General features: G+C 65.6%; 46 protein-coding genes and 1 pseudogene. 30 read left to right on the top strand and 17 right to left on the bottom strand.

The features are described 5' to 3' along the window. The 12 genes and pseudogenes from DL899_RS20250 to DL899_RS15275 form a co-directional block, all read left to right on the top strand. Window positions 1–76: pseudogene (locus DL899_RS20250) on the top strand (IS6 family transposase); the annotation flags it as partial. Window positions 77–385: 309 nt separating this feature from the next. Next, window positions 386–1,252 carry a response regulator transcription factor gene (locus tag DL899_RS15325; protein WP_162685604.1) on the top strand — a complete coding sequence of 289 codons (867 nt, stop codon included), beginning with the start codon at window positions 386–388 and terminating at the stop codon, window positions 1,250–1,252. Between the two features lie 191 nt (window positions 1,253–1,443). After that, complete coding sequence (tolQ, locus tag DL899_RS15320) at window positions 1,444–2,139, top strand: protein TolQ (RefSeq protein WP_111735235.1); 696 nt, start codon at window positions 1,444–1,446, stop codon at window positions 2,137–2,139. 3 nt (window positions 2,140–2,142) lie between these two features. Continuing rightward, on the top strand, window positions 2,143–2,613 hold the full coding sequence (gene tolR / locus DL899_RS15315) for a protein TolR (protein ID WP_111735234.1): 471 nt from the start codon (window positions 2,143–2,145) through the stop codon (window positions 2,611–2,613). Between the two features lie 10 nt (window positions 2,614–2,623). Beyond that, entirely contained in the window at window positions 2,624–3,742 is a 1,119-nt protein-coding gene (locus tag DL899_RS15310; protein ID WP_111735233.1) for an energy transducer TonB, read from the top strand. After that, the gene (gene tolB / locus DL899_RS15305; protein ID WP_111735232.1) at window positions 3,739–5,064 is read left to right on the top strand and encodes a Tol-Pal system beta propeller repeat protein TolB; all 1,326 of its coding nucleotides are present in this window, start codon (window positions 3,739–3,741) and stop codon (window positions 5,062–5,064) included. Before DL899_RS15310 ends, tolB begins: the two co-directional genes overlap by 4 nt. Before the next feature lie 111 nt (window positions 5,065–5,175). After that, window positions 5,176–5,670, top strand: coding sequence for a peptidoglycan-associated lipoprotein Pal (gene pal / locus DL899_RS15300; protein WP_111735231.1), 495 nt, complete (start codon window positions 5,176–5,178; stop codon window positions 5,668–5,670). Window positions 5,671–5,679: 9 nt separating this feature from the next. Continuing rightward, on the top strand, window positions 5,680–6,558 hold the full coding sequence (gene ybgF, locus DL899_RS15295; RefSeq protein WP_111735245.1) for a tol-pal system protein YbgF: 879 nt from the start codon (window positions 5,680–5,682) through the stop codon (window positions 6,556–6,558). Next, window positions 6,555–7,811 carry a tRNA lysidine(34) synthetase TilS gene (tilS, locus tag DL899_RS15290; protein ID WP_111735230.1) on the top strand — a complete coding sequence of 419 codons (1,257 nt, stop codon included), beginning with the start codon at window positions 6,555–6,557 and terminating at the stop codon, window positions 7,809–7,811. The genes ybgF and tilS overlap by 4 nt, the downstream gene beginning before the upstream one ends. Window positions 7,812–7,893: 82 nt before the next feature. Next, window positions 7,894–9,819, top strand: a complete 1,926-nt coding sequence (ftsH, locus tag DL899_RS15285; RefSeq protein WP_111735229.1) for an ATP-dependent zinc metalloprotease FtsH — start codon at window positions 7,894–7,896, stop codon at window positions 9,817–9,819. A gap of 56 nt (window positions 9,820–9,875) precedes the next feature. Further along, window positions 9,876–10,601, top strand: coding sequence for a methyltransferase domain-containing protein (locus tag DL899_RS15280; RefSeq protein ID WP_111735228.1), 726 nt, complete (start codon window positions 9,876–9,878; stop codon window positions 10,599–10,601). Window positions 10,602–10,618: 17 nt separating this feature from the next. After that, window positions 10,619–11,128, top strand: coding sequence for a L,D-transpeptidase family protein (locus DL899_RS15275; protein WP_204355323.1), 510 nt, complete (start codon window positions 10,619–10,621; stop codon window positions 11,126–11,128). Window positions 11,129–11,136: 8 nt separating this feature from the next. Here DL899_RS15275 and DL899_RS15270 read toward each other — a convergent pair whose 3' ends face one another. Together DL899_RS15270 and DL899_RS15265 are read right to left on the bottom strand one after the other, a co-directional pair. Next, window positions 11,137–11,526: a YbhB/YbcL family Raf kinase inhibitor-like protein gene (locus DL899_RS15270; RefSeq protein ID WP_204355322.1), complete on the bottom strand. Its 390-nt coding sequence runs from the start codon at window positions 11,524–11,526 to the stop codon at window positions 11,137–11,139. Window positions 11,527–11,615: 89 nt separating this feature from the next. Next, window positions 11,616–12,266: a YggS family pyridoxal phosphate-dependent enzyme gene (locus DL899_RS15265; RefSeq protein ID WP_111735227.1), complete on the bottom strand. Its 651-nt coding sequence runs from the start codon at window positions 12,264–12,266 to the stop codon at window positions 11,616–11,618. Between the two features lie 191 nt (window positions 12,267–12,457). On the opposite strand from DL899_RS15265, the gene DL899_RS15260 reads away from it, so the two are divergent. Beyond that, window positions 12,458–12,943 carry a DUF3576 domain-containing protein gene (locus tag DL899_RS15260; protein ID WP_420820990.1) on the top strand — a complete coding sequence of 162 codons (486 nt, stop codon included), beginning with the start codon at window positions 12,458–12,460 and terminating at the stop codon, window positions 12,941–12,943. A 15-nt stretch (window positions 12,944–12,958) separates the two neighbouring features. On the opposite strand, the gene DL899_RS15255 is transcribed toward DL899_RS15260, so the two are convergent. Then, on the bottom strand, window positions 12,959–14,200 hold the full coding sequence (locus DL899_RS15255; RefSeq protein ID WP_111735242.1) for a glycosyltransferase family 4 protein: 1,242 nt from the start codon (window positions 14,198–14,200) through the stop codon (window positions 12,959–12,961). Window positions 14,201–14,347: 147 nt separating this feature from the next. Between DL899_RS15255 and DL899_RS15250 the strand changes: the two genes are divergently transcribed. From DL899_RS15250 to holA, 3 genes are read left to right on the top strand one after another with little or no spacing between them, the layout of a single operon-like run. After that, window positions 14,348–17,065, top strand: coding sequence for a leucine--tRNA ligase (locus DL899_RS15250; protein ID WP_111735225.1), 2,718 nt, complete (start codon window positions 14,348–14,350; stop codon window positions 17,063–17,065). Continuing rightward, complete coding sequence (gene lptE, locus DL899_RS15245) at window positions 17,052–17,540, top strand: LPS assembly lipoprotein LptE (RefSeq protein WP_111735224.1); 489 nt, start codon at window positions 17,052–17,054, stop codon at window positions 17,538–17,540. The genes DL899_RS15250 and lptE overlap by 14 nt, the downstream gene beginning before the upstream one ends. After that, entirely contained in the window at window positions 17,537–18,562 is a 1,026-nt protein-coding gene (gene holA / locus DL899_RS15240; RefSeq protein WP_111735223.1) for a DNA polymerase III subunit delta, read from the top strand. The genes lptE and holA overlap by 4 nt, the downstream gene beginning before the upstream one ends. Window positions 18,563–18,641: 79 nt before the next feature. Here the strand turns inward: holA and arsC are convergent, their stop codons facing one another. Genes arsC through DL899_RS15225 form a run of 3 tightly spaced genes read right to left on the bottom strand, consistent with a single transcriptional unit; the run spans window position 18,642 to window position 20,394 of the window. Further along, a complete protein-coding gene (gene arsC / locus DL899_RS15235) occupies window positions 18,642–18,983 on the bottom strand; it encodes an arsenate reductase (glutaredoxin) (RefSeq protein WP_111735222.1) in 342 nt (113 codons plus the stop codon). Then, entirely contained in the window at window positions 18,980–20,038 is a 1,059-nt protein-coding gene (locus DL899_RS15230; protein WP_111735221.1) for a quinone-dependent dihydroorotate dehydrogenase, read from the bottom strand. Before DL899_RS15230 ends, arsC begins: the two co-directional genes overlap by 4 nt. Then, entirely contained in the window at window positions 20,035–20,394 is a 360-nt protein-coding gene (locus tag DL899_RS15225; protein ID WP_111735241.1) for a DUF952 domain-containing protein, read from the bottom strand. Before DL899_RS15225 ends, DL899_RS15230 begins: the two co-directional genes overlap by 4 nt. Window positions 20,395–20,506: 112 nt before the next feature. Here DL899_RS15225 and DL899_RS15220 point away from each other — a divergent pair, with 112 nt between their 5' ends. The 6 genes from DL899_RS15220 (at window position 20,507) to DL899_RS15195 (ending at window position 28,178) form a co-directional block, all read left to right on the top strand. Next, window positions 20,507–21,700, top strand: a complete 1,194-nt coding sequence (locus DL899_RS15220; RefSeq protein ID WP_111735220.1) for a class I SAM-dependent methyltransferase — start codon at window positions 20,507–20,509, stop codon at window positions 21,698–21,700. Window positions 21,701–21,792: 92 nt separating this feature from the next. Then, a complete protein-coding gene (locus tag DL899_RS15215; RefSeq protein WP_111735219.1) occupies window positions 21,793–23,427 on the top strand; it encodes an MFS transporter in 1,635 nt (544 codons plus the stop codon). 38 nt (window positions 23,428–23,465) lie between these two features. Next, complete coding sequence (gene modA / locus DL899_RS15210; RefSeq protein WP_204355321.1) at window positions 23,466–24,239, top strand: molybdate ABC transporter substrate-binding protein; 774 nt, start codon at window positions 23,466–23,468, stop codon at window positions 24,237–24,239. 14 nt (window positions 24,240–24,253) lie between these two features. After that, a complete protein-coding gene (gene modB / locus DL899_RS15205) occupies window positions 24,254–24,946 on the top strand; it encodes a molybdate ABC transporter permease subunit (RefSeq protein WP_111735218.1) in 693 nt (230 codons plus the stop codon). After that, window positions 24,943–26,028: a molybdenum ABC transporter ATP-binding protein gene (modC, locus tag DL899_RS15200; protein ID WP_111735217.1), complete on the top strand. Its 1,086-nt coding sequence runs from the start codon at window positions 24,943–24,945 to the stop codon at window positions 26,026–26,028. The genes modB and modC overlap by 4 nt, the downstream gene beginning before the upstream one ends. A 239-nt stretch (window positions 26,029–26,267) precedes the next feature. Further along, on the top strand, window positions 26,268–28,178 hold the full coding sequence (locus DL899_RS15195) for an elongation factor G (RefSeq protein WP_111735216.1): 1,911 nt from the start codon (window positions 26,268–26,270) through the stop codon (window positions 28,176–28,178). 141 nt (window positions 28,179–28,319) lie between these two features. Here the strand turns inward: DL899_RS15195 and hisA are convergent, their stop codons facing one another. Then, a complete protein-coding gene (hisA, locus tag DL899_RS15190; protein ID WP_111735215.1) occupies window positions 28,320–29,054 on the bottom strand; it encodes a 1-(5-phosphoribosyl)-5-[(5-phosphoribosylamino)methylideneamino]imidazole-4-carboxamide isomerase in 735 nt (244 codons plus the stop codon). Between the two features lie 135 nt (window positions 29,055–29,189). On the opposite strand from hisA, the gene DL899_RS15185 reads away from it, so the two are divergent. Continuing rightward, window positions 29,190–29,582, top strand: a complete 393-nt coding sequence (locus DL899_RS15185) for a DUF2147 domain-containing protein (RefSeq protein WP_111735214.1) — start codon at window positions 29,190–29,192, stop codon at window positions 29,580–29,582. A 3-nt stretch (window positions 29,583–29,585) separates the two neighbouring features. Here DL899_RS15185 and DL899_RS15180 read toward each other — a convergent pair whose 3' ends face one another. Continuing rightward, window positions 29,586–30,290 (bottom strand): GGDEF domain-containing protein, encoded by a 705-nt coding sequence (locus DL899_RS15180; protein WP_111735213.1) that lies wholly within the window; start codon window positions 30,288–30,290, stop codon window positions 29,586–29,588. A gap of 252 nt (window positions 30,291–30,542) precedes the next feature. Here DL899_RS15180 and DL899_RS15175 point away from each other — a divergent pair, with 252 nt between their 5' ends. The 3 genes from DL899_RS15175 (at window position 30,543) to cbiB (ending at window position 33,771) form a co-directional block, all read left to right on the top strand. Next, window positions 30,543–31,754, top strand: coding sequence for a bifunctional alpha/beta hydrolase/OsmC family protein (locus tag DL899_RS15175; RefSeq protein WP_111735212.1), 1,212 nt, complete (start codon window positions 30,543–30,545; stop codon window positions 31,752–31,754). A gap of 170 nt (window positions 31,755–31,924) precedes the next feature. After that, window positions 31,925–32,860: an aminotransferase class I/II-fold pyridoxal phosphate-dependent enzyme gene (locus tag DL899_RS15170; protein ID WP_111735211.1), complete on the top strand. Its 936-nt coding sequence runs from the start codon at window positions 31,925–31,927 to the stop codon at window positions 32,858–32,860. Beyond that, window positions 32,857–33,771, top strand: a complete 915-nt coding sequence (gene cbiB / locus DL899_RS15165) for an adenosylcobinamide-phosphate synthase CbiB (protein WP_239494721.1) — start codon at window positions 32,857–32,859, stop codon at window positions 33,769–33,771. The genes DL899_RS15170 and cbiB overlap by 4 nt, the downstream gene beginning before the upstream one ends. A gap of 162 nt (window positions 33,772–33,933) precedes the next feature. On the opposite strand, the gene hisH is transcribed toward cbiB, so the two are convergent. Together hisH and hisB are read right to left on the bottom strand one after the other, a co-directional pair. Beyond that, a complete protein-coding gene (gene hisH / locus DL899_RS15160; protein ID WP_111735209.1) occupies window positions 33,934–34,572 on the bottom strand; it encodes an imidazole glycerol phosphate synthase subunit HisH in 639 nt (212 codons plus the stop codon). Between the two features lie 5 nt (window positions 34,573–34,577). Continuing rightward, a complete protein-coding gene (gene hisB, locus DL899_RS15155) occupies window positions 34,578–35,165 on the bottom strand; it encodes an imidazoleglycerol-phosphate dehydratase HisB (RefSeq protein WP_111735208.1) in 588 nt (195 codons plus the stop codon). A 236-nt stretch (window positions 35,166–35,401) separates the two neighbouring features. Between hisB and DL899_RS15150 the strand changes: the two genes are divergently transcribed. From DL899_RS15150 to DL899_RS15135, 4 genes are all read left to right on the top strand, one after another. After that, window positions 35,402–35,767 carry a VanZ family protein gene (locus DL899_RS15150; protein WP_111735207.1) on the top strand — a complete coding sequence of 122 codons (366 nt, stop codon included), beginning with the start codon at window positions 35,402–35,404 and terminating at the stop codon, window positions 35,765–35,767. 47 nt (window positions 35,768–35,814) lie between these two features. After that, a complete protein-coding gene (locus tag DL899_RS15145; protein WP_239494720.1) occupies window positions 35,815–36,603 on the top strand; it encodes a metallophosphoesterase family protein in 789 nt (262 codons plus the stop codon). 196 nt (window positions 36,604–36,799) lie between these two features. Next, window positions 36,800–38,953, top strand: a complete 2,154-nt coding sequence (locus tag DL899_RS15140; protein ID WP_111735206.1) for a GumC family protein — start codon at window positions 36,800–36,802, stop codon at window positions 38,951–38,953. 91 nt (window positions 38,954–39,044) lie between these two features. Beyond that, window positions 39,045–39,401 carry a hypothetical protein gene (locus DL899_RS15135; protein ID WP_162685602.1) on the top strand — a complete coding sequence of 119 codons (357 nt, stop codon included), beginning with the start codon at window positions 39,045–39,047 and terminating at the stop codon, window positions 39,399–39,401. A 181-nt stretch (window positions 39,402–39,582) separates the two neighbouring features. On the opposite strand, the gene DL899_RS15130 is transcribed toward DL899_RS15135, so the two are convergent. The 7 genes from DL899_RS15130 to DL899_RS15100 form a co-directional block, all read right to left on the bottom strand. Further along, complete coding sequence (locus DL899_RS15130) at window positions 39,583–40,977, bottom strand: polysaccharide biosynthesis/export family protein (protein WP_239494719.1); 1,395 nt, start codon at window positions 40,975–40,977, stop codon at window positions 39,583–39,585. Window positions 40,978–41,007: 30 nt separating this feature from the next. Beyond that, a complete protein-coding gene (locus tag DL899_RS15125; protein ID WP_162685601.1) occupies window positions 41,008–41,550 on the bottom strand; it encodes a YjbF family lipoprotein in 543 nt (180 codons plus the stop codon). Between the two features lie 50 nt (window positions 41,551–41,600). Beyond that, complete coding sequence (locus tag DL899_RS15120; RefSeq protein WP_239494718.1) at window positions 41,601–43,682, bottom strand: YjbH domain-containing protein; 2,082 nt, start codon at window positions 43,680–43,682, stop codon at window positions 41,601–41,603. Between the two features lie 391 nt (window positions 43,683–44,073). Next, complete coding sequence (gene rfbA, locus DL899_RS15115; protein WP_111735203.1) at window positions 44,074–44,940, bottom strand: glucose-1-phosphate thymidylyltransferase RfbA; 867 nt, start codon at window positions 44,938–44,940, stop codon at window positions 44,074–44,076. Continuing rightward, window positions 44,937–45,794, bottom strand: coding sequence for a dTDP-4-dehydrorhamnose reductase (gene rfbD / locus DL899_RS15110; protein ID WP_111735202.1), 858 nt, complete (start codon window positions 45,792–45,794; stop codon window positions 44,937–44,939). Before rfbD ends, rfbA begins: the two co-directional genes overlap by 4 nt. Beyond that, window positions 45,791–46,837 (bottom strand): dTDP-glucose 4,6-dehydratase, encoded by a 1,047-nt coding sequence (gene rfbB, locus DL899_RS15105; RefSeq protein WP_111735201.1) that lies wholly within the window; start codon window positions 46,835–46,837, stop codon window positions 45,791–45,793. Before rfbB ends, rfbD begins: the two co-directional genes overlap by 4 nt. Next, window positions 46,834–47,115, bottom strand: a complete 282-nt coding sequence (locus DL899_RS15100) for a hypothetical protein (RefSeq protein WP_111735200.1) — start codon at window positions 47,113–47,115, stop codon at window positions 46,834–46,836. Before DL899_RS15100 ends, rfbB begins: the two co-directional genes overlap by 4 nt. Window positions 47,116–47,191 lie beyond the last annotated feature (76 nt).

Genomic DNA, 47,191 nt, shown 5'->3' with positions numbered 1-47,191 from the left:
CGCCACATCGTACCGCCACGCCCGATCCGATGCCTTTGATCTTTGGAACGGCTACGCACTCGAGATGACCGCCTGACGGGCGCGGATCAGGCAGCATTCTGCCCGGTGCAAATAAGTTGGCAATGCCGCCGGAGACCTTACGGCGCACAGCATGTTCGCCCGGCAGTGCGCTGGCCGACCTCGCGCGCAGGCAGGGGGGGGGCGTTCAGTGCATCTGGGTCTGGCAATATGCTATTGGAATAAAGGAGAATGTGGGGTATAAAATACACGTATTAATTGAAAACACTGGGGGCGAAGCCATAAATTCAAGGGAACTTGAAGCCGCATCACTTGACGTCTCCATATTTTGAGTCATCTCTCCGGGAGAAAGAGTTTTCAGTGCGCCTTGGGCGCAGTAATTCGTCCGGCGAGCGAAAACGAGCGTTTCATCATCCCTTGGGGCCATCGCAGCATCCGTGCGCAGCGCGGGTCCAGGAAACATTTTTCCCGGTATTCTCGGGATGCGGAAGGAATAGCAGGACAAATGCATAGCACCTCTGCCCTGGTTCTGGTCTCTGAAAAAGATGAGCGATGCGAGATTGCGAAGGCACTCAAGTCCGGCGGCATTACCGTTCAATGCTGTGAATCGATTGCCAAGTTTCGTTCAGATCATGCCGGGTCCGCCTTTGACATATGTGTGATATCGCGCAGGCTGGGCGATGGCGACGGGCTGGACATGGTCCGCGAAATGCGCGCGGACAATGCCTGCCTCGGGTTGGTCGTCGTCGGCCACGAACATGACGAGGTCGATGCGGTGCTGGCGCTTGAAATGGGCGCCGACGATTTTTTTGGTGTTCCGTCGCATAAGCGCGAGCTGAACGCACGAATCAATGCTGTTCTGCGCCGGATGATCAACCCGGTGGGTGGGCGCAATGCAGCCAATGAGAAGTTGCTCAAGATCCACGGGCTGACAATCGACACGGTGGCGCGCCGGGTCATCCGTGAAAACAATAGCGAGGCCGAACTGACGCCGCTGGAATTCGATGTTCTTACGGTGCTGGCGGCGAATGCCAGCAAGGTGATCTCGCGCCCGCAGATCATGCAGGCCGTCTATGGCCGCGACTGGTCGCTCAACCCCCGCGCCGTCGATGGCATCGTCAGCCGTCTGCGCAACAAGCTCTTTTCTGGCGACGAGGGACTCCGCTGCATTCGCACCGTGCACGGACGTGGTTACATGATGCTGGGCGATTACGACGGTTCCAACACCGTGTGACCGGCGCCGCGGGGCAAGGATACAACCCCACGGACAATGGCGGTTTTCCGCCATCTGCACGCCGGTTGACCGTCATGACGCGGAATTGATGGTTTTCCCTGTGGATATCCGCTAGTGTTCTCTGCAATGAGGCCGGTGAACAAGGCCCCAACACGTCCTTCGGGGCACGAAACGTAAAAAAGAGCAGGCAGATGGAAGCAGACCCCCTCGCATTGGCGCAGGTTGCGGATTATTCGCTCTGGGCCCTTTTCGCGCGCGCCACCATCGTGGTGAAACTGGTGATGCTGATCCTGGTGTTGGCATCGTTCTGGGCGTGGTCGATCATCGTACAGAAACTGATAACCTACCGCGAGGCCCGGGCCGAGGCTGCGCGTTTCGACGAACGGTTCTGGTCGGGTGAGCCGCTGGACGAACTCTTTGACGAGATCGGCCCGGACCCGACCGGCAGGTTCGAGCGCGTCTTTGCCGCCGGCATGATGGAATGGCGGCGGTCGCACCGCAATGACGGCGGGATGATCGCCGGTGCCGCGGCCCGGATCGACCGCAGCATGGACGTGGCCGTCGCCAAGGAGGCCGACGCGCTGCAAAGCGGGTTGTCGGTGCTGGCAACGGTCGGATCGACCGCGCCCTTCATCGGGCTGTTCGGCACCGTCTGGGGGATCATGCACGCCTTTATCGGGATCGCCGAGCAGCAGAACACCAACATTGCGGTGGTGGCACCCGGCATTGCCGAGGCGCTGCTGGCCACCGGGCTGGGCCTGCTGGCGGCTATCCCGGCGGTGATCTTCTACAACAAGTTGAGTGGCGATGCAGAGCGTATCGTTGCGGGCTACGAGGCATTCGCCGATGAGTTCTCGACCATCCTCAGCCGGCAACTGGACGGCTGAACGATGGGGGCGGGCGTTCTTCAGAAAAGCGGCGACCAGGGCCGGCGCCGACGTGGGCGCGGCCGGTCGCGGCCGATGGCCGAAATCAACGTCACGCCCTTTGTCGACGTGATGCTGGTGCTCTTGATCATCTTCATGGTGGCGGCGCCGCTGATGACTGTGGGCGTGCCGGTGGAACTGCCCAAGACGGCGGCCAATTCGCTGCCGTCCGAGCAGGAGGAACCGCTGACCGTGACAATCACCGCCGAGGGCACGGTTACGCTGCAGACGACCGAGATCGCGCGCGACGAACTGGTCACGCGCCTGCGCGCCATTGCCGCCGAACGCGACAGCACGCGCATCTTCCTGCGTGCCGACGGGGCGGTGCCCTATGCCCAGGTCATGCAGGTTATGGGCGCGCTCAATCGCGGCGGGTTTTCCAATATCGGGCTGGTGACCGAAGCGGGCGGGCCGACGCTGGACGAAGGCGGCTGACGCGTGGGTGATGAATACCGGTCAGATCATATCCGCGGCCGGACATGCGGGCCTGATCCTCTGGGCGGTGCTGGGTGGTGCGTTCGACACAGACCCGCAGCCTTATGAGGTGACACAGGTTACCGCCATATCCGCCGAAGATTATGCCGCGCTGATCGCCGCCGATCGCGCGCCCGACGCCGTGGCCAATGTCGACACCCCCGACCCGCCAGAGGCCGGCGCGGCGCCGTCGCTGAGTTCCGAGGCCGACACCCCCCCCGAACAAAGCCAGCCACCGGCGACCGAGACAGCCGAACCCGACCCCGTGCCCGAGCCGCCCGAAGCCACGCCGCCCGAGGCCGAGGTCTCCGACGCCCCCCCGGTGCAGCCGTCGCCGCCCGAGGAAACCGCCGTTCTGGTGCCCGAGATTTCCGAACGTCCCCAGCCGCGCCCGGCACCCCGCGTCGCGCCAGAGCCGGTGGCCCGGCCTGAACCTGACGTGCAGATCGACGATGTCGACCGGGTCGAAACCGCCCCCGACGACAGCCCCGAAGTGGTCGAGCAGGACAGCCAGGAAACCGCGCGCGAAGAGGCCGCAACCCGGATCGTGACCGAGGCGGAAAAGGCCGCGGCCGCCGCGCCGGCCTGGTCGCTGCGCCCGCGCACACGCCCGGCCCCCCGGCCGGAGCCCGAGAGCACCGTGACCGCCCAGCAACCGGCGCAAGAGACCACCCCGCAGGTGGATGATGCCGCTGTCGATGATGCCGTCGCCGCCGCCCTGGCCGCCGCCGGGGCTGGGACGGGCGACACCGGCACCCCCGCTGGCCCGCCGCTGACCGCCGGCGAAAAGGACGCGCTGCGCGTGGCCGTGCAACAGTGCTGGAACGTCGGCTCACTGAGTTCCGAGGCGCTGGCCACCACCGTGGTGGTGACGGTTTCCATGTCCGAGGACGGCCGCCCGGAGGCCGACAGCATCCGCATGACCAGCTATTCAGGTGGCAGCGCCGACGCTGCCGACCGGGCCTTTGCAGCCGCGCGCCGGGCGATCATCCGCTGTGGCACGAATGGCTATGATCTGCCGTTCGAGAAGTACGAACAGTGGAGAAACATTGAAATGACATTCAATCCGGAGAGAATGAGGATCAAATGACGCGATATTTTCTGGTTCTCCTTATGGCACTGCTGATGCCGGCGGCGCCGATCCTGGCCCAGGATGGCGGGCCGCTCCGGATCGAGATCACCGAAGGGGTGATCGAACCGTTGCCCTATGCGGTGCCCGATTTCGTGGCCGACAGTGTTTCGGGCCGGGAATACGCCCGTCAGATCACGGCGGTCGTCGCCTCTGACCTCAACGGCACCGGTCTGTTCCGGCAGATCCCGTCGGATGCGCATATCGCCCGCGTCACCAGCTTTTCCAGTCCGATCCAGTTTTCCGACTGGAAGGCAATCAATGCGCAAGCGCTGATAACCGGGGCGGTCAGCGTCGACGATGTCGGCAAACTGGTTGTGCAGTTTCGCCTTTACGACATCTTTGCCGGGCAGGAGATCGGGCAGGGCCTGCAATTCGTCGGCACCCAGGAAGGCTGGCGGCGGATGGCGCACAAGGTGGCCGACCAAGTCTATAGCCGCCTGACCGGCGAAACCCCTTATTTTGACAGCCGCGTTGTCTTTATCTCTGAAACCGGGCCCAAGGATGCACGCCAGAAACGGCTGGCGATTATGGATTATGACGGCGCCAATGTCACCTATCTGACCGACTCGCAGTCGCTGGTGCTGGCGCCGCGGTTTTCGCCCAACGGCGACCGGGTGCTTTATACCAGTTACGAATCCGGCCATCCGCGCATCTATGTTCTCGACGTTGCCAGCGCAGGGCGCCGGGTGCTGGAAACCCGCGAAGGTTCGATGAGCTTTTCACCCCGGTTCGCGCCCGATGGGCGCACGGTGGTCTACAGCCTGACGCAGGGCGGCAACACCGATCTTTTCGCGATGGACATCGCCAGCGGGCGCAGCCAGCGGCTGACCACCTCGCCCGCGATCGAGACTGCCCCCAGCTTTAGCCCCGATGGCCGGCATATCGTTTTCGAAAGCGACCGGTCCGGCACGCCGCAGCTGTATATCATGCCCGCCACCGGCGGCGAGGCGACCCGCATCAGTTTCGGCCAGGGGCGCTATGGCACCCCGGTCTGGTCACCCAGGGGCGACCTGATCGCGTTCACCAAACAGTCGAAGGGGCGCTTTCACATTGGCGTGATGCGCACCGACGGCAGCGAAGAGCGCCTGTTGACCGCCTCGTTTCTGGACGAGGGGCCGACATGGTCGCCCAATGGCCGGGTGATCATGTTTACCCGCGAAACCCAGGGCGCACAGGGTATTTCCGGCCTCTATTCGGTGGATATCACCGGGCGCAACCTGCGCCCTGTGCAGACGCCGACAGGCGCCTCCGACCCGTCCTGGTCACCGTTGCAGGATTGATGCAGTGCGCCAACCCCCGCGTTCCCAACTGGCCGGCGCTGTGATAGAACCCTGTCAGGGACAGGCAACGGACCCGACACGAAACAACAGACCCATTCATGAGGCAATGACATGTCATATCTGAGCAAGGCATTCCTGGTCGCAGCGGCGCTAAGCCTTGCGGCTTGCAGCGGCGCAGGGCGCTTTGACGACACCAGCGCGGGTGCAGCCGGTTACGCGGGCACCGCACAGGACCCTTCATCGCCGCTTTATTTCCAGCAGACGGTGGGCGACAGGGTGTTGTTCACGGTCGATCAGTCCAACCTGACGCGCGAGGCCATGGCCATCCTTGACGGTCAGGCCCAGTGGCTGATGCAGAACGCCGGCTTCAACGTCGTGATCGAAGGCCACGCCGACGAGCAGGGCACGCGCGAATACAACCTCGCCCTTGGCGCCCGCCGCGCCAACGCGGTGCGCGAATACCTGGTCAGCAAGGGCGTCGCGGCCAGCCGGCTGGACACCGTTTCCTACGGCAAGGAACGCCCGCTGGAAATCTGCAGCGAAGAGGCGTGCTATGCCAAGAACCGCCGTGCCGTCACCGTCGTTTCGGCCGGTGGGCTAAGCTAGGCGATGGCCATGCGCCGGGTTCTGATTGCCCTTTGCCTGGCCGGGTTCACCGGTCTGGTGGGTCTGACCGGGGCCGGTTCGGCCCTGGCCCAGGATCGTGACGAGACGCTGGCGGATATCCGCCAGCAACTCTCGGTTCTCTATATCGAGCTGCAGCAGCTCAAGCGCGAGCTCAGCACCACCGGCGGCGTGTCGGGTGTGGCGGTCGGCGGCACGGTCATCGACCGGGTGAACGCCATCGAAAGCGAACTGCAACGCCTGACCGCCAAGACCGAAGAGCTTGAGTTCCGCATCGAGCGGGTCGCGCAGGATGGCGGCAACCGGCTGGGTGACCTGGAATTCCGCCTGTGCGAACTGGAAAGCGGCTGCGATATCTCCAAGCTTGGGCAGGGCACCACGCTGGGCGGCGACGGTGTTGCGGTCTCGGGCGGCGGCCTGGGTGGCACTGGCCTTGGCGGCAGCGTGACGGGCGGCATCGATAACGGTACCGGCAGCGTGCAGATGGCGGTGGGCGAACAGGCCGATTTCGACCTTGCCATGCAGGCGCTGGAGGCGGGCGATCATGCCACGGCGGCCGAGCGTTTCGCGCAGTTCCGCCTTGCCTATCCGGGCAGCCCGCTGGAGGCCGAGGCGGGCCTGAAACGCGGCGAGGCATTGGAGGCATCCGGCCAGATCGCCCCGGCGGCGCGCGCCTATCTTGACACGTTCAGCACCGCGCCGAACGGGCCAAAGGCGCCCGAGGCGCTGTTCCGGCTGGGCCGCGCGCTGGGCCGGTTGGGCCAGACCCAAGAGGCCTGCGTCACGCTGGCCGAGGTCGATGCGCGTTTTCCGGGTGGACAGCCGGCGATGGATGCCCGCGCCGAGATGCAGACGCTCGGCTGTCAATGACGCCGGCCGAGGCCGGCCGCCTGCGCGACGATATCGCCGCGCGGTTCCTGCCCGATCCGCCCGACCCCCTGGGGGTCGCGGTTTCGGGTGGCAGCGATTCCCTGGCCCTGCTGACACTGCTGATCGACTGGCGCGAAGCCGGCGGCCCGGCGCTGTGTGCGGTGACGGTCGATCACGGCTTGCGGCCCGAGGCGGCGGTCGAGGCGGCAGAGGTGGCCCGCTATTGCGCCGCGCGCGACGTGCCCCACACCACGCTGCAATGGCAGGGCTGGGATGGGTGTGGCAACCTGTCGGATCATGCCCGCCGCGCCCGGTATCGGCTGATCGCGGACTGGGCGGGGGATGCGGGCATCGGGTGCGTGGCACTGGGGCACACCATCAACGATCTGGCCGAAACGTTTGTCATGCGGCTGGCGCGTTCGGCAGGCGTGGATGGGCTGGCGGCGATGGCGGCGCGGTGGGAACAGGACGGCATCACCTTTGCCCGCCCCATGCTGGGTATGGGGCGCGAGCAGCTGCGCGAGGTGCTGCGCGCCCGCGGTCTTTCCTGGGCGGACGATCCCACCAATGATGACCCGGCCTATGAACGGGTGCGCGCGCGCCGGGCGCTGGCGGCGCTGGCGCCGTTGGGCATTGACGCGGAAACGCTGGCGGCGGTGGCGGCGAACCTTTCCGACGTGCGTGACGCGCTGGACGTGCAACTTGCCGAGGCGGCAACGCGCATCGCCCGGGTCGAGGCCGGCGATGTTGTCATCGACCGCCCCGCGCTGATGGCGCTGCCGGCCGAAATCGCCCGCCGCCTGCTGCGCGAGGCGCTGATGTGGATCGGCGGTGGCGATTATCCGCCGCGCGGTGCCGCACTGACCCGCGCGCTGGAACAGGTGGGCGCGGGCAAGGGGCTGACATTGCAGGGCTGCCGCCTGATTGCGCGCACCTATACCCTGCGCATCACCCGAGAGGAACGTGCTGTTACCGGGCTTGTCGCCGATCCCGGCGAACTCTGGGATGGCCGCTGGCGGCTGATCGGGCCGGATATGGCGGGCGCGACGGTTTCGGCGCTGGGTGAGGCGGGGCTAAAACACTGCCCCGACCGGCGCGAAACCGGCCTGCCGGCGGCATCATTGCGGGCTTCGCCCGCGGTCTGGCGGGGCGCTGATCTGGTGTCGGCGCCGCTGGCGGGGTTCGAAAACGGCTGGCGGGCCGAGCTATTGCCGCGACCGCGCCATGACTTTCCCGCATTGCTGGTTCATTGAACCCACAGGGATCATCGCTATTTAAGACGGGTAACCCTTGTGATAGAGCAAGGCGAAGTCCCCTCTGTGAAGGAGAATATCCTTGGGAAATGCCCGTAACATTGCCTTTTGGCTGGTGCTGTTCCTGCTGATTCTGGCGCTATTCAATCTGTTCAGCGGCTCCGGCGGCACGCTGCAGAGCACGCAGATCAGCTATACCGAATTCGTCAAGGCGGTTGAGGGCGATACCGTCAGCCGGGTCACGCTGGATGGCGAGATGGTGCGCTTTCGCGGCACTGACGGGCAGGACTACCTGACCATCAAGCCCGAGGACGCAGAGTTAACCAACCTCCTGCTGGAAAACGATGTTCCGCTCACAGCCGAGCCACAGGAACAGTCGGGTTTTCAGACTTTCCTGATGTCGCTCCTGCCCTTCCTGCTGCTGATCGGGGTGTGGATCTATTTCATGAACCGGATGCAGGGCGGCCGTGGTGGCGGCGCGATGGGCTTTGGCAAGTCCAAGGCCAAGATGCTGACCGAAAAGCATGGCCGCGTCACCTTTGACGATGTCGCCGGCATCGACGAGGCCAAGGAAGAGCTCGAAGAGATCGTCGAATTCCTGCGCAACCCGCAGAAATTTTCCCGCTTGGGCGGGAAAATTCCGAAAGGCGCGCTGCTGGTGGGGCCCCCGGGCACCGGTAAGACGCTGCTGGCGCGCGCCATCGCGGGCGAGGCCGGCGTGCCGTTCTTCACCATTTCGGGTTCCGACTTTGTCGAGATGTTCGTGGGCGTCGGCGCCAGCCGCGTACGTGACATGTTCGAACAGGCGAAAAAGAACGCGCCCTGCATCGTCTTTATCGACGAGATCGACGCCGTGGGCCGGCACCGTGGCGCGGGCTATGGCGGCGGCAACGATGAGCGTGAGCAGACGCTCAACCAGTTGCTGGTGGAAATGGACGGCTTCGAGGCCAACGAGGGCGTGATCATCATCGCCGCCACCAACCGCAAGGATGTGCTCGACCCCGCGCTGTTGCGGCCCGGCCGGTTCGACCGCCAGATCACCGTGCCCAACCCCGACATCAAGGGGCGGGAAAAGATCCTTGCCGTGCATGCCCGCAAGACCCCGCTGGGCCCGGATGTCGACCTGCGCATCATCGCGCGCGGCACGCCCGGATTTTCCGGTGCAGACCTTGCCAACCTCGTCAATGAGGCGGCGCTGATGGCGGCGCGCGTGGGGCGGCGGTTTGTCACCATGGAGGATTTCGAAAACGCCAAGGACAAGGTGATGATGGGCGCCGAGCGCCGCTCGATGGTGCTGACCGACGACCAGAAGGAAAAGACCGCCTATCACGAAGCCGGCCACGCCGTTGTCGGGCTGACGCTGCCGAAATGCGACCCGGTCTACAAAGCCACGATCATCCCGCGCGGTGGCGCGCTGGGCATGGTGGTCAGCCTGCCGGAAATCGACCGGTTGAACTGGCACAAGTCGGAATGCGAGCAAAAGCTGGCCATGACGATGGCTGGCAAGGCCGCCGAGATCATCAAGTACGGTCCCGACGATGTGTCGAACGGCCCCGCTGGCGACATCCAGCAGGCCAGTGGCCTGGCGCGTGCGATGGTGCTGCGCTGGGGCATGTCCGACAAAGTGGGCAATGTCGATTACGAACAGGCCCACGAGGGCTATATGGGCAATGCCGCCGGCGGTTTCTCGATCTCGGCCCACACCAAGGAACTGATCGAGGAAGAGGTAAAGCGCCTGATCGACGAGGCCTATGAGCGCGCCCATTCCATCCTGACCGAGCGCAAGGATGACTGGGAACGACTGGCGCAGGGGCTGCTGGAATACGAGACCCTGACCGGCGAGGAGATCGAGCGCGTGATCCGCGGCGAGCCGCCCCATTCGGATGATGACGACGGAGGCTCGCCCGAGAAAGACGAGACGCCGTCGCTGACCGCGGTGCCCAAGACGAAACCGAAATCGTCCCCGGGTACGGGCGATGGCGGGCTGGAGCCAGAACCCACGACGTGACGACGCCGGACCGAAAACCAGACTGGAACCCGGGTGCCTATGCCCGGTTCCACGACATGCGTTTGCGTCCGGGGCTGGACCTGCTGAATGCGGTCAGCCGGATGGGCGCGGGCGATGTCGTCGATCTGGGTTGTGGCAATGGCGCACTCGGCGAGGCGCTGAAGGCGCGCGCCGCCGGTCGTTCGGTGATCGGCGTCGATGCGTCCCCGGCGATGCTGGAAAAGGCCCGGCAGGTCGGCCGGTACGCCAGCCTGCAACAGGCCGATATTCGCGACTGGCACCCATCGCGCGCGCTTGGGCTGATCTTTTCCAATGCCGCGCTGCACTGGGTCGGCGAACACGAAACGCTGATGCCGCGGCTTGCCGGCCTTCTGGGCAAGGGCGGTACGCTGGCGGTGCAGATGCCGCATCAGAACCGCGCGCCATCGCACCGCGTCTGGCTGAGCCTGGCAGAGGAACTGTTCCCCGGTCGGGTCGAAAAGATGGGCACGCCCGGCGTGATGGCGCCAGTCAAGTACGAGGAACTGCTGACCCCGCTGGGTCAGTTCCGGATGTGGGATACCGAGTATTACCAGCGCCTTGTCGCCGAGCCGGGCAGCCACCCGGTGCGCCGTTTCACCGAAAGCACCTATGCTCGCCCGGTGCTGCAGGTGCTGGACGAGGGCGGAAAGGCCGAGATCATCCGCCGCTACGAAGAGGCGATGCACGCCGCCTATCCGGTGCGCAAGGACGGCTCGGTCCTGTTTCCGTTCCGACGGCTCTTTTTCACGCTGACGGTATGACACCGGCCGGGCCGCGCATGACGCCCGATGATATGGTCCTGACCCCGCTGGGGCTGCGGTTTCGCGGTCGTGTCTACCCCTGCACCATTGGTCGTGGCGGGCTGACCGAGCACAAGCGAGAGGGTGACGGTGCAACGCCGATGGGATGTCATCGCATCATCGCGATGCTGTACCGCCCCGACAGGATGGAGCCCCCCGCGCAATGGGCGCGGCCGATCCTGCCGCGTGACCTTTGGTCGGACGATCCGGCCTTGCGGGACTATAACCAGCCGGTCAGGGCGCCTTATCCCGGCTCGCACGAGGCGATGCGCCGGGCCGATCCGCTTTATGATCTGGTGCTGGTGACAGACTGGAACTGGCCTGACGCCACGCCCGGGCGCGGGTCGTGCATCTTTGTGCATCAGTGGCGCAGGCCGGGCTATCCGACAGCCGGGTGCGTGGCGCTCAGGCGGGATCACCTGTACCGCATCGCGCGGGTGCTGACGCCCGGCGCGCGGCTGATCGTGCGCCCTGGCGCGTTTCGCTAAGCGCGGCCCTATTGGGGAAAGCGGCGTGTCGCCTCTGCCCGGCCCAGCACCTTGCCCCCCTTGCGCGCGGTCGCGGTCCAGCGATAGCGGTGCACCTCGCCCGGCGGGCAGGGGCCCTTGTAGCGGAACGCCCCGGCGGGCACGGTGCCGTTTCGCGACATACGGACCTTGCCGCCGCCGTGGTTATAGCGCGGCGCGTCCAGGTCCTTCATCCGGAATTCGACCGAATCGGTGCCTGCCGGCAGGCCGCTCACCGCAAATTTCGGGCTGGCAATTGTTCTGGCCTTGCCGGTGTTGCAGGCCGGCGTGGCACCCCATTGGAAACTGAGTGCGAATTCGGCAGCGGCAGTGGTGGCCGACAGCCCCAACATGGTGAGGGCGATGAAAAGAATGCGCATAACGGGTCCTCCCTGACTGAATGGCATTACGGTCATAATGCCGCCAACCTAGACGGCCCGAGCCTAATCGACCAAGGAAATACCGAAAATCAGAGCGTGCGTTCGCCGAAGATCGCGCTGCCCACGCGCACATGAGTGGCGCCAAAGGTGATGGCCTTTTCAAAGTCGCTGCTCATGCCCATCGACAGTTCGGCCAGCCCGTTGCGCGCCGCGATCTTGGCCAGCAGGGCGAAATGCAGGCTCGCCTCTTCCTCGACGGGGGGGATGCACATCAGGCCGCGCACAGGCAGGTCCATCGCCTTGCATTCGGCGACAAAGCTGTCGGCGTCGGCGGGCAGAATACCGGCCTTCTGCGGCTCTTCTCCGGTGTTGACCTGGATAAACAGGTCGGGGCAGTGCCCCTCTTCCTGCGCCAGCCGGGCGATGGTGTTCGCCAGCTTGGGGCGGTCGACGGAATGGACCGTCTGAAACAGCCCGAAGGCGTGGCGCGCCTTGTTGGTTTGCAGTGGGCCGACCAGGTGCACCTCGACATTCTCGAACCGTTCGCGGAATGCGGGCCATTTTCCGGCCGCCTCCTGCACGCGGTTTTCGCCGAACAGGCGATGACCGGCCTTCAACACCGCCTCGACGCGCTCATTTGGTTGCTGTTTCGAGATCGCCACCAGGCGGACGCTGCCGGGTTCACGGCCGGCGTCGGCCTCGGCCTTGCGAATGCGTGCAACAATGTCTTGCAGGCTCATGTCCTGGTCAGTCCTCTGGTGGCTGGGTCTTGGCGTCTGTCTGCCACAAGCCCCGGGTTCTGTCCAATACCCCGGCCTGCGGCGGTGGGGTTTTGGCCCCTTCTTGCAAGGTGGCGCCGGAGAACGGGTAAATTCCTTGCCCCGCTCTGCGAGCTTGGATAGTAGAGGGGAAACAGCTGCGGACCCTGATGATGATAAAACTCCGTCTGAAAACTGCCGTTCTGGCGCTGGCCTGCCTGGGATTGGTCGCGTCCTGCGGGGGATTCAAGGATCGCAAGCTTCGCGAAGATGCCTGGGTCGTCGAGTCCGGTCCGGAAAAGACCTATGGCGGCGTCGATGACGGGTCGAGCATTTTCGACGTCTTCAAGGATGGCGGCGCCAAGGTGAAGGTGAACCGCTATCTGTGGACGGCGACGCTGGAAACGCTGAACTTCCTGCCGGTGCAAAGCGCCGATCCCTTCACCGGCGTGATCACCACCGGCTATGGCCGGCCGCCGGGTGGTGGGCAGGCGTATCGCGCCACGGTGCTTATCAGCGATCCCGCGCTCGATGCTCGCTCTCTCAACGTTTCGCTGCAAACCCAGCGTGGACCGGTCAACGCCGGCACGCAGCGCGCGGTCGAAAACGCGATCCTGACCCGTGCCCGCCAGTTGCGGGTGCAGGCCGGCAAATACTAGGCCCGCGCACTGGCCTCAGCCGCCGCCAGCAAGGCGGTTGACCCAGTCCAGTTGACGCGGCAGGCAGATCGTCTGCAGATCGTAGTTTTCGACCATGTGCCGCCGCGCCGCCGACCCGAGCGCGCGGCGCTGATCGGAATCATCCAACAGCTCGCAGACCCGTCCAACCAGCGCGTCACCGTCGAAGAAATCCACCAGCCGCCCGGTCTCGCCGTCGCGAATCACCTCGCGCACGGGTGCTGTGTCGCTGGCGATGATGGCGGCCTCGCAGCTCATCGCCTCCATCAGGCTCCAGCTCAGGACAAAGGGGTAGGTCAGATAGACGTGTACGCGGCTGACCTGCGTCAGGCGCAGGAAGGCATCGTATGGAATGCGCCCCAGGAAATGCACGCGCGCCCAGTCGGCATCGGGGATTTGCGGGCGGACCTCGTCGATGAAGATCTGTTTCCACGTCTGCCCCTTGGGCGGGGGGGTGCCATAGCTGACCTCGTCACCGCCAAGGATGACCACCTGCGCCGCCGGCCGTTCGCGCAAGAGCCTCGGCAGCGCCCGCATGAAGACGTGATAGCCGCGATAGGGTTCGAGGTTGCGGTTGACGAAGGTGATGACCTCGTCACCTTGATCCAGTGTCGGGGCGCCTGCGTGTTCGAACCGGGCGTCGGGGTCGGGGCGGGCCAGCGCGGTGTCGATGCCGTCATGGGAAACGGTGATCTTGTCGCGGAACTCTGCCGGAAAGGTGTCGGCCTGGTACTGCGTCGGGCTGATCCCGGCATCCGCAAGCGGGAAGTGGATGTGGTTGTTGAGGTTCTTCATCCGGATGCGCAGCGGTTGCGTATCCGGGTCCACGGCGGGGAATTCGGGGTCAAAGCTCATATGCGGGAATTCGGCTAGGTGATAGAGTTCGCAGTAAAGCCCCAGCTTTGCCTCGGGCCAGACATCGCGCAGGAACATCGATTCGCCCCAACCGGGATGGGCGAGGATGATATCGGGGGTGAACCCAAGCTCGGCCAGCTTGCGCGCGGCCAGAAAACAGGCGTGGCCGCGCGTCACCTTGCTGTCGAGATCGACAAGCCAGGGGTGCAATTGCTGGCCGGCGCGCTTGGGCAGGGCATAGGGCAGCATACGCACCCCCTGCCATGTGCCCGGCTTCTTTACCCGCAGCGTCAGCGCGACGCAGCGATGGCCCATCTGGGCCAGCCGGGGGGCGAGGTGTTTGTACTGGCCGGGAAAGTTCTGATGGATAAAAAGAATGTTCATGCCCGCATCGCCCCTGTCGGTTTTCACCGTTTATAGGCAGCCGCGCCCGCCCTGCAAAGCCATGCAAAGGGGCTTTCCGGGCTGGACCCGCGCCGCCGCTGCGCCTATCACCGCACATAACCGAAAACCTGAAGGAAATGCCTGCCAATGTCGCGCTACCAAGCTGCCGATATCGAAGCGAAATGGCAAAAGGCCTGGGACGAGGCGCAAGTCTTTCGCGCCGAACGGTCCGGGGACCGGCCCAAGTATTATGTGCTCGAGATGTTTCCCTATCCGTCGGGGCGCATCCACATGGGCCATGTGCGCAACTACACCATGGGCGACGTGATCGCGCGGCACAAGCTGGCCACTGGCCACAATGTGCTGCACCCGATGGGGTGGGACGCGTTCGGCATGCCGGCCGAAAACGCGGCGATGGCCAGCGGCGGCCACCCCAAGGATTGGACTTACAGCAACATCGCCGACATGCGCGGACAGATGAAGCCGCTGGGCCTGTCGATCGACTGGAGCCGCGAATTCGCCACCTGCGACCCGGAATATTACGGCCAGCAACAGGCGCTGTTCCTCGACTTCCTTGAAAAGGGGCTGGTCTACCGCAAAGAGGCGGTGGTCAACTGGGACCCGGTCGACATGACCGTGCTGGCCAACGAACAGGTGATCGATGGCAAGGGCTGGCGGTCTGGCGCCGAGGTCGAGCGTCGCGAACTGACACAGTGGTTCTTCAAGATCAGCGATTTCTCGGAAGATCTGCTCGACTCGCTGGATACGCTCGACAGTTGGCCGGCCAAGGTCAAGCTGATGCAGGCCAACTGGATCGGCAAGTCGCGCGGCCTGCAGTTTGCCTTCGAGCGCACGGATGGCGGCGAGATCGAAGTTTACACCACCCGGCCCGACACGCTGATGGGGGCGAGCTTTGTCGGCATTTCGCCCGATCACCCGCTGGCCAAGGAACTGGCCGAGAAGAACCCCGACGTAGCGGCCTTTCGCGCGCAATGCGCCAAGGGCGGCACCACTGAAGAGGCTCTGGAAAAGGCCGAAAAGCTGGGCTTTGACACCGGGCTGAAGGTGCGCCACCCGCTTGACCCCAACTGGGAATTGCCGGTCTGGATCGCCAATTTCATCCTGATGGATTACGGCACCGGCGCGATCTTCGGCTGCCCGGCGCACGACCAGCGCGACCTGGATTTCTGCCGCAAGTATGACCTGCCAGTCAAGGTCGTGTACAAACCAGAGAATGCGGAAGTTGTCTCGCTAAACGAGGTCAATGGGATCGCCGCTGCAGTAGATGATATTTGGAAGTCTTCAGCTTATGCTGTCGAGGAAAGAGAAGACGGACCGGATATTGAGCGAGTTTGCGTTGATTACTGTGCCTATGTGGAAAAAATCAGGTTCTCTGATGAAACTGCCAATAGCAGCAGTCCGGCTGCTACCAAGTGGCTTCTTGATCGGAGGTTTGACTATGTCGTGGATGGGTCTGGCCTGTTCAGGAGCATGTCCGCCGAGGAGGCTTTCAATTTAATCTCGGATAATATTGAAGAGCTAGGTGTCGGGCAACGGGTTACGAATTACCGCCTGCGCGACTGGGGGCTTTCGCGTCAGCGTTACTGGGGCTGCCCGATCCCGGTGGTGCATTGCGATGCCTGCGGCGTGGTGCCCGAACGCAAGGAAAACCTGCCCATCCGGTTGCCAGATGACGTCAGCTTTGACCTGCCCGGCAACCCGCTGGACCGGCACCCGACCTGGCGCAACTGCGAATGCCCCAAATGCGGTAAGCCGGCGCAGCGCGAGACCGACACGATGGATACCTTTGTCGATTCGTCGTGGTATTTCGCGCGCTTCACCGCGCCGCGTTCTGATACGCCCACCGTTCTGGCCGAGGCCGAATACTGGATGAACGTCGACCAGTATATCGGCGGCATCGAACACGCGATCCTGCACCTGCTCTATTCGCGCTTTTTCGCCCGGGCGATGCATATCTGCGGCCACCTGCCCGAAAAGTGCCGAGAGCCGTTTGATGCGCTGTTCACCCAGGGCATGGTGACGCACGCCATCTATGTCACCCGCGACGAAAATGACCGCCCGGTCTATCACTTTCCCGAAGATATCGAGGTGCATGAAAGCGGTGCCCGGCTGGGCGCCACGGGCGAAGAGGTCGACGTCATTCCCTCGGCCAAGATGTCGAAGTCGAAAAACAACGTCGTCGATCCCACCACCATCATCGCGCAATACGGGGCCGACACGGCGCGCTGGTTCGTGCTGTCCGACAGCCCGCCTGAACGCGACGTGGAATGGACCGCTGCCGGGGCCGAAGCCGCCTTCAAGCATCTGACAAGGGTTCACCGGCTGGTGTGCGAGATCGCCGACAGCTCTGACGCGGGCACGCCCGAGGCCGACGAGGCACTGTTGCGTGAGATGCACAAGACCGTGCATGAGGTCTCTGGCGGGGTCGAAAGCTTTGGCTTCAACTCGGCGATTGCCAAGCTCTATGCCTTTACCAACACGCTGGCCAAATCGCAGGCAGGCGCGGCGGCGAAACGGCAGGCGGCCACCGCGCTGGTGCAACTGATGGCGCCGATGACGCCGCACTTGTCCGAGGAACTCTGGTTGCGGCTGGGGCACGAGGGGCTGGTTGCCACCGCGCCTTGGCCCGTTGCCGACGAGGCGATGCTGGTCGAGGACACGATCACCCTGCCGGTGCAGGTGAACGGCAAGCGGCGCGGCGAAATCAGCGTTCCGCGCGACATGGACAAGGCAGAGGTTGAAAAAACCGCGCTGGCGAACGATGCTGTGAAAAGGTCGCTGGACGGGGCCCAGCCCAAAAAGGTCATCGTCGTCCCGGGTCGGATCGTAAATGTCGTGGTATAACCGCCGTCTTTTCCTGATTTCCGCCGCGGCGCTGGCTGGCTGCGGCTTTACGCCCGCCTTTGCCCCCGGCGGCGCGGCGACAAGGCTGCAGGGGCGCGTGCTGGTCGATGAACCCGACAGCCGCCCTGGCTATCTGCTGACCCGCCGGTTCGAGGAACGTCTTGGCCGTGCCAACCCGGCGGAATACGGGCTGTCCTATTCCATCGGGCTGACGGACTCTGCGATCGCGGTGTCATCCACCAACGTGATCACCCGCTACAACAAGATCGGTACGGTCACCTGGGCGCTGCGCGACCTGGAAACCGACAAGGTGCTGACCTCGGGCAAGGCGGAAAGCTTTACCAGCTATTCGGCCTCGGGCACGACCGTGGCCAGCCAGGCGGCCGAACGCGATGCCGAGACGCGGCTGATGGCGATCCTGACCGACCAGATCATCACCCGGCTGATCGCGGACGCCGAAAAACTGCCGACATGAAGCTGACGCCGCGCGATGCGCCGGCCTATTTTGCCCGGCCCGATCCAGCGCGCGCGGGGCTGTTGATCTATGGCGCCGATGCGATGCGCGTGGCGCTGCGCCGCCAGCAGGTGATCGCGGCACTGGTCGGCCCCGACGGCGAAAAGGAAATGCGCCTTACCCGGATCGCCGCCGCCGACCTGGCCAAGGACCCTGCCACGCTGGCGGACGCTATGCGCGCGCAAGGCTTCTTTCCCGGGCCCCGGGTGGCCTTTGTCGAGGATGCCAATGACCGCGTGGCCGAGGCCGTGACGGCGGCGCTGGCCGACTGGCGCGAGGGGGACGCGCAGATCGTGGTGACCGCCGGTGCGCTGAAACCCGCATCGAAGCTGCGCAAGCTGTTCGAGGGGCACAAGAACGCCTATGCCGCCGCGATCTATGACGATCCGCCCTCCAAGGCCGAGATCGAGACAGCCCTGCGCCAGGCCGGCCTGCAGAACGCCGACGGCGATGCGATGCGCGACCTGATGGCGCTGGCGCGAGCGCTTGATCCCGGCGATTTCCGCCAGACGGTGGAAAAGATCGGCCTTTACAAGATGGGCGATTCCACGCAGCTGACGCCTGCGGATATTGCTGCCTGCGCGCCGGTTTCGGTCGAGGCTGACCTTGATGACATCCTCCGGATCGTGGCCGAGGCCCGCGCGTCCGAAATCGGCCCGGTGATGAGCCGCCTGCGCGCGCAAGGCGTTCAGCCGGTTGGCCTGTGCATTGCCGCCACCCGCCATTTCCGCGCGCTTTACACCGTCGCGTCTGACCCGCGCGGACCCTCACAAGGCATCGCCCGGCTGCGCCCGCCGGTGTTCGGCCCGCGGCGCGACAGCATGCAGCGCCAGGCCCAGGCCTGGGGCGCGGCCCGGCTGGAGGCCGCCGTGACCCTGCTGACCGACACCGACCTTGCGCTGCGATCCGCCGGGCGCACCGCCCCGGCGATGGCGCTGGTTGAACGCGCGCTGATCCGGCTGGCGATGATGCGAGGGGCATAAGCGGCCCGGTCGGCCTGATTGATACACGCGCCGGGCGGGGATTGGTCGAGCACACCACCGTTGGACGGCGTCGCAGCCGTCACAAAAGGTCGAGCGCGCGTTCCGGCGGGCGGGCGATCACTGCGCGGCCAGAGGCGAAAACCACCGGGCGTTCGATCAGCCGGGGATGTGTGGCCATCGCCTCGATCAGCTTGTCATCCGGGTCTGTCTTGCTCAGCCCCAGCTCGGAAAACAGGGCCTCGCCCGTGCGCATCATCTCGATTGCGGGCAGGTCCAGCAGCGCCTGTGCCTCGCGCAGCTCTTCCGCACTTGGCGGCTCGTCCAGGTAGCGGCGGATCGTTACCTCCTCGCCGCGCTCCTGCACCAGCGCCAGTGTCTGGCGCGATTTCGAACATCTCGGGTTGTGCCAGATCACCGTCACAGCCAGTCCTCCGTACTTGTTCCCACCGCCTCGGCCACCGAGGTAAATCCGTCGCGTTCCAGCAGGGCGTCAAGGCCCCGCGTGATTTTCCCGATCAGGGAAAACCCCTCATAGATTATGGCCGAATAGACCTGCACCGCGCTGGCGCCGGCGCGGATCTTGGCATAGGCGTCCTCGGCCGAGGCGATGCCGCCGACACCGATCAGCGGTATCTGTCCGCCGGTGGCCCGCGCCAGCCGCGCCAGAACCCGCGTCGACGACTCGAACAGCGGTTTGCCCGACAGGCCGCCGGCCTCTTGTCGTGCGGGGTTCTGCAGCCCGTCGCGTGACAGCGTGGTGTTGGTGGCAATGATGGCGTCCGCACCCGACTGCATCGCCACCTGCGCGATCTGCTCGATCTCGTCACCGGTCAGGTCGGGGGCGATTTTCAGAAAGACCGGCACTGGCCGCGCCAGCGCGTTGCGCACCGCGATCACGCCTTTCAGCAGTCCCGCCAGCGCCTCGGCCCCCTGCAGCTCTCGCAGGCGTTCGGTGTTGGGGCTGGAGACGTTGACAGTGGCGAAATCGACATGCGCGCCACAATGGGCCAGCACGCGGGCAAAATCGCCGGCGCGGTCGTCGCTGTCCTTGTTGGCGCCCAGATTGATGCCGATCACCGCATCATCCGGCCGGCGGGCAAGGCGCGCGGTCACGGCCTCCATCCCGTCATTGTTGAAGCCGAAGCGATTGATCACCGCCCGGTCCTCGGGCAGCCGGAAAAGCCGTGGGCGCGGGTTGCCGGGCTGGGGGCGCGGCGTGACGGCGCCCACCTCGACAAAGCCGAAGCCGGCGCGCGATAGTGGCCCCAGCGCCACCGCGTTCTTGTCGAATCCCGCCGCCAGCCCGACCGGGTTGGGCAGGTCGAGCCCGGCAAGCCGCGTGCGCAGGCGTGGTGTTGAATAGGACCCCGGTCGCGGTGCCATGCCGGTGCGGATGGCCAACATCCCCAGCTTGTGCGCGGTTTCCGGGTCGCAGTGGTGCAGCAGTCGCAGGCCGATCGTTTCAAGCGCGCTCATGCGGGGGCCTTTCCGGGGCCGACGATATCCTCGGGAAAGACGTGCCGCCCGTTGACCAGCGGCAGCGGGTCGGTGCGCACAATGTCCGAAAGCCGCAATTCGCGGTAGAGATGCGGAAACAGCGCGCCGCCGCGTGATGGCTCCCACCTCAGGGCGTCGCCCAGCGTCTCGGCCTCGACGCAAAGCAGGGTCAGATCCTCTTCGCCCGCGAAATGCCTGGCCGCTGTTTCGGGTGCCTGTTGGGGCGTCGAGAAATGCACGAACCCGTCAGCCACATCGACTGGCGCGCCATTGGTGGCGCCGTCGCGGCGCAGTGCCGCCCATTCGTCGGCGCGCAGTATCTTGAGGATCAGCATGACCCCCTGATGCCCCGCCGCCCGGTGCCGGTCAAGCGCATTGCGGTTGTCTTTGCATCCTGCATCGACCACAGCCTATGTTGCGCCGCAACACACCCATTCGGAGACGACGATGGACACAGTGCGCGACCAGTACGAGGCCTTTCCCTATCCCGAGCGCGACCCCGAGGATGAGCGCAAGAGGCTGGTGACGGGTTCGCCCTCGTTGCCGCAGGAGATCGACCATTTTGTCTTCGGCGGCCGGCGTGACTGGTCGAAACCCTTGCGCATCCTGGTGGCAGGGGGCGGTACCGGCGACGGGCTGATCCAGTTGACGGCGCTGCTGTCGCGTTGGAAGAAACCTTATGAGGCGGTCTATATCGACCTGTCGGAGGCATCGCGCGCGGTGGCCGAGGAACGGGCCAGGGTGCGCGGGCTAACAGACATCCGCTTTGTCACCGGCAGCTTGCTGGATGCCGCCGATCATGGCGAATTCGACTATATCGACTGCTGCGGCGTGCTGCACCACCTGCCCGAGCCCGAGGCAGGCTTTGCCGCGCTGCGCGGCGCGCTGGCCCATGATGGCGGCATGGGGTTCATGGTCTATGCGCCCTATGGCCGGTCCGGCGTCTATCCGTTGCAAGAGGCGTTTGGCACGCTTTTCGGCCACCTGCCGCCCAGGGACCGCCTGCGCGCGGCGCGGCAGGTGTTCGACCGGCTGCCCGAGGGGCATCCGTTCAAGAGCAATCCCAACCTCAACGATCACAAGAACGGCGATGCTGGGTTTTATGATCTGCTCTTGCACAGCCAGGACCGCGCCTATGACGTGGCTGCCCTGAACGACACATTAGAGCGCACGGGGTGGAGCCTGAGCGGCTTTACCGTGCCGGCGCTTTACGATCCGGCGCGTTTCGCCGAGGTGCCCGAGGGGCTGGGCGAGGTTGAAAGGATGGCGCTGGCCGAACGCCTGCTGGGCACGATCCGCACCCATACTGGTTACGCGGTGCCGAAAGAAACGGTGACCGGCCCGGCCAGCGGGCGAAACCGCGGGTTGGTGCCCCATCTCAAGGGCGTGCAGCCCGGGCCGCTGGCGCAGGCGGTGGCGCGGGGGCAGGCGGTGAACCTGGGCTCGAACGGGATCACCGAGGCGCTGCGCCTGCCGCGCGAGGCAGCGCCGCTGATTGCCGCCACCGACGGGCGGCGCACGCTGGACGAGATCGCCGCGCGCGCCGGCGCCGACCCGATCGCCTTTGGCGCCGCCTGGGGCACGGTCGAGGCGCGGCTGGCCCCCTGGGGGATGCTGCTTTATTCGTCGGTATTGCGCTGAGGGCGGCTCACAGGCATGTGCAAGGCGGGTGGATGGACGGGGCGTGGCGGCGCGGCTAGGGTCGGCGCCATCGCTGGGAGACCGGAGGGGCGATGGCCGCAGGTGGTGCGATAAGAGGCTGGATCGACGCGGTCGTCTGGGACCTGGGGCGACAGTTGCGTTGGTCGTTCCTGCCGCCGCTCATGGTCTATTTCGCCTATGGCTTTACCGGGCTGACGGCGATTGTCGGCACGTTCTTCGTCAAGGATTATCTCGGCCTCTCTGCCGCCTACCTGGCCGGGCTGGCCTTTTGGGCGGGGCTGCCCTGGGCGCTAAAGATGCCGCTGGGGCATTTGGTCGATCTGATCTGGCGCTGGAAATGGCTGCTGGTCTGGCTGGGTGCGGCGCTGTTGGCGGTCAGCGTGTTCATCATGTACCTGGTGATCCGGCAACCCGACCTCATGCGGGGGATGATGCCGCTGGAGGCATGGTTCGTCACCAGTTACCTGCTGGCGCCCTGCGGGGTGGCGTTGCAGGATGCGGTTGCCGACGCCATGTCTGTCGAGGCGGTGCCGAGGGCCGATGCCGACGGCAACCCCATCCCCGAGGATGAAGAGCGCGCGATGCACGTCACCATGCAGACGCTGGGGCGTTTCGCGCTGATCAGCGGCACGGTGGTGGTGGCGGCGGTCAACATCTACATGTTCAGCGGGATCGAGGCGCTGGACGATGCCGCCAAGTCCGACATCTATGCCAGGATATATCTTTCCGCGCTGGGCATTCCACTGTTGTCGGTGTCGGGGGTGGTGCTGGCCGGCGTGCAGAGACACCTGACACGCCGGCGGATGATCCGCGCCGGGCTGTCCCCCGAAAAGGCCGACGCCCTGCTTGACCGCCCGACCGAGGCGGCCGAGGCCAACCCGTGGTATTTCATCGGCGGCGCGGGCTTCGCGGCGCTGACGCTGGCCATCGGTCTGGGGGATGTGCCCTATGGGCAGGAGATCGTCTTTGCTGGCTCGATGGCCATCGTGATCCTGCTGATGCGCCAGCTTGTCGCCGTGCTGGAGCCGTCGCAGGCCCGCACGCTGATCGGCACCTCGATCATCATCTTCGCCTTTCGCGCCACGCCCCTGCCCGGCAACGGGCAGACATGGTTCGAGATCGATGTGCTAGGGTTCGACCAGCAGTTCCTGTCGGTGCTTTCGCTCATCACCTCGGGGCTGACGCTGGTGGGGATGGTGGTGCTGCGCCCGCTGATGGCGCATCGCTCGATCGTCTATATCGTGGTTCTGCTGACCATCGCCGCCGGGCTGCTGAGCCTGCCCAATATCGGGCTTTACTACGGTATCCAGAACATCACCGCGCCGCTGACGGGCGGCATTGTCGATGCCCGGTTCATCGCCGTGCTCGACACCGCCATCGAATCGCCACTGGGACAGGTGGCGATGATCCCGATGCTGGCCTGGATCGCGCGCAATGCGCCTGTCGAACTGAAGGCCACGTTCTTTGCCGTGATGGCGTCATTCACCAACCTGGCACTGTCGGCATCCAGCCTGGGGACCAAGTACCTCAACCAGATCTACACCGTCACGCGCGAGGTGACGGACCCCGTGACCGGAGAGGTCATCGTCGCGCAGGACTATTCCCAGCTTGGCTGGCTGCTCCTGATCGTTGCGGGCATTTCCGTCGGGCTGCCGCTGTTGGCGGTGGTTTTGGTCCAGCGCACGAGGCTGCGCAGCACTGATTAAGGCTTGCGGGCGCGGGCGCACTGCCAATACTGCGAGGCATGATGGGTGGTATCTTACGACATGCGGCATGGCTGGTGCTGATGCTGATGCTGACGCTGGCACTGCCGGCGTCGGCGGCACGCCTGACCGTGTTCGCCGCCGCCAGCCTCAAGACCGCGCTGGATGAGGCCGTCCCCGCCTATGCCGCGCAAGGCGGGGAAAAGGTGACGCTGTCCTATGCCGGCAGTTCCGTGCTGGCCCGACAGATCGCGCAGGGGGCGCCGGCGGATGTGTTCATCTCGGCCAATCCGCGGTGGATGGACTGGCTGGAGGGCGAAGGCCGGATCGAGACCGGAACGCGCGCCAACATCCTGGGCAACCGCCTGGTGCTGATCGGCCCGGCGGACGCGGCGTCACTGACGATCACGCCGGGGATGGACCTGGCCGACCGTCTGGGTGACGGGTGGTTGGCGATGGCGCTGGTTGATGCGGTGCCCGCCGGCATTTATGGCAAGGCGGCGTTGCAAAGCCTGGGCGAATGGCAGGCGGTGGCGGACAAGGTGGCGCAGGCCGACAACGTGCGCGCCGCGCTGATGCTGGTGGCGTTGGGCGAGGCGGCGATGGGCGTGGTCTATGCCACCGATGCGGCGGCAGAGGATGGCGTTGCGGTGCTGGGCATGTTCCCGACCGACAGCCACCCGCCGATCATCTATCCGGCGGCGGCGATCCGGGGGCGGGCCGGCCCGGACGCGCGCGCCTTTCTCAGCTATCTGCACGGGGCCGAGGCGGCGACGATTTTCCAGCGCCACGGCTTTGCCGTGCTGCCGCAATAGGGCAGGGCGGGGCGATGGGCTGGCTGGGCGCAGAGGAATGGCAGGCGGTGGCGCTGTCGCTGCGCGTCTCGCTGTGGGCCACGCTGGTGGCGCTGCCGCTGGGTCTGTTCACCGCTCACGCGCTGGCGCGGTGGCAGTTTCCGGGCAAGCAACTGGTCAACGGGCTGGTACACCTGCCGCTGATCCTGCCGCCGGTGGTCACGGGCTACCTGCTGCTGCTGACCTTTGGCACCAGCGGGGCGCTGGGCGGGGCGCTGGAAAACATCGGCATCGTCTTTGCCTTTCGCTGGACGGGTGCGGCGCTGGCGGCGGGGGTTATGGCCTTTCCGCTGATGGTGCGCGCGATGCGCCTGTCGATCGAGGCAGTCGACCCCAAACTGGAAGAGGCCGCCGCCACGCTGGGTGCCTCGCGCCCCTGGGTGTTTGTGACCGTCACACTGCCGCTCATCCTGCCCGGAATTCTGGCCGGGGCGATCCTGGCCTTTGCCAAGGCGATGGGCGAATTCGGCGCCACCATCACCTTTGTCTCCAACATTCCTGGCGAAACCCAGACCCTGCCATCGGCGGTATACGCCTTTTTGCAGGTGCCGGGGGGCGAGGGGCCGGCGTTGCGGCTGGTGGTCGTGTCGGTGGTGATCGCCATGGGTGCGCTGCTGGCGTCCGAGGCGGTGGCGCGGCGCGCTGCGGCAAGGGTGGGCGGCGCATGACCCTGTCGGTCGAAATCGGTCACGCTGTCGGTGCACTGCGGCTTGACGTCGCGTTCGAGGCCCCGCCGGGCGTGACGGTGCTGTTTGGCAGCTCGGGGTCGGGAAAGACATCCGTCGTCAACGCTGTTGCCGGGCTGTTGCGGCCCGACCGAGGGCGGGTCAGCGTGAACGGCTGGGAACTTTTTGACACCGAGGCGCGGCGCTGGCTGCCGCCGCACCGCCGGCGGCTGGGCTATATCTTTCAGGAAGGGCGGCTTTTCCCCCACCTGACGGTGCGGCAGAACCTTGTCTATGGGCGCTGGTTCGCCCCGACGCGCGAACGCCGCGAGAGCCTGGAAAAGGTGGTCGAGGTGATGGGCATCGGCCAACTGCTGCCGCGCCGACCCGGCGCGCTGTCCGGGGGCGAGAAACAGCGTGTGGCCATCGGCCGGGCGCTGTTGGCGGGGCCGCGTCTGTTGCTGGCGGATGAGCCGCTGGCGGCGCTCGACGAGGCCCGCAAGGCTGAAATCCTGCCGTTCTTCGAGCGGCTGCGCGATGCCTTTGAGGTGCCGATCCTGTATGTTACCCACTCTGCGGCAGAGGTGGCGCGACTGGCGACCACCGTCGTCGTGCTGGAAGGCGGGCGTGTCGTCCGCCAGGGCGCGGCGGACGAGGTGCTGTCCGACCCCGCGGTGATGCCCACCGGCGTGCGCGCCGCCGGTGCCCTGCTGGTGGCGCGGGTGGTGCGCCACCATGCTGACGGGCTGACGGAGCTCGACGCCGGTGGTGTGCCGATGTTCCTGCCGCATATCGACCGCGAGGCGGGACACGAAGTGCGCCTGCGCATCGCCGCCCATGAAGTGATTCTGTCGCGCGAGGCGCCGCAGGGGCTGTCGGCGCTCAACATCCTGCCGGGTCGGGTGGCGGCCATGCGTGAGGGCGCCGGGCCGGGGATGCTGATCTCGCTCGACACCGCCGCCGGCACGCTGCTGGCGCGGGTCACCAGGCGGTCGGCCGAGGCGCTGGCGTTGGTGCCCGGCGCGCGCTGCCACGCGGTGATCAAGACCGTGGCCATCGCGCCGCTGGATGTGGGCGGGGTCTGAACGCGCCGGGCGGGCAAGACCACCACGGGGGGCGGCAAACTGATTTCTTGACGTGCGCCCGACCTTTGACCGACACTGACTGGACCTAACCCGCCGCAACGGGGCCGGGCCCGGCCCAGACCCCGGCCGGCGGGCGGGGCAGAACGACAGGCATGACGGGCCGCGGCGGCCACTCGCCGTCCCCTGCGCCGACCGGGCAGTGCAGACAACTGCGGGTTTGGCAATAAGGGAGGTACATCATGCGGGTCTTTACGGTCTTTGGGCCATCGCAATCGGGCAAAACAACACTCATCGATGGCCTTGCCGGGCTTGAGGAGCAGCGCCCGCAAACCCTGGGCATACCCGGCGTGGCAAAGGTCACGCAGTTCGGCTTCATGGGGGACGACTGGACAGCGGTCGACATCGCCGGCGGGGCGGAAAACCTGTCCACCGCCGGGCCGGTGCTGGCAGGGTCGGATGCGGCGGTGCTTTGCGTCGGGGCGGATCCGCAAGCCGCCGTGCTGGCGGCCCCCTATTTCCGGCTGATCGAAGAGGCAGGGGTTCCCTGCTTTCTTTTTGTCAACCGGATCGACGCTGCCGAGGGCCGCATCAGCGAAGTGATCTCGTCACTGCAGGCCTATTGCCGCCACGGCATCGTGCTGCGGCAGGTGCCGATCCGCAAGGACGGGCAGGTCGTCGGTGCCGTCGACCTGATCTCGGAACGGGCATGGCAGTACCGCGAGGGCGAGCCGTCGCTGCTGGTGGAAATCCCCGAGGCGGTGCAGGGCCGCGAACAGGAGGCCCGCACGGAACTGCTGGAGGCGCTGGCGGATTACGACGATGCGCTGCTGGAACAGCTGATCGAGGACCAGCAGCCGCTGACCGACGACATCTACCATACCGCGACGACCGTGTTGCAGCATCACGACCTTGTGCCGGCACTGCTGGGGTCGGCGGAACACCGCAACGGCATGCTGCGGCTGATGAAATCGCTGCGCCACGAGGTGCCGCGCGTCGAGGCGGCGACCGAACGGTTGGGGCAAGACGACGCGCCGGTTGCGGCGGGGCTGTTGGCCGATCATGTCAAGCACCTCGGAAAAACCGTGCTGATCCGCGCGATGGGGGCCGGTGTCGCCAACGGCCAGATGCTGGCGGGAAAGACGGTTGGCAGCATCACCGGGCTGGATGCCAAGGCACCGCAGCCCGAGTTGCAGCCCGGCCAGGTGGGGCTGACGATGAAATCCGATCACCTGTCGGTGGCGCAGGTCTTTACCGCCGAGGGGGCGGCGCCGCTGCCCGGCTGGGCGCAGGCCCACGTGCCGGGCTATCGCCGGTTGATCGAGCCCGCGCATGAACGCGACGACGCGCGCCTGTCGGCGGCGCTGGAACGGCTGTCCGAGATAGATTGCGGTATTTCCATCGAACAGGACCCGCAGTCGGGCCACGCGTTGCTGGCCGCGCAGGGGCCGCAGCATTTTCGCCGCTGCCTGGCCAAGCTGTCAGATGGTTTCGGCATCGAGGTGGCAGAACTGCCCGTGCCGCCCGCCTATCGTGAAACGCTGCGCAAGCCGGTCACGATCCACCATCGCCACCGCAAGCAGTCCGGCGGCGCCGGGCAGTTCGCCGACGTGGTGATCGAGGTGAAACCGATGCCGCGCGGCGGCGGCGGGGTGTTCGCCGAGACGATCAAGGGCGGCGTGGTGCCGCGCAACTTTATCCCCGCAGTCGAACACGGCGTGCAAGAGGCGCTGACCGAGGGGCCGCATGGCTATGCGGTGGTCGATGTCGCGGTGACGCTGACGGATGGCAAGTATCACAGCGTCGACAGCTCGGATTTCGCCTTTCGCACCGCCGGCAAGAACGCGATGAAAGAGGCGATGGCGGAAAGCGGCACCATCGTGCTGGAGCCGATCGCACAGGTGCTGATCCATGTGCCGTCGGTCCATGCCGGGGGGCTGGTGCCGACGATCTCGGGCATGAAGGGGCAGGTGCTGGGGTTCGAGGGGCACCCCGAGGCCGCCGGATGGGACGTGTTCCGCGCCATGCTGCCGATGACGGCGCTTGACGACCTGACCAACGCGCTGGCCAGCGCGGCGCGCGGCACCGGCTGGTTTACCGCCGAGTTCGATCATTACACCGAGCTGCGGTCAGAGGAATTGGCGCGCGCCTGAACGCTTCGGTCGACAAGGCCGCGGGTCGCAGCCCGGGCGCGTGGTGGCAAGCAGCCATCCGGATCGCACAACCCTCCTCTCCCGCCCCGGGTTTGACCCGGAGCCTCATGACCTTGACCAGAGGTTGGGTAAAGGTCCGATCTATCCGGTATGATCGCCGCGCAGCACGGCCAGTGCCTCGGCCAGGTCGAGCGCGCCGTCATAGAGCGCGCGACCCGAGATCGCCCCGTCTAGCGGCGCGCCGCAATCGCGCAGCGCGATCAGGTCGTCGATCCGCGACACCCCGCCCGAGGCGATGACCGGGATCGAAACCGCCCGCGCCAGTGCTGCCGTGGCCGCCACGTTGGGCCCCTGCATGGCGCCGTCGCGGTCGATGTCGGTATAGATGATCGCGGCGACGCCGGCGTCTTCGAACGAGCGCGCCAGGTCGGTTGCCTCGACCTCGGTTTCCTCGGCCCAGCCGCGGGTCGCCACGCGCCTGCCGCGCGCGTCGATGCCGACCGCCACCTGCCCGGGGAATGCCCGCGCCGCCTGGCGCACAAGGTCAGGGTTTTCCACCGCCACCGTGCCCAGAATCACCCGTCTCAGCCCCTTGTCCAGCCAGCGTTCGATCGTCGCCATGTCGCGGATGCCGCCGCCCAGTTGGGCCGGGACCGATGTTGCGGCGAGGATCGCCTCGACCGCGCCGGCGTTCACCGGCTCGCCCGCGAATGCGCCGTTGAGATCGACAAGGTGCAGCCATTCGCACCCGGCGGCGACGAATTCGGAGGCCTGCGCGGCGGGGTCGTCGTTGAACACGGTGGCCTTGTCCATCTCGCCGCGCAAAAGGCGTACGGCCTGGCCGTCCTTGAGGTCGATGGCGGGGTAAAGGATCATCGCAGGTCTCCGCAAAATGGCTGGCCGGGCTTTTGCACGTTGCGTCACGGAATGCAACGCGACCCCACGTCAGCCTTGATCGTGCCGGGGCGAGGGGAACAGACTGTCCACACGTCAAGGAGGAGGAGAACGAGAATGAAGATCATGGCACTGGCCGCCCTTGCGGCATTCATCGGCGCCGGGGCCGCGCTGGCCGACCCGGCCGAGGGGGCCTGGCGCACCCAGCCCGGCGATACCGGCGGTTATCTGCACGTCGATATCTACGGTTGCGGCGATGCGCTGTGCGGGGTGATCCGCAAGGCCATCAGCAAAGACGGCACCGAGCGCACTGATTACGAACACCTCAACCGGCGCATGCTGTGGGACATGCAGCCCCAGGGCGGCGGCGCCTATGGCGGCGGCAAGATCTGGACCCCCGACCGGGACAAGACCTATAACTCGAAAATGCAGCTCAGCGGCAACAGCCTGACGGTGAAGGGGTGTGTGCTGGGCATCTGCCGGGGGCAGACCTGGTCCCGGTTGCGCTAGCGCCTACCTGGCGATGCTGATCTGGTTGCGTCCGGCGCGCTTGGCGGCATAGAGCGCCTCGTCGGCAGCGGCGATGGCGGCATCCATCGCCGCCGGGCTTTCCACCTTCGCCACCCCGAAACTGGCGGTCACGGGCAGGCGTTCGCCCTCGATCAGAACCGGTTTTTCGCGCAGGCGGGCGCACAGCCGTTCGGCCACGCACGCGCCTTCGGCCAGAGTGGTGCCGGGAAGCAGGATCAGGAATTCCTCGCCGCCGAACCGGGCGACGACGTCCTCGCGCCGGCAATTGCGGATCAGCGTCGTCGCCACCTGCCGCAGCGCGGTGTCGCCGGCCAGATGCCCGAACCGGTCATTGAAGATCTTGAAATGGTCGATGTCGGCGACGATCAGCGTCATCGGGACGTTGCCGAATTCGATTGCGCGTTCATAGAACCGCGCCCGTGTCACCGCCCCCGTCAGCGGATCGTGCAGCACCGCCTGCCGCAGATCCAGGGTCAGGCGGTGAATGTCGCGCAGCCGCAGCCCGACGGAAAACGATGCCGGTGCCGCCAGTGCCAGTGTCATGACCGAGACGGGTAACCGCATCTGCGCGATCAGGTCGGTCGGGATCAGCACGCTTTGCAGCGCCAGGTTCGCCAGCACCGCCGCCGCCGTGACCGTGACCGAGAACGTGCGCACATCGCGCAAGTCCCGCAACTGCAGTTCCATGATGCGTTCCCACTTCTTACCCGTCCACGAGTCTGCGGCCCATTCGTTAACGGAATGGCAAGACCGCCACCGCGCATGCGCCCAAAATGCACCGAATTTTGTGCAACATTTGCGCAACTGGCCGGCTGACCGCCCTCTCGCGGTCGAAAATGCTCACCTTGCCGTGAAAGCCCGGCGGCGGGGCTGGCATATCGCGGTGGCGGACCCTAGCCTTTGACAAAACCTGCGGATAAGCCCCGAAAAGGAAACCCCATGCCCACCGAACGCTTTACCTTTGCCGGTCATGACGGCCACGATCTGGCGGCGCGGCTGGACCTGCCGCGCGGGCCGGTGCTGGCGACCGCGCTGTTCGCCCATTGCTTTACCTGTTCCAAGGACATCCCGGCCGCCCGCCGCATTGCTGCCCGCCTCGCCGGGGCAGGTATCGCGGTGCTGCGGTTCGATTTCACCGGGCTGGGCCATTCGGGCGGCGAGTTCGAAAACACCTCGTTCACCGGCAACGCCGGGGACCTGGTCAAGGCGGCCGAGGCGCTGGAGGCGCGCGGCATGGCGCCGGGCCTGCTGATCGGGCACAGCCTGGGCGGTGCCGCCGTGCTGGCCGCGGCGCAGCACATCCCCAGCGCGCGCGCCGTTGTGACCATCGGCGCGCCCTTCGATCCTGCCCATGTGACCCACAATTTCGCTGACGCGCTGGGCCGGATCGAGGCCGAAGGTGCGGCGGATGTCGATCTTGGGGGGCGGGCGGTACGCATCGGCAAGGATTTCGTCGACAGCCTGCGGGCAGAGCCGATGGCCGACGCCATCGCCCATCTGCGGCGCGCGCTGCTGATCCTGCACGCCCCGCGCGACGCCATCGTCGGGATTGACAACGCCACCCAGATCTTTCGCGCCGCGAAGCACCCGAAAAGTTTTGTCACCCTCGACGATGCCGATCACCTGATCACCGATCCGGCTGACGCCGAATACGCCGCCGGGGTGATCGCCGCCTGGGCGGTGCGGTATCTCGACCTCAGGCAGCCCGCCCCGCCCCCGGGCGCGCCCGAGGGCATCGTGCGCGTGACCGAGGCCGACCCGGATGGGTTTATGCAGGACGTCAATGCCGGCCCCGATCACCACCTGCTGGCGGACGAGCCCAAGGCCTATGGCGGCACCGGGCGGGGGCTGTCGCCCTATGGTTTTCTGGCCGCCGGGCTGGGGGCCTGCACCTCGATGACGATCCGCATGTATGCCCGGCGCAAGGGCTGGCCGCTGGCCGGCGTCAGCGTCGATGTCAGCCACGACAAGGTGCACGCCCAGGATGCCGCCGGTGGGCAGGGCGCCAAGGCCGACCGATTTATCCGGGTGATCCGGCTGAAGGGCGATCTGAGCGTCGAACAGCGTGACCGCCTGATGGAGATCGCCGACCGCTGCCCGGTGCATCGGACGCTGGAACGCAGTTCCGAGGTGGTGACGAAAGCGGGCTGATCCCGCCTCACAGGGTGCTTGTGCGTGGCGGTGAAATCCGGTTGAACGTGCCCCGGAGCACAAGGACACGGATCATGAGTACACGCATCGTCATCTGCCGCGCTGCCCCGCAAGGGTGGGCAACGGCATCCCGCAGGCGCAGGCCTTCAGGCACGGACCCGGTCTAGGCGATGACCGACACGCGCGACCATGGCGGCGGGGTGGACGATGCGGCGGCGCGTTTCGGCGGCGACCGTGCGGACTGGATCGACCTTTCCACCGGGATCAACCCGGTGCCCTATCCGCTGCCGCCGCTTGATGCGCAGGCATGGACCGCGCTGCCCGACCGTGCCGCCGCCGATGCGCTGATTGCCGCCGCGCGCCGCTTTTGGCGGGTGCCCGATGCCGCGGCGATCCTGGCGGCGCCGGGTGCATCCAGCCTGATCGCGCGTCTTCCGGCGCTGGCGCCGCTTGGGCGGGTGCATATTCCCGCCCCGACCTATAACGAACACGCCGCCGCATTTGCCGCGCATGGCTGGACGCAGTCCGCGAAAGACCCCGACGTGCGGGTGCTGGTGCATCCCAACAATCCCACCGGCCACTGGTACGGGCCGGCCGACCTGGATGCGCCGCTGACCGTCGTCGATGAAAGCTTTGCCGATGTGGCGCCCGAACGGTCGCTCGCGTCCCACGCCGCGCGCGACGGCGTGATCGTGCTGAAGAGCTTTGGCAAGTTCTGGGGGCTGGCCGGGTTGCGGCTGGGATTTGCCATCGGCACGTCCGGCGCGATCGACCGGTTGGCTGGGCTGCTGGGGCCATGGCCGGTGTCCGGCCCGGCGCTGGCGGTGGGCCGGCGGGCGCTGGACGATCCCGCGTGGGCGGACGAGACCCGCGTCAGGCTGGCCGCGGATGCCGCGCGGCTGGATGCGCTGATGACGCGCGCGGGCGCGGGCGTGGTGGGGGGCACGACGCTTTTTCGGCTATACGAAGTGGGTGACGCGACGGCCTGGCAGGCGCGACTGGCCCGCCATCGGATATGGAGCCGGATCTTCCCCTATTCGACCGGCTGGTTGCGCCTTGGGCTGCCGCCGCAGGACGGCTGGGTGCGGCTGGAGCGCGCGCTGTGAGCGCCGCCGCGATCCTGGCATTGGCGCTGGTGCTTGACGCCGTGCTGGGCGAGCCGGACTGGCTGTGGCGCAGGATGCCGCATCCGGCCGTGCTGATGGGCCGGGCCGTGGCCTGGGGAGAGGCGCGACTGAATAGTGGCGACATGCGGCGTGCGCGCGGTGTGGTGATGGTGACCGGGCTTGGAATCGGGGCGCTGATCCTGGGTGCAGTCCTGCAGGAACTGGGCTGGGCGGTAGAGGTCGTGGTCCTGGCGGTACTGCTGGCGCACCGGTCGCTGGTCGATCATGTGGGCGCGGTGGCCGACTCGCTGCGGTTTTCGCTGGGCGATGCGCGCCTGATGGTGGCCCGGATCGTCAGCCGCGAAACGGGCGCAATGGATGGCCCTGCCGTATCGCGCGCGGCGTTGGAGTCCGCGGCGGAAAATTTCAGCGATGGCGTTGTCGCGCCGGCATTCTGGTTTCTTGTCGGCGGGCTGCCGGGAGTGGTGTTCTACAAGCTGGTCAACACCGCCGACAGCATGGTCGGCTACCGCACCCCACGGTATGAGGCATTCGGCTGGGCCGCTGCGCGCCTGGACGACCTGCTGAACTGGGTGCCCGCGCGGCTGAGCGCGCTGATGATCGCGGGGCTTGGCGGGCGGCTGGGCGACTGGCCAGCCATCACGGCGGATGCGCGGCGGCACCGGTCGCCCAATGCCGGCTGGCCCGAGGCCGCGGCGGCGCGGGTGCTGGGCGTGGCTCTGGCCGGCCCGCGCGCCTATGACGGAGAGATGCGCGCCTTTCCCTTCGTCAATCCCGCCGGGCGCGGGGAGATCGGCGCCGATGAGATCGACGCCGGTGTCACGCTGCTGTGGCGGGTGTGGATGGCGGCGCTGGCGGTGCTGGCCGTCGCGGCGCTGCTGGCGGGCTAGGCTCGGGGCCTCCGTGTCGGGATATGGGGGCGCTGCCCCCGCCCCGGGACATGCCCGGGGCTCCCCCGGGGTATTTCACACCAAGAAGAAGCATGGCGTTCCGGGCTTCTTTTTGGTCCCAAATACCCCTGCCGGAGGCATTTATCCCTTGTCTTGCAGGGGTCAGGGCGCCCAGGCCAGGAAATTGGCGATGATCCGCAGGCCGGTCTGCTGGCTTTTCTCGGGGTGGAACTGGGTGCCGACGATGTTGTCGCGCCCGACCACCGCCGTGATCCGACCACCGTAGTCGGTATGTGCCACCAGGTGCGCGGGGTCGGTGACGCGGAACTGGTAGGAATGGACGAAATAGGCGTGATGCCCGGTCTCGACCCCGGCCAAAACCGGGTGCGATTGGTCGATCACCAAGTCGTTCCAGCCCATATGCGGCACCTTGAGCGTGGCATCCGCCGGTGTGATCCGCTCGACGGTGCCGCCGATCCAGCCGAAACCGGGCGTCGGTTCGTATTCCAGCCCCTCGGTGGCCAACATCTGCATGCCAATGCAGATGCCCATGAAGGGCCGCCCGCCGGTGATCACCGCCTCTTCGATCGCCTCGAACAGGCCGCTATGATCGAAAAGCTGCTTGCGGCAAGCCGGAAAGGCGCCGTCGCCCGGCAGCACCACGCGATCGGCCCGGCGCACCGCGTCAGGGTCGGAGGTGACGGTCACGCTGCCCCTGCCGGTCTCTTGCGCCATACGCTGAAACGCCTTTTCGGCGGAATGCAGGTTGCCGCTTTCGTAGTCGATGATGACAGTGGTCATGGCCTTCAGAGCGCGCCCTTGGTCGATGGGATGGCATCGGCCTTGCGCGGGTCGGTCTCGACCGCCTCGCGCAGGGCACGGGCCACGGCCTTGAACGCGGCCTCGGCGATGTGGTGGCTGTTGATCCCGTGCAGTGCATCGACATGCAGTGTGATACCGCCATTACCGGCGAAGGCCTGAAAGAACTCTCGCACCAGTTCGGTGTCAAAACTGCCGATCCGTTCGGTCGGCATCTTCACGTCCCACACCAGATAGGCGCGGCCCGACAGGTCGAGCGCGGCGCGCACCAGCGCATCATCCATCGGCAGAAGGCAGGAACCATAGCGGCGAATGCCGGTCTTGTCCCCCAGCGCGGCGCTCAGCGCCTGGCCCAGGGCGATGCCCACATCCTCGACCGTGTGATGGTCGTCGATATGGGTGTCGCCGGTGCAGCGGATGGTCATGTCGATCAGCGAATGGCGCGCGAGCTGGTCGAGCATGTGGTCGAAAAACCCGACCCCGGTCTGGTTGTCATAGCGTCCGCTGCCGTCCAGTGCGATCTGCACCTGGATGTCGGTCTCGGCGGTCTTGCGGGTAATGTCTGCCTGGCGCATCGCTTTGGTATCCGTGATCTGTGCCCGCACCTTATAGGGGGCGGCGGGGCGCGGGCCAAGTGCGGGCGGCGGTCTTTGTGCGGGGCCGTGGCTTTGCGTGCCGTGACCATGCGCGGCAAGGTGCCGATCCCGGCCGGGGTTGCATCAACGGGGCTGGCCATGCCCGGTGGGGGCGGCTAGGCAGTGGCATGCCATCGTCGTTTCATTCCCCACCGGGCACGGGTGTGCCACGCAAGATGCGGCTGCGAGCAATTCGGCTGGTGGCCTGGGTCGTCTCCGGTGTCATTCTGGCGCTTACGCTGAGCCCGACGAACCCGACACCACCTGTTTCAGTGGCTCATGTCGACAAGCTGATGCATGCGCTGGCCTTTTTCATGTGGGCGGCGCTGGTTACGGCGGGCTGGCGCTGGCCGGGCTGGCTGGTGCTGATCGTGGCGGCTGGGTTCGGCGGTGTGATCGAGCTGGTGCAGCCGCTGACAGGCCGCGATGCCGAACTGGCCGATCTGGGGGCCGACATGGTGGGCGCGGCGGCGGGGTTCTGGCTGGGGCTGCGCCTGCGCGCCTGGACCAGACGGCAGAAGCTGCGTGACAAGGTCGCGTAGCCAAGGGACGGCTTGCGACACTGTACCGAATGGGGTTTATGGATCACATGAATGGACTTTTCGGCCGAATACTGGGCCGGGCGGAACCCGAGCCAGAAACACCGTCGCAGATGCGCCCGCCCCCGCCAGATCAGCCGTTTCTGGCCATAGGCGATGTGCATGGCCGCGCCGATCTGTTGTTGGAACTCGATGGTCTGATCGAGGCCGGGTATGCCGACTGGCCGGTGGTGTTTCTGGGTGATTACATCGACCGCGGCGAACAAAGCCGCAAGGTGCTGGAGCTGCTGATGTCGGTCTACCCCGGTGATGGCCCCATCGCGGCGTGCCTGATGGGCAACCACGAACGGATGCTGCTGGATTTCCTTGACGATCCGGTCGAGCGGGGCGGACGCTGGCTGCGCAATGGCGGATTGCAGACCCTGGCGAGCTTCAACGTGGCGCCACCGTCGACCGGGGCCGACGACCCCCTGGCGATGGAGGCGACATGCCAAAGGTTGGCCCGCGCAATGGGGGATGAGATGATCGCCTGGCTGCGCGCGTTACCGCTGATATGGCGCAGCGGCGATGTCTGGGCGGTGCATGGCGGGGCCGATCCGGCGCTGGCGATGGATGCCCAGCAGCCGCAGACGCTGATGTGGGGGCATCCGCAATTCATGCGCAAGGCGCGCAATGACGGGCAATGCGTGGTGCATGGGCACACGGTGGTCGATGCGCCCTATGTCGCCGACAGCCGGATTGCTGTGGACACGGGGGCATATGCGACGGGGCGTTTGACGGCGGCGGCGATCTCGGCCGATGGTATCGAGTTCGTTCAGACCACGGGCCGCGGCGGGTGACCGTTGGAAAGCCAAAGATGAATTCGGTTATCACGCCGATTTTCCGTGTGCGACAGCATGGTGCGGCATGCGGGATTGGCGCGGTGAACAGAGGTCAATGAATCAGAAAGTTGCGAATTTCCCCTTTGATATCGGCCAAGCTGACGCTATTCCGGCAGCGAGCTGTCAACCGGGGTAGCACAGGCGCAGTAAACCTATGAAAGATGTAGCCAAGACGCTCATCACGCCGAAAGGCACCGAGCGGCCACAACCAGACCGGGGCGATGATGAAATCGACCTGATGGAATTGGCGCGCGCGATCTGGCGGGGCAAGTGGACCATCGCCCTGACGACCGTCGCGGCGGTGCTGCTGGCGGGGTATTATGTTTTTGGCGTGGCTGTGCCCAAGTACCGCTCGACCGTGGTGATGACGCTTGAGGTGCGTTCCAAGCAGGTCGTGGACATCGAAAGCGTGATCTCGGGTGTTTCGACCGAAGGTGCGGCGCTGAACACCGAGGTGGAGGTGCTGCTTTCCCGGCGGGTGCTGGGCAAGCTTGTCGACAACCTGAATCTGGTTGACGATCCTGAGTTCAACAGCAATCTCAGGCCGCCATCGGCACTGAGCGGGGTCATGGGTTTCGTGTTGGGACTGGTCCGGTCCGACGATGGAGGTGAGGGCGAAGAGCCTGTTCGAAAGACCCCGCGCGACCTGACCATCGACAACCTGCGCGAGGCGCTTTCCGCCTCTGTCAAACGCGATACCTATGTCTACACCCTCAGCGTCACCACCGCCGATGCTCTGAAATCGGCGCGCATCGTCAACGCGCTGGCTGACATCTATATCGATGAACAGATCGCGGTAAAGTTCGAAGCCACCGAACAGGCGGTCTCTTGGCTGTCCGAGCGGGTGACCGAGCTGGAGGCGGATTTGCGCGCCAAGGAGGAAAACCTGAAGGCCGCCATGGCCGAGACCGATCTGATCAGCGCCGAGGTGCTGGAGGGGTTGAACCTGCAGGTAAAGGATCTGCGTGACCGGCTGCAGGAAATGAACGGTCAGGTCGAAAGGGCGGGCGAGGCGGAAACCCGGCTGCGGGCCTTTCTTGAAACCGGCGACCGGGCCGCCGCTGTCGAGGCGACCGGCGACGCCACCCTGAAACGGCTGTTGCAGTCGACGAGCGACGGCGATGCAGAGGCGGCGGAGCTATTCGATCAACGGCTGGAAACGCTGGCGACGCGCGCCCAGGCCGAACGCGTCCGGCTCGGCAACCAGGTCGATGCGTTGCGGCAGTCTTACGAGGCGCTGCAGGACCGAATCGGGACGCAGTCAGAGGATCTGGTGCGAATTCAGCAGATGGAACGCGAGGTCGAGACGACCCGCACCCTGTATGAAACCTTTCTGACGCGTCTCAAGGAAACGGCGGTTCAGCGTGGCCTGCAACAGGCTGACAGCAGGGTCCTGTCGGACGCCATCATCGGCAACAAGGTCGAACCGCGTTCCGCGATGACGCTGGCGCTGGCGCTCATACTCGGGGCCATGGTCGGTGCGGCCGTGGTTCTGATGCAGCAGTTCTTGCACAATACCTTCCGCACGGCCGAAGACCTGGAGGCCGCCACCGGCTGTGCTGTGATGGGCCAGATTCCTGCCATGCCGTTCAAGGCCCGAAAGGACCTGATCGGATACTTGCAGGACAAGCCGACCTCGGCCGCGGCCGAGGCGGTGCGCAACCTGCGCACTTCGATCCTGCTGTCGGATATCGACTCACCGCCCAAGGTGATCATGTCCACCTCGTCCTTGCCGGGCGAAGGCAAGACCACGCTGGCAGTCGCCTTGTCCCAGAACTTGGCCGGGCTGGGCAAGAGGGTGCTGCTGATCGAAGGCGATATCCGCCGGCGCACCCTGAACGAATATTTCAACGAGGCCCCCCGCGGCGGCCTGATCACCGCGCTGGCCGGCGACGTGCCGCTGCACGAAATCGTGTTCTTCGACGAACGGCTGGGTGCGGATGTCCTGATGGGCCAGAAATCGCGTGCAAACGCGGCCGATATCTTTTCCTCGGACCGGTTCCGCGAGTTTGTCGCCCATGCGCGGGAATCTTATGACTATGTCATCATCGACACGCCGCCGGTGCTGGTGGTGCCCGATGCGCGGGTGATCGGTCAGCATGTCGATGCTGTCGTGTTTTCGGTTGCCTGGGACAAGACCAACCGCAGCCAGGTGATGGCGGCGATGCGTGAATTCGAATCGGTCAACCTGCGGGTGACGGCGCTGGTCCTGTCGCAGATCGACCCCAAGGGTATGAAACGCTATGGCTATGGGGGGAAATATGGTGCGTATTCTACCTATGGCAGCGGGTACTACGAGGCGGGTTAATGCCAAATTCAGACGCACTGCCGAGTTTTCGGTTTATATTCCGACCCGAAACTGTATGATGTGGTCGAGGCTTTTAAAGGGAACAAACGGTATGAAAGCAATTGCCAATACTCTTCTGGCTGCCGTTGTGGGGGTCACCATGCCCCTGGCCGCAGTGGCGCAGCAGCAAGTCAGCACCCCTCCGCTTGAGGGCGAAACCGCGCTGCAGTACGCACAGCGGATTAATGCCTGCAATGGCGCCAGCGTTATTGGGGCGGATTTCACCAGCGGTGGAACGATGCTGCAGGTTCAATGCCCGGCTGCCGGGACTGCCTCCAATACCTCCGGCCTGTCTGGCGGATTGGGTGGTGCGGTCGCATCGGCGGCGGTCGTGGTTGCGCTGTTCTCGCTTGCCGGCGGCAGCAGCAGCTATTCGTCGACCACCTCGACCAGCGGTACGGGCTTGTAACAGGTCCCGCCCCGCAGGGCGGTTCTACAAGCGTGCGGAATGTGAAATTTTCGGGCGGGCCTGCCAGACAGGTCCGCCCTATTTGTATCTGGACACCAATCTAACCGCCTGGATGGGCAGGGGAAATCCTATGCCTTGCCTGTCGGCGGCCGGCCCGGGCCGGCCGCCGGGGGAGCTAGCGTTAGTTGTTGGCGGCGATGGCGGCCGGTGTGGTCAGCAGCGACGGCACGACCTGTTGAATGACGCGGTTCCACTTGGTAATCGGCTGTTCCTCGACGAACACGATGTCGTTGGGGCGCATCTGCATCCGCGTCGCCAGCGTCATGTTGACGGCGTTGGCGGCATCGAGGTGCCAGGCGGTGACGGCGCCGAATTCCGCCGGATCGGTTGAAGGGCGCAAGACGTAGATGTTTCGCGCGTTTGCCTCTTTGGTCCGGAAACCGCCGCCCTCGTACAGAACGTCGGCCAGTGTGGCATGCTGCTCATAGGGCAGCGGCATCCTGGCCTGCTCGAAGACCTCGCCCGAGAGATAGACATAGTCGCGCGCCTCGGCGCCGTATTCGTGCCGGGCATCAAAGTTGCTGCGCTGCTCTTCCAGCATTCCGCGCCGCAGTTCGACCTCGGCCTGCAGCATGTCGATCGTATCCTTGCGCGCCTGGCTGCGCAGGCGGATCACGTCGATTTCCTGACGGTAGAATTCAAGCGCGCGGTCAAGATCGTAGGTCGTGTCGACAAAGACGGCATCGCCGTTTATCAGCTTCAAATCCTGCAACGCCGGCCGCGAAAGGTAGTCCTGATAGGGGATTTGATAAAGCGAGCCCGCGCGGTAGATACGGATCGAGGCGTATTGTTCGTCCCTGATCGTGAAACCGCCCGTGGCCGTCAGCGCCTCGCCCAGCGTCAGGGGGTTGAGCGTGATCGGAACGCGCACGGCCTTTTGAACTGCGCCGCCGACCGTCACGCGCTGTGAATTGAACTCCGCCACCTCGAGCGAGAACGCCGGATCGACCTGCTGTTCCAGAAGGAACCGAAAGATGTGATCCTGTGCTTCCTGCAGGGTCAGGCCGCCGATTTCGACCCGGCCGATATCGGGGATCGAAATGCTGCCGTCGTCAGAGATCGTATAGCCCTGGCGCTGTGTCTGCGCCGCCAACAGCCCGCTGAGCTGTTCGACGCTGTTGCCGTTGCTCTTGGTGGCCAGCAGAACCACGTCACCCACGCCCAGGCGATAGGGTTGCGGGGCGTTGTCGGGCGGCAACCGCAGTTCCAACCGCCCGGGCCGTTCGTCGGGCAGCACCGGGGCAGCGGGCAGTGCCCCCATGCCAAGCCCTTGCCGCGCGTTGGCGGCGGCATAGAATTCACGCGGAAGGTTGCGCGGATTATAAGGCGTACGGTTGGCCAGCAGCACCGTTTCGGGGGTCAGGCTGATCACTCGGACGTCTATGTCCGTCCCCAGATCACGGCTGACATTCGGGCTGGTATAGACGACCCCGCACCCCGCCGGAAGCAGCACCGCGGCCGCGAGGGCCATCCCCATCGCCGTACGGGCCAGAAGCGTGGCCTTGCTGTTCCTCATTCCATGCCCTCCAAATTTCGTTTGTCGTCATTAGTGCAGTACATGTTCAGTTTCCATGTATTCAATGTCGGGGCCGACCCATTGGCGCGACCTGATGACGCTGCCCGCCGAATTCAGCCAGTAGCTGTTGGTCACGGTCTCGTTGGTCGAAACGCAGGTCTCGTCAATACGGACGCTATCGTCTGTCGCAGCCCTGCGGCACATGAAGCTGCGGATGGCTGTACGCTGCTCGCCGTCCAGATAGGTGCGGATCTGTGGGTAATAGTCGCCCCCCATGCGGCCTCGCAGCATCGCAACGGTTCCGGCGGCATCCGACGACATCAGGTCGTCGCCCAGGCCGCGCGTTTCGATCAGAACGCCGTCGCGGAAACTCAGGCTGATGCCGTCGAGCGTCTGCCAGACCGTGACACCGCCATTGCGGGAAACCGGCCCCAACACCGCCTGGGCATCGCGCGAAGGCAGCGATACGCGCAGCCGTTCGGGGCTGATGAGTTGCGGTTCCGGCGCGGCCACGTTGCCGCCCAGGCCAAGCGTGTCAATCGCGTTCGAACACCCGCCGACAACAAGCAGCATCAGCGCCGCACTACAGGCCGCGGCCCGCCAAGATATGTGCCGGGGTCGCATCATCGCCAGAATTTCCCCCATCCGTCCTGAAGCTCGGGCTCTCGCAGCGGCCTGACCTGTTCGTATAGCCGCCCACCGACATCCAGCCGCGCACCACCGTCGCGCAGCAGCGGCCGGATTGTAGTGGAGTAGGCGGTCTTGTTCGGCTCGCCCGTCAGCCACGAGATGGGGACGGAAATGCGCAGCCCCTTGTCGAATGACCCTTCGCCAAAGGTGCTGAAAGGCACATCGGTCAGTGTCGCAAAGGCGCCGATCTTCCAGCCGTTGTTGAATTCCCGGTCGACCGCCAGCGTTGCGCCCCAGTCGCCGGCCAGATAGCGCCCGGCATCCAGCTGGGCATGAAACCCGTTGCCGACATCCCAGTAGGCCGAAACATGGCCGGTCGCCACGTCGTAGCTTTGAAAGCCCAGCATCTGATCGAAGTCGCGCTGCTTGACGTAATTGGCCTCGACCCCCAGGGCAAAGGGGCTGTTATCCGGCATCCACAGCAGTTCCGCCGAGATCCCGCCATACATCCGCTCCAGATAGCCGACTGTCACCCGCCCGTAGACATCGCGGCCCGGCTTGAAATAGCGGGCGGCGGTCAGGTGGGTGATCGCCGGGTCGCCCGACTTGTCGTAAAGGTTGAAATCGCTGCGTACATGCGGCAGCAGCGAATTCGAAATTCGCATCGAGTCGTCCAGGTTGCCGACCAGTCTCTTGCGGACGCCGCCCGAGATTTCCCACCCCGGCCCGGGTTCGAACGTCGCCGTCAGCTCGGCGCCGAAATCGGCGCGAATGGGGTTATCGGGGTCAAAGAGGCTGGGCGTCAGGTAGGGTTTCAGCCGCCAGTCGAAACGCGGATAGCGTCCGGGCATCGGCATCGTGGCGCCGGCGGGCGATGCGATTCGCGTGCGCGCAAAACTCTTCCAACTGGCGTCCAGGTCGTGTTCCAGCGTTTCCATGTCGCTGCGCCGGATCGTCAGTTCGCTGACCGGCATGCCGCTCGCTATGGGAACGATGACGAATGTCCCGATATGCGCAGGCATCAGCCGTGACAGAACCCGCGCGGTGCGGCCGACCGCCTGCGCCTCCTGCGGATAGCTGGTGTTCTCGATCTCGACCCGGGCGGTGTCGCCAGACAGGTCGATCCCGTGCAGGCGAATGCCCTGATCCGACAGCGTTTCCGCGACCCGGGCGCGAAAACCCTGCTGTTCGGTGGCACTGGCGGGCCATGACAGTGCCGCTGCGGATGTGCGCGCCAGTACCGGCAGCGGTGCCGGCTCGATCCCGGACGGGGCGGGTGGGTGCTTGGGGTTCAGTGCCGCGGTCAACTGCACCCCGAATTCGGACCCGTAAAGATAGCGAAACGACAGGTCGATGCCGGGGCGCAGCATGTAGCTGGCGCCGAAATTGACCTGCGAATGACGGCTGAAGGCGGATGGGCTTTCGATCGGGTAGGCATCAGAGGAATACTCAGCCGTCAACTTCAGCCGGTCGGTCGCCTGCCATTCGACCCCGCCGAAAAGCGCCGCATCGCCGCGAAACCAGCTGGCCGAGCGCACGGTCCCGCCCTGGCCCGCGGCCCGTGCCGGCCGGGTTTCAAACTTGCTGCTGAAAACCGAAAGCGGGTTTTTGAAGCCTCCGCTGGTGCCCAGCCGCCCCCACCCCATCCCGAGGCTGAAGCGCAGGCGCGGGGTAAGGGTCTTGGAGGCGACCACATATTCAGACGAATAGATGCCGGTGCCGAGAAAGTCGTTCAGCCCGACCGCCACCGCCGGCCGCAAACCCGATTCGTCGATCAGGCGGTAGTGCAGCGAAAAGCTGCGGTCGTAGTTGGTGACGAGCCCTGTTGCCGTCGGATAATCTTTCAACTCGGTATAGCGAAAGCTGCCCGACAGACGCGGCGTGATCTGAAATGTCAGGGTTGACCTGGTCTGCCCGGCAAAGCTGCTCGCCGTAAAGGCGAGTTCACCATCGGGGCGGCTTGTTGCCACCGGCATGTCGATCAGGCCGGGGTAGCCATAGCTGTTATAGCTGGTTGCGATTTCGGACTCGGCAAGCGTCGATGCCGGCAGCAACGCGCATGTTGCGGCCAGCACGCCACGCCTGATCTGTTCTGAAAGCCCCGGCATCATGGCTACTGTCTAAACGATACCGGAATCGGGTACATCGAAAACCGTCCTTTTCCGGGGTCCTTCCGTTCATCCGTTGCCCTAGAAACACGGCGCTTCAGTGATCCCCAGCTTTATCCACAGGCGTGCGCGAAAATGTTGTGCCGGACGAGACACTCTGGGGGTGAAGACGTGGCGCGTGGCTATGACGTCGCGCGCATGAATGCGGCGGTTTTGTGCCGGATCGGCAGGCCGCTATGCACGACTTTTTACCCCTGTTGCGAAAGGGGTCCCAAGACGTGGGCAAAAGAGCATTGTGGCCGTGGAAAAACAACCGCTGGCAGAATGCCGCGACCGAACAGGGACAGCAGAGCCTTGCTTATAGCTCCTGCAGGTAGCGGCCATAGCCGTTCTTGTGAAACACCTCGGCGCGTGCCTTCAGCCCGGCGCGGTCAATCCAGCCCTGGCGAAAGGCGATCTCGTCCGGGCTGCCCATCTGCAGGCCCTGGCGCACCTGCAGGGTGCGCACGAAATTGCCCGCCTCGAGCAGGCTGTCATGTGTGCCGGTATCCAGCCACGCATAACCGCGGCCCATCGTTTCGACCCGCAGCTTGCCAGCCGCGAGATAGAGATCAAGAAGCGAGGTGATTTCCAGCTCGCCCCGCGCCGAGGGGCGCACTTGCCGCGCCAGCCGCGGCGCATCGCCATCGAGGAAATAAAGCCCGGTCACGGCATAGCGCGAGGGCGGCACCTCGGGCTTTTCGATGATGGCGCGCACCTCGCCATTCGCGTCAAAATCGACCACGCCGTAACGTTCGGGATCGGCGACGTGATAGCCGAATACCGTTGCGCCATCCTTTCGGGCGTTGGCCACTGCCAGGACCTCTGGCAGGCCGTGGCCGAAAAAGACGTTGTCGCCCAGAACCATGGCCGATGGCGCCCCGGCAAGGAAATCCTCGGCCAGGGTATAGGCCTGCGCCAGCCCGTCGGGGCTGGGCTGGGTGATGTAGGTCAGCGAAATGCCCCACTGGCTGCCGTCGCCCAGAACACGGCGGAACTGGTCCTGGTCCTGCGGCGTGGTGATCATGGCGATGTCGCGGATGCCGGCCAGCATCAGCACCGACAGCGGGTAATAGATCATCGGCTTGTCGTAGATCGGCAGGAGCTGCTTCGAAACGCCCATGGTGATCGGGTAAAGCCGCGTGCCGGATCCCCCGGCGAGCACGATTCCCTTGCGGTCGGTCATCTCTGGGTTACTCCGAGTTCATTCAGGATTGCAGGCAGGGCGGCGCGCCAGTCGGGCCGCGAAAGGCCGAACGCGGCCTCGGTCAAGGTGCAGTCGAGCCGGGAATTGAGCGGGCGCCTTGCCGGGGTCGGGTAATCGGCGGTGGGCATGCCGGTGACGGCAACCTCGCGGCCAGCTGCGGCAAAGATTGCGCGGGCAAACCCGGCCCAGCTGACATCCGGCGCGCCGGAAAAATGATAGGTACCGGAAAGGTCGGGGTTTTCAGCCAGGCGCGCCGCGATGGTCAGGCAGGCCCCGGCGATGGCGCCGGCCGGGGTGGGGCCGCCCACCTGGTCATCGACGATGCTGAGTGTGTCGCGCGTTTCCGACAGCCGCAGCATGGTGCGCAGGAAATTGTTGCCATGCGCCGAGAACACCCACGAGGTGCGCAGGATCGCATGACAGCCGCCGGCGGCGCGAATGCCGTTTTCCCCGCCTAGCTTGGAACGTCCGTAGGCATTCAAAGGCGCGGTCGGATCGGACGGTTTGCGGGCGGCGGTGCCAGAGCCGTCAAAGGCATAATCGGTCGAGACATGCACCATAGGGATGCCCAGCCCCGCACAGGCTCGCGCCATGGCCGCCGGGGCATCGGCGTTGATGCGGGTGGCAAGGTCCTCTTCGCTTTCGGCGCGGTCGACGGCGGTATAGGCGGCGGCGTTGATCACCGCCTGTGGTGCCGCGGCAATGATCGCCTCGGCGCAGCTTTCAGGCTGGGCCAGGTCGGCATCATCGCGCGACAGGAACACCGCTTGCGGTGCGCGCCGCGCCAGTTCGGTGGCGACCTGCCCGCTCTGACCAAAGACAAGCAGCCTCATGCGCGTGTTCCCACGCGGGTTCCGACGCCCTCGACATCCAGCAGCGGCTGCCACCAGTCGGGGTTGTCGAGATACCAGGCGACGGTAAGCTCCAGCCCCTCTTCGACCGTGACAGAGGGGCGCCAGCCAAGTTCGTCCATGATGCGGGCGGGGTCGATGGCATAGCGTGCATCGTGGCCGGGACGGTCGGCGACAAAGGTGATCAGGTCGCGGTGGCTCTGCCCGCCCGCGCGGGGGCGCATTCGGTCGAGGATGTCACAGATCGCGTGCACCAGGTCGATGTTGCGCCGCTCATTGTGGCCGCCGACGTTATAGCTGCGCCCCGCCTCACCCTGCGTCACCGCCAGCAGCAGCGCATCGGCGTGATCCTCGACATAAAGCCAGTCACGCACGTTCAGCCCCTGCCCGTAGACCGGGATTTCCCGCCCGTGGATGGCGTTCAGGATGACCTTGGGGATCAGCTTTTCGGGAAAATGGCAGGGGCCATAATTGTTGGAGCAATTGGTCAGCACCACCGGCAGGCCGTAGGTGTGAAACCAGGCCCGCGCCAGGTGGTCGGCCGCCGCCTTGGAGGCCGAATAGGGGCTGCGCGGGTCATAGGGCGTCGATTCAGTGAACAGCCCCTCGGGACCGAGGCTGCCATAAACCTCATCGGTCGAGATGTGGTGAAAGCGAAAGCCGTCGGGCCGCCCGGCGCGCTGCCAGTGGGCGCGCGCGGCCTCCAGCATGTTGAAGGTGCCGGTGACGTTGGTTTCGACGAAATCGGCCGGCCCGTCGATGGACCGGTCGACGTGGCTTTCGGCGGCCAGGTGCATCACCGCGTCGGGGGCGTGTTCGGCAAAGATGCGGTCCAGCGCGGCGCGGTCGCGGATGTCGGCATGCTCGAACCGGTAAAGCGGGCTTTGCGCCACGTCGGCCACGTTTTCAAGCCGGCCGGCATAGGTCAGCGCATCAAGGTTGATGACCTCGTGCCCGCGCGCGACCGCCAGCCGCACCACTGCAGAGCCGATAAAGCCACAGCCGCCTGTGACGAGTAACCTCATGCTGTGCCCTCCCAGAAACGAACCGGCTGCGGCGTGGGTGGCCTCTTGTCGGCAAGCGGCAGCGCAACGTCAAGCCCCGCGCGCCCGCGCGGCGCCCCGGTCAGGGCATAGTGGCCCATAAAGTTTTCGGGAAAATTGGAGCGGGCGATGAGATTCGAACTCACGACCCTCACCTCGGCAAATACCTTGGCAAAACATGTGTTGTTATGATCTTTTGGTGGATGATCGGTAGTGCCCCGATGAGTGGTGTAGGAACTGGGGTCCACCTGCTTCTTCATAGCTGGTGTTGCTCGTTCACTGCGCGGCGATCATCGTCGCCGCATCGGTATCGTTGCACATGGCGGTCAGCTTTTC

Origin of the sequence: Roseovarius amoyensis (assembly GCF_003260265.1) — a bacterium.
GTDB lineage: Bacteria > Pseudomonadota > Alphaproteobacteria > Rhodobacterales > Rhodobacteraceae > Roseovarius > Roseovarius amoyensis.
Note: the sequence above shows the minus strand (reverse complement) of the source record. Positions and strands in the feature narration are given on the sequence as shown.

Excerpts from the sequence above, each read along its gene's own strand:
- tolQ (WP_111735235.1), top strand. The coding sequence starts at position 1,444 with ATGGAAGCAGACCCCCTCGCATTGGCGCAGGTTGCGGATTATTCGCTC.
- tolR (WP_111735234.1), top strand. The coding sequence starts at position 2,143 with ATGGGGGCGGGCGTTCTTCAGAAAAGCGGCGACCAGGGCCGGCGCCGA.
- DL899_RS15310 (WP_111735233.1), top strand. The coding sequence starts at position 2,624 with ATGAATACCGGTCAGATCATATCCGCGGCCGGACATGCGGGCCTGATC.
- tolB (WP_111735232.1), top strand. The coding sequence starts at position 3,739 with ATGACGCGATATTTTCTGGTTCTCCTTATGGCACTGCTGATGCCGGCG.
- pal (WP_111735231.1), top strand. The coding sequence starts at position 5,176 with ATGTCATATCTGAGCAAGGCATTCCTGGTCGCAGCGGCGCTAAGCCTT.
- ybgF (WP_111735245.1), top strand. The coding sequence starts at position 5,680 with ATGCGCCGGGTTCTGATTGCCCTTTGCCTGGCCGGGTTCACCGGTCTG.
- tilS (WP_111735230.1), top strand. The coding sequence starts at position 6,555 with ATGACGCCGGCCGAGGCCGGCCGCCTGCGCGACGATATCGCCGCGCGG.
- DL899_RS15280 (WP_111735228.1), top strand. The coding sequence starts at position 9,876 with ATGCGTTTGCGTCCGGGGCTGGACCTGCTGAATGCGGTCAGCCGGATG.
- DL899_RS15275 (WP_204355323.1), top strand. The coding sequence starts at position 10,619 with ATGACGCCCGATGATATGGTCCTGACCCCGCTGGGGCTGCGGTTTCGC.
- DL899_RS15270 (WP_204355322.1), bottom strand. The coding sequence starts at position 11,526 with ATGCGCATTCTTTTCATCGCCCTCACCATGTTGGGGCTGTCGGCCACC.
- DL899_RS15265 (WP_111735227.1), bottom strand. The coding sequence starts at position 12,266 with ATGAGCCTGCAAGACATTGTTGCACGCATTCGCAAGGCCGAGGCCGAC.
- DL899_RS15260 (WP_420820990.1), top strand. The coding sequence starts at position 12,458 with ATGATAAAACTCCGTCTGAAAACTGCCGTTCTGGCGCTGGCCTGCCTG.
- DL899_RS15255 (WP_111735242.1), bottom strand. The coding sequence starts at position 14,200 with ATGAACATTCTTTTTATCCATCAGAACTTTCCCGGCCAGTACAAACAC.
- DL899_RS15250 (WP_111735225.1), top strand. The coding sequence starts at position 14,348 with ATGTCGCGCTACCAAGCTGCCGATATCGAAGCGAAATGGCAAAAGGCC.
- lptE (WP_111735224.1), top strand. The coding sequence starts at position 17,052 with ATGTCGTGGTATAACCGCCGTCTTTTCCTGATTTCCGCCGCGGCGCTG.
- holA (WP_111735223.1), top strand. The coding sequence starts at position 17,537 with ATGAAGCTGACGCCGCGCGATGCGCCGGCCTATTTTGCCCGGCCCGAT.
- DL899_RS15230 (WP_111735221.1), bottom strand. The coding sequence starts at position 20,038 with ATGAGCGCGCTTGAAACGATCGGCCTGCGACTGCTGCACCACTGCGAC.
- DL899_RS15225 (WP_111735241.1), bottom strand. The coding sequence starts at position 20,394 with ATGCTGATCCTCAAGATACTGCGCGCCGACGAATGGGCGGCACTGCGC.
- DL899_RS15220 (WP_111735220.1), top strand. The coding sequence starts at position 20,507 with ATGGACACAGTGCGCGACCAGTACGAGGCCTTTCCCTATCCCGAGCGC.
- DL899_RS15215 (WP_111735219.1), top strand. The coding sequence starts at position 21,793 with ATGGCCGCAGGTGGTGCGATAAGAGGCTGGATCGACGCGGTCGTCTGG.
- modA (WP_204355321.1), top strand. The coding sequence starts at position 23,466 with ATGATGGGTGGTATCTTACGACATGCGGCATGGCTGGTGCTGATGCTG.
- modB (WP_111735218.1), top strand. The coding sequence starts at position 24,254 with ATGGGCTGGCTGGGCGCAGAGGAATGGCAGGCGGTGGCGCTGTCGCTG.
- modC (WP_111735217.1), top strand. The coding sequence starts at position 24,943 with ATGACCCTGTCGGTCGAAATCGGTCACGCTGTCGGTGCACTGCGGCTT.
- DL899_RS15195 (WP_111735216.1), top strand. The coding sequence starts at position 26,268 with ATGCGGGTCTTTACGGTCTTTGGGCCATCGCAATCGGGCAAAACAACA.
- hisA (WP_111735215.1), bottom strand. The coding sequence starts at position 29,054 with ATGATCCTTTACCCCGCCATCGACCTCAAGGACGGCCAGGCCGTACGC.
- DL899_RS15185 (WP_111735214.1), top strand. The coding sequence starts at position 29,190 with ATGAAGATCATGGCACTGGCCGCCCTTGCGGCATTCATCGGCGCCGGG.
- DL899_RS15180 (WP_111735213.1), bottom strand. The coding sequence starts at position 30,290 with ATGGAACTGCAGTTGCGGGACTTGCGCGATGTGCGCACGTTCTCGGTC.
- DL899_RS15175 (WP_111735212.1), top strand. The coding sequence starts at position 30,543 with ATGCCCACCGAACGCTTTACCTTTGCCGGTCATGACGGCCACGATCTG.
- DL899_RS15170 (WP_111735211.1), top strand. The coding sequence starts at position 31,925 with ATGACCGACACGCGCGACCATGGCGGCGGGGTGGACGATGCGGCGGCG.
- hisH (WP_111735209.1), bottom strand. The coding sequence starts at position 34,572 with ATGACCACTGTCATCATCGACTACGAAAGCGGCAACCTGCATTCCGCC.
- hisB (WP_111735208.1), bottom strand. The coding sequence starts at position 35,165 with ATGCGCCAGGCAGACATTACCCGCAAGACCGCCGAGACCGACATCCAG.
- DL899_RS15150 (WP_111735207.1), top strand. The coding sequence starts at position 35,402 with ATGCGGCTGCGAGCAATTCGGCTGGTGGCCTGGGTCGTCTCCGGTGTC.
- DL899_RS15145 (WP_239494720.1), top strand. The coding sequence starts at position 35,815 with ATGAATGGACTTTTCGGCCGAATACTGGGCCGGGCGGAACCCGAGCCA.
- DL899_RS15140 (WP_111735206.1), top strand. The coding sequence starts at position 36,800 with ATGAAAGATGTAGCCAAGACGCTCATCACGCCGAAAGGCACCGAGCGG.
- DL899_RS15135 (WP_162685602.1), top strand. The coding sequence starts at position 39,045 with ATGAAAGCAATTGCCAATACTCTTCTGGCTGCCGTTGTGGGGGTCACC.
- DL899_RS15130 (WP_239494719.1), bottom strand. The coding sequence starts at position 40,977 with ATGAGGAACAGCAAGGCCACGCTTCTGGCCCGTACGGCGATGGGGATG.
- DL899_RS15125 (WP_162685601.1), bottom strand. The coding sequence starts at position 41,550 with ATGCTGCTTGTTGTCGGCGGGTGTTCGAACGCGATTGACACGCTTGGC.
- rfbA (WP_111735203.1), bottom strand. The coding sequence starts at position 44,940 with ATGACCGACCGCAAGGGAATCGTGCTCGCCGGGGGATCCGGCACGCGG.
- rfbD (WP_111735202.1), bottom strand. The coding sequence starts at position 45,794 with ATGAGGCTGCTTGTCTTTGGTCAGAGCGGGCAGGTCGCCACCGAACTG.
- rfbB (WP_111735201.1), bottom strand. The coding sequence starts at position 46,837 with ATGAGGTTACTCGTCACAGGCGGCTGTGGCTTTATCGGCTCTGCAGTG.
- DL899_RS15100 (WP_111735200.1), bottom strand. The coding sequence starts at position 47,115 with ATGAAGAAGCAGGTGGACCCCAGTTCCTACACCACTCATCGGGGCACT.